The 57,671-nt window shown below is 46.9% G+C and carries 46 protein-coding genes (2 of these 46 only partly in view); 19 read left to right on the top strand and 27 right to left on the bottom strand.

The features are described from left to right. A protein-coding gene (locus LG272_RS06750) for a LysR family transcriptional regulator (RefSeq protein ID WP_404407486.1) crosses the window boundary here: on the bottom strand, positions 1–234 show its beginning. Its footprint begins 699 nt before the window's first position; only the first 234 of its 933 coding nucleotides appear in the window; the start codon lies at positions 232–234; its stop codon lies beyond the left edge, outside the window. Positions 235–380: 146 nt separating this feature from the next. Between LG272_RS06750 and LG272_RS06745 the strand changes: the two genes are divergently transcribed. Then, a complete protein-coding gene (locus LG272_RS06745) occupies positions 381–941 on the top strand; it encodes an FMN-dependent NADH-azoreductase (RefSeq protein WP_126758586.1) in 561 nt (186 codons plus the stop codon). 96 nt (positions 942–1,037) lie between these two features. On the opposite strand, the gene LG272_RS06740 is transcribed toward LG272_RS06745, so the two are convergent. From LG272_RS06740 to sdhC, 11 genes are all read right to left on the bottom strand, one after another. After that, positions 1,038–2,426 carry a hypothetical protein gene (locus LG272_RS06740; RefSeq protein WP_404407484.1) on the bottom strand — a complete coding sequence of 463 codons (1,389 nt, stop codon included), beginning with the start codon at positions 2,424–2,426 and terminating at the stop codon, positions 1,038–1,040. A gap of 33 nt (positions 2,427–2,459) precedes the next feature. Continuing rightward, positions 2,460–2,744 (bottom strand): excalibur calcium-binding domain-containing protein, encoded by a 285-nt coding sequence (locus LG272_RS06735; RefSeq protein ID WP_126758584.1) that lies wholly within the window; start codon positions 2,742–2,744, stop codon positions 2,460–2,462. 153 nt (positions 2,745–2,897) lie between these two features. After that, positions 2,898–3,758, bottom strand: a complete 861-nt coding sequence (locus LG272_RS06730; protein WP_404407482.1) for a DMT family transporter — start codon at positions 3,756–3,758, stop codon at positions 2,898–2,900. A gap of 84 nt (positions 3,759–3,842) precedes the next feature. Next, complete coding sequence (sucD, locus tag LG272_RS06725) at positions 3,843–4,715, bottom strand: succinate--CoA ligase subunit alpha (protein ID WP_404407480.1); 873 nt, start codon at positions 4,713–4,715, stop codon at positions 3,843–3,845. Continuing rightward, positions 4,715–5,881, bottom strand: coding sequence for an ADP-forming succinate--CoA ligase subunit beta (sucC, locus tag LG272_RS06720; RefSeq protein WP_126758581.1), 1,167 nt, complete (start codon positions 5,879–5,881; stop codon positions 4,715–4,717). Before sucC ends, sucD begins: the two co-directional genes overlap by 1 nt. A gap of 145 nt (positions 5,882–6,026) precedes the next feature. After that, a complete protein-coding gene (odhB, locus tag LG272_RS06715; RefSeq protein ID WP_126758580.1) occupies positions 6,027–7,598 on the bottom strand; it encodes a 2-oxoglutarate dehydrogenase complex dihydrolipoyllysine-residue succinyltransferase in 1,572 nt (523 codons plus the stop codon). A 13-nt stretch (positions 7,599–7,611) separates the two neighbouring features. Beyond that, positions 7,612–10,419, bottom strand: a complete 2,808-nt coding sequence (gene sucA, locus LG272_RS06710) for a 2-oxoglutarate dehydrogenase E1 component (RefSeq protein WP_404407478.1) — start codon at positions 10,417–10,419, stop codon at positions 7,612–7,614. A 101-nt stretch (positions 10,420–10,520) separates the two neighbouring features. Further along, a complete protein-coding gene (locus tag LG272_RS06705) occupies positions 10,521–11,240 on the bottom strand; it encodes a succinate dehydrogenase iron-sulfur subunit (RefSeq protein WP_126758578.1) in 720 nt (239 codons plus the stop codon). A 15-nt stretch (positions 11,241–11,255) separates the two neighbouring features. Further along, positions 11,256–13,022 (bottom strand): succinate dehydrogenase flavoprotein subunit, encoded by a 1,767-nt coding sequence (gene sdhA / locus LG272_RS06700; protein WP_126758577.1) that lies wholly within the window; start codon positions 13,020–13,022, stop codon positions 11,256–11,258. Further along, a complete protein-coding gene (gene sdhD / locus LG272_RS06695) occupies positions 13,023–13,379 on the bottom strand; it encodes a succinate dehydrogenase, hydrophobic membrane anchor protein (RefSeq protein WP_126758576.1) in 357 nt (118 codons plus the stop codon). It lies immediately after the preceding gene. Then, a complete protein-coding gene (sdhC, locus tag LG272_RS06690; RefSeq protein ID WP_126758575.1) occupies positions 13,373–13,747 on the bottom strand; it encodes a succinate dehydrogenase, cytochrome b556 subunit in 375 nt (124 codons plus the stop codon). The genes sdhD and sdhC overlap by 7 nt, the downstream gene beginning before the upstream one ends. A gap of 496 nt (positions 13,748–14,243) precedes the next feature. Between sdhC and LG272_RS06685 the strand changes: the two genes are divergently transcribed. From LG272_RS06685 to LG272_RS06670, 4 genes are all read left to right on the top strand, one after another. Continuing rightward, a complete protein-coding gene (locus LG272_RS06685; protein ID WP_404407475.1) occupies positions 14,244–15,524 on the top strand; it encodes a citrate synthase in 1,281 nt (426 codons plus the stop codon). Positions 15,525–15,820: 296 nt separating this feature from the next. Further along, on the top strand, positions 15,821–16,918 hold the full coding sequence (locus tag LG272_RS06680; RefSeq protein WP_126758573.1) for an efflux RND transporter periplasmic adaptor subunit: 1,098 nt from the start codon (positions 15,821–15,823) through the stop codon (positions 16,916–16,918). Then, entirely contained in the window at positions 16,915–20,139 is a 3,225-nt protein-coding gene (locus LG272_RS06675; RefSeq protein WP_404407472.1) for an efflux RND transporter permease subunit, read from the top strand. Before LG272_RS06680 ends, LG272_RS06675 begins: the two co-directional genes overlap by 4 nt. Then, on the top strand, positions 20,136–23,192 hold the full coding sequence (locus tag LG272_RS06670; protein WP_404407470.1) for an efflux RND transporter permease subunit: 3,057 nt from the start codon (positions 20,136–20,138) through the stop codon (positions 23,190–23,192). The genes LG272_RS06675 and LG272_RS06670 overlap by 4 nt, the downstream gene beginning before the upstream one ends. Here the strand turns inward: LG272_RS06670 and kdsB are convergent. The 5 genes from kdsB to LG272_RS06645 form a co-directional block, all read right to left on the bottom strand. Beyond that, positions 23,170–23,922: a 3-deoxy-manno-octulosonate cytidylyltransferase gene (gene kdsB / locus LG272_RS06665; RefSeq protein WP_404407468.1), complete on the bottom strand. Its 753-nt coding sequence runs from the start codon at positions 23,920–23,922 to the stop codon at positions 23,170–23,172. The genes LG272_RS06670 and kdsB overlap by 23 nt on opposite strands. Next, positions 23,919–24,116 (bottom strand): Trm112 family protein, encoded by a 198-nt coding sequence (locus LG272_RS06660; RefSeq protein WP_126758569.1) that lies wholly within the window; start codon positions 24,114–24,116, stop codon positions 23,919–23,921. The genes kdsB and LG272_RS06660 overlap by 4 nt, the downstream gene beginning before the upstream one ends. A gap of 2 nt (positions 24,117–24,118) precedes the next feature. Further along, a complete protein-coding gene (lpxK, locus tag LG272_RS06655) occupies positions 24,119–25,105 on the bottom strand; it encodes a tetraacyldisaccharide 4'-kinase (protein ID WP_404407465.1) in 987 nt (328 codons plus the stop codon). Positions 25,106–25,107: 2 nt separating this feature from the next. Then, positions 25,108–26,853 (bottom strand): lipid A export permease/ATP-binding protein MsbA, encoded by a 1,746-nt coding sequence (msbA, locus tag LG272_RS06650; protein ID WP_126759346.1) that lies wholly within the window; start codon positions 26,851–26,853, stop codon positions 25,108–25,110. Positions 26,854–26,937: 84 nt separating this feature from the next. Next, entirely contained in the window at positions 26,938–29,214 is a 2,277-nt protein-coding gene (locus tag LG272_RS06645) for a DNA internalization-related competence protein ComEC/Rec2 (protein WP_404407463.1), read from the bottom strand. 55 nt (positions 29,215–29,269) lie between these two features. Here LG272_RS06645 and LG272_RS06640 point away from each other — a divergent pair, with 55 nt between their 5' ends. Beyond that, positions 29,270–29,824 carry a DUF2062 domain-containing protein gene (locus LG272_RS06640; RefSeq protein WP_126758566.1) on the top strand — a complete coding sequence of 185 codons (555 nt, stop codon included), beginning with the start codon at positions 29,270–29,272 and terminating at the stop codon, positions 29,822–29,824. On the opposite strand, the gene LG272_RS06635 is transcribed toward LG272_RS06640, so the two are convergent. From LG272_RS06635 to LG272_RS06625, 3 genes are read right to left on the bottom strand one after another with little or no spacing between them, the layout of a single operon-like run. After that, the gene (locus LG272_RS06635; RefSeq protein ID WP_404407461.1) at positions 29,814–31,043 is read right to left on the bottom strand and encodes a lipoprotein-releasing ABC transporter permease subunit; all 1,230 of its coding nucleotides are present in this window, start codon (positions 31,041–31,043) and stop codon (positions 29,814–29,816) included. The genes LG272_RS06640 and LG272_RS06635 overlap by 11 nt on opposite strands. 2 nt (positions 31,044–31,045) lie before the next feature. Continuing rightward, positions 31,046–31,732: a lipoprotein-releasing ABC transporter ATP-binding protein LolD gene (lolD, locus tag LG272_RS06630; RefSeq protein WP_126758565.1), complete on the bottom strand. Its 687-nt coding sequence runs from the start codon at positions 31,730–31,732 to the stop codon at positions 31,046–31,048. Between the two features lie 12 nt (positions 31,733–31,744). After that, positions 31,745–32,986 carry a lipoprotein-releasing ABC transporter permease subunit gene (locus LG272_RS06625; RefSeq protein ID WP_404407459.1) on the bottom strand — a complete coding sequence of 414 codons (1,242 nt, stop codon included), beginning with the start codon at positions 32,984–32,986 and terminating at the stop codon, positions 31,745–31,747. 118 nt (positions 32,987–33,104) lie between these two features. Between LG272_RS06625 and mfd the strand changes: the two genes are divergently transcribed. The 8 genes from mfd to LG272_RS06585 all read left to right on the top strand — a co-directional run bounded on the left by mfd (position 33,105) and on the right by LG272_RS06585 (position 43,265). Beyond that, positions 33,105–36,566: a transcription-repair coupling factor gene (mfd, locus tag LG272_RS06620; protein ID WP_404407457.1), complete on the top strand. Its 3,462-nt coding sequence runs from the start codon at positions 33,105–33,107 to the stop codon at positions 36,564–36,566. A gap of 2 nt (positions 36,567–36,568) precedes the next feature. Then, positions 36,569–37,654, top strand: a complete 1,086-nt coding sequence (locus LG272_RS06615) for a CsiV family protein (RefSeq protein ID WP_157980789.1) — start codon at positions 36,569–36,571, stop codon at positions 37,652–37,654. A gap of 38 nt (positions 37,655–37,692) precedes the next feature. Continuing rightward, positions 37,693–38,184, top strand: a complete 492-nt coding sequence (locus LG272_RS06610) for a MarR family winged helix-turn-helix transcriptional regulator (RefSeq protein WP_126758561.1) — start codon at positions 37,693–37,695, stop codon at positions 38,182–38,184. After that, positions 38,156–39,946, top strand: a complete 1,791-nt coding sequence (locus tag LG272_RS06605) for an ExeM/NucH family extracellular endonuclease (protein WP_404407454.1) — start codon at positions 38,156–38,158, stop codon at positions 39,944–39,946. Before LG272_RS06610 ends, LG272_RS06605 begins: the two co-directional genes overlap by 29 nt. Before the next feature lie 83 nt (positions 39,947–40,029). After that, positions 40,030–40,602 carry an RNA polymerase sigma factor gene (locus LG272_RS06600; protein ID WP_404407452.1) on the top strand — a complete coding sequence of 191 codons (573 nt, stop codon included), beginning with the start codon at positions 40,030–40,032 and terminating at the stop codon, positions 40,600–40,602. Then, a complete protein-coding gene (locus tag LG272_RS06595) occupies positions 40,586–40,978 on the top strand; it encodes a hypothetical protein (protein ID WP_126758558.1) in 393 nt (130 codons plus the stop codon). The genes LG272_RS06600 and LG272_RS06595 overlap by 17 nt, the downstream gene beginning before the upstream one ends. Positions 40,979–40,989: 11 nt before the next feature. Beyond that, a complete protein-coding gene (locus LG272_RS06590) occupies positions 40,990–41,829 on the top strand; it encodes a PDZ domain-containing protein (RefSeq protein ID WP_404407449.1) in 840 nt (279 codons plus the stop codon). Between the two features lie 68 nt (positions 41,830–41,897). Beyond that, entirely contained in the window at positions 41,898–43,265 is a 1,368-nt protein-coding gene (locus LG272_RS06585; RefSeq protein WP_404407447.1) for an alkaline phosphatase, read from the top strand. On the opposite strand, the gene asnB is transcribed toward LG272_RS06585, so the two are convergent. From asnB to LG272_RS06565, 4 genes are all read right to left on the bottom strand, one after another. After that, on the bottom strand, positions 43,262–45,277 hold the full coding sequence (asnB, locus tag LG272_RS06580) for an asparagine synthase (glutamine-hydrolyzing) (protein WP_126758555.1): 2,016 nt from the start codon (positions 45,275–45,277) through the stop codon (positions 43,262–43,264). The two genes, LG272_RS06585 and asnB, sit on opposite strands and share 4 nt — an antisense overlap. Before the next feature lie 17 nt (positions 45,278–45,294). Continuing rightward, the gene (locus LG272_RS06575; RefSeq protein WP_126758554.1) at positions 45,295–46,359 is read right to left on the bottom strand and encodes an aspartate carbamoyltransferase; all 1,065 of its coding nucleotides are present in this window, start codon (positions 46,357–46,359) and stop codon (positions 45,295–45,297) included. 125 nt (positions 46,360–46,484) lie between these two features. After that, a complete protein-coding gene (locus LG272_RS06570) occupies positions 46,485–47,912 on the bottom strand; it encodes a sodium:solute symporter family protein (RefSeq protein ID WP_404407444.1) in 1,428 nt (475 codons plus the stop codon). Beyond that, positions 47,905–48,210, bottom strand: coding sequence for a hypothetical protein (locus LG272_RS06565; protein WP_404407442.1), 306 nt, complete (start codon positions 48,208–48,210; stop codon positions 47,905–47,907). Before LG272_RS06565 ends, LG272_RS06570 begins: the two co-directional genes overlap by 8 nt. Positions 48,211–48,516: 306 nt before the next feature. On the opposite strand from LG272_RS06565, the gene LG272_RS06560 reads away from it, so the two are divergent. Together LG272_RS06560 and LG272_RS06555 are read left to right on the top strand one after the other, a co-directional pair. Further along, complete coding sequence (locus LG272_RS06560; RefSeq protein WP_404407440.1) at positions 48,517–48,933, top strand: 2-amino-4-hydroxy-6-hydroxymethyldihydropteridine diphosphokinase; 417 nt, start codon at positions 48,517–48,519, stop codon at positions 48,931–48,933. Continuing rightward, the gene (locus tag LG272_RS06555) at positions 48,926–49,639 is read left to right on the top strand and encodes an SDR family NAD(P)-dependent oxidoreductase (protein ID WP_404407438.1); all 714 of its coding nucleotides are present in this window, start codon (positions 48,926–48,928) and stop codon (positions 49,637–49,639) included. The genes LG272_RS06560 and LG272_RS06555 overlap by 8 nt, the downstream gene beginning before the upstream one ends. Here the strand turns inward: LG272_RS06555 and acnA are convergent. Then, a complete protein-coding gene (gene acnA / locus LG272_RS06550; protein ID WP_404407436.1) occupies positions 49,636–52,317 on the bottom strand; it encodes an aconitate hydratase AcnA in 2,682 nt (893 codons plus the stop codon). The genes LG272_RS06555 and acnA overlap by 4 nt on opposite strands. A 244-nt stretch (positions 52,318–52,561) precedes the next feature. Between acnA and LG272_RS06545 the strand changes: the two genes are divergently transcribed. Both LG272_RS06545 and tesB read left to right on the top strand, forming a co-directional pair. Next, positions 52,562–53,458, top strand: a complete 897-nt coding sequence (locus LG272_RS06545; RefSeq protein ID WP_404407434.1) for a diguanylate cyclase domain-containing protein — start codon at positions 52,562–52,564, stop codon at positions 53,456–53,458. A gap of 76 nt (positions 53,459–53,534) precedes the next feature. After that, positions 53,535–54,398: an acyl-CoA thioesterase II gene (tesB, locus tag LG272_RS06540; protein ID WP_404407432.1), complete on the top strand. Its 864-nt coding sequence runs from the start codon at positions 53,535–53,537 to the stop codon at positions 54,396–54,398. A 61-nt stretch (positions 54,399–54,459) separates the two neighbouring features. Here the strand turns inward: tesB and LG272_RS06535 are convergent, their stop codons facing one another. Together LG272_RS06535 and udk are read right to left on the bottom strand one after the other, a co-directional pair. Then, positions 54,460–55,704 (bottom strand): NupC/NupG family nucleoside CNT transporter, encoded by a 1,245-nt coding sequence (locus LG272_RS06535; protein WP_404407430.1) that lies wholly within the window; start codon positions 55,702–55,704, stop codon positions 54,460–54,462. 25 nt (positions 55,705–55,729) lie between these two features. Next, positions 55,730–56,362, bottom strand: a complete 633-nt coding sequence (gene udk, locus LG272_RS06530; RefSeq protein WP_404407428.1) for a uridine kinase — start codon at positions 56,360–56,362, stop codon at positions 55,730–55,732. Between the two features lie 190 nt (positions 56,363–56,552). Here udk and LG272_RS06525 point away from each other — a divergent pair, with 190 nt between their 5' ends. Continuing rightward, positions 56,553–57,671 carry the beginning of a M16 family metallopeptidase gene (locus LG272_RS06525; protein ID WP_404407426.1) on the top strand. The gene runs 1,662 nt beyond the window's last position, so only the first 1,119 of its 2,781 coding nucleotides appear in the window; the start codon lies at positions 56,553–56,555; the stop codon falls past the right edge of the window.

Below are 57,671 nucleotides of genomic sequence, written 5' to 3'. Positions count from 1 at the left end.
AGCGGCTGCCACCAATGTTTCACAGTGTACTAAGAACGCTTGCCCAATATCGGTCAGTTTGAGGCCTCGCGTACTTCGATGAAGTAAACGAACGCCTTGCTCTTCCTCGAGTTCTGTCAAACGACGGCTCACTGTTGATTTTGGCATTTTGAGTTCGCGAGCACCTGCACTAATACTGCCCGCTGCAACTACCCGCGCAAAAATTAAGTAATTGGTTAAGTCTGGAATCGCCATCGACCTCTTCCTATTAAACTGTTCAATTCCGTTCCATTTATGGAACGCTTATTCCCAATATAACCATCTACCATCATAAATGGAACGTTATTAGACTTACGTCATTGAATAAAAAACCACAGCGCACATGAATTTGAGAGGTTTCTATGAAAATTTTACATATTGACTCAGGTATCTTTATTGAACAGTCAGTCAGTCGCAAAATTAGCCGCGACATCGTTACCCACTTAACCACACAGCAACAAGCTGACGTAACGTATCGTGATTTAGTGGTAAATTCGGTACCTCATCTCGATGCCGAAGCATTATTAGCCAGCGAAAGCCCACTGAGCGATGAGTTGATTGCGGAGGTTCAGGCGGCTGATGTTTTAGTTATTGGTGCGCCAATGTACAACTTCACTATTCCAACCCAACTCAAAGCTTGGCTTGATCGCATATTGAAGGCTGGTGTGACGTTCAAATATACCGAGCAAGGTCCGCAGGGATTGTTGCAAGGAAAAACTGCATACATTGCCTCAGGTCGCGGTGGTATTTACAGCCAGGGCGATGCAGCAGCGCTCGACCACCAAGAGAGCTATCTACGCAATGCCTTAGCCTTTATCGGCATTACTGATGTTCATGTGGTACGTGCAGAAGGCGTCAACCTCGGTGACGAGCCACGCCAACAAGCGTTAGCCGCAGCGGAAGAAGCAGTCGCTGAGTTGTAATCAGAAATTGAGTGACGGTTCTACGGCCTCCCCCGATTGGTCGTGATTAGCGCACCACCCTTGGTGCGCTTTTTTTTGGTGATTTATACAATCTATCTAATCGGTGTGAGCTAAATAACGCAACAATGCGGCCTGTTGTGAAATAGTTTCTTGTCTTAATGCCGTTTCGTAAAGAGTAATTAAAGCTGAGCACAGTAGTTTAGGTTGATCACGGTATCGCTCAGGCTCTGCGATAACATCAGGATAATTCGGATAATCACGTGCAATAGTGTCTAACATATTTTGCGCCAATACCCTGATACTTCCCAATTTCACTTGATAATCAGGTTGCAGATCCGTCTCTTCAATGACGCGTTCTATAGCCTGACGATGCATGCCGTATAAGTTTGTCGGTAGTACCTTTTCTAACGCTAAAGGTTGACCAAACCATTCCGGATGCAAATACTGTATGCATTGCTGCGAATCGATGAAATTTAAATAATTAAGATTATCAACAACGGTTTGCCAATAATTTACTAACGCGTTATCAGGTGCCTGCTGCAGATGGTCTGCTTGCCAAGTTTTCTGTAATTCTTGTATTGCGTTACTCGTGGCAAAACGATCACTTGCGACAACTTCATCAATGACTCGAGATGCAAGTAACTCGAGGTGTCCTGGATACCACATACTAGCGCCATCGATACCTATCGCTTGACGAATAAACTGTTCGGAAACGCCATGTCGGCGATATATGCGTTTAAATTCATCATTAAGTTGAGCAAGATTGTCAGTTGATGACGGCAATGACGCACTGTGAAAACCGAGAATTCCTCGCTTGCTCAAATATCGATTGCGTCCTCCCATAAACGCCAACGTACAGGCACTGGAACATTCACTTGCCACGTAGGTGTCAAACTGTTGCTGCTGAATATAATCGTAAAGTTGTACCGCTTCAGTCACCCGTCCCCCTTTCGAGTTAAGATGAATCACCTCAATTGCCGGATACTGACGAACCACTTCACGAATACTTTTGGTTGTGCCAAACGGAATAAAACCAATCAGCTCAAGTTCTTTGCCCTCATTGAGAACCCGGAGTTCGAACGAACCCACGGTATCGCCATTTGCCATGAGATCGACACCTTCTTGAAACTGCGGTATTCCAATCTCAGTAAAATCCAGCACGGCACGAATTGCTGCTAGTACCACCATAACTCGAACTACATTTGCCCAAAGCGGTCGACCACCTTGCGACGTGTGATATTTTGCCGAGCGCCAAATACCAACCAGTTGCCAAATCGTCAACGGAATTATAAGACTACAGAGCACGACGAGAATGCTGCCGAATAAACTGGAACTCACCGCAAATGTGCTGACAAATGAATTCGTGAGTGCAACAAGAAAGGATACGGCGACGGTTAATCCAACGCCGATAACCCAGTAGGCGATGCCTAGAGAATAGTCGCCGCGCCAATGTGAAACGATGATATTCTTTAGGGTGGTGAGCATAACTTAACGAGTTCCTGTGTTTCAGTCATCTGATTAAAAACGCGGATCGTTTTCACACGGAATACCATTGTTATTGTCATCAAGATACGTACCAGGGCAGAATTCGAGAAAGAATTCGGCCTCAGCGCGTGATTTCATTTGCGGACAATATAAGCGCCCATCACACTGGAACTCTGGCTTCTTTTGCACAACCGTACCCTGTACCGACTGAACAAAATAGCTCAACAACCCACTACGGTTTTCCGGAGTAGGTTTTTGTTCTTCGAAGTAATTCCATACAGCAAGAATTAGCGCAGCAATTAGTATTATTTTTTTCATGGGGAGTACCTTGTTAACAACAGACTTAATAACACTCACACCACATTTGTTATGCACTAATCGTAGTCAATAGATTTGAATATTACAATTTTATAAAAAGAATAGTTATTTTTTAATATTTCACAGTTCAATCATAACAATAGGTATAAAGCCTCAACGCCGTCGAACCACGTTGATTAAAATACCACCAATAATCAAGCACGCCGCAATAAAAAGTCGCCACGTAATTTTCTCATCAGCAACGAGCACTCCCCCAACGGTTGCAATTAACGGAACACTGAGCTGACCTATCGCTGCTGTGCTTACTTGAATACGAGGTAATACCAAATACCACACGGCATAACCTAAACCCGAAGTCACCGCCCCCGAGAGAATTGCCAGTAAGATACCTTTTGTTGAAACCATTAAATCAGGAATAAACCAGATTAAAACTACCGAAACCACGGCTATCGCACGGGTGAAGTTATACGTGGTATCGCTCAATGGCGCCGCACTTCCTCTGCCATGCAGTGAGTAGAATCCCCATGCAGTTCCAGCGGTAATCATCAACACCACAGAAACCCACGACGCCGGTAGTTGCAAGGTGGGTGCGACTAAATACCCCAAACCTATCAATGCTATGGCACTGCCTAGCCATTCGCGTAGTTTGACGCTTGCGCCCTGCACAAGATTCATTCCAAACATCGATAACTGCACGGCAGCGAATAGCACCAAGGCGCCAAATCCAGTTTCAAGCACAACATAGGCATAAGAGAACGCTATAGCATATACCGAGAGTGTTAGGGCTCCCCACCAACTGCCCCTCGCTGAATTAGCGTCATCTTGCAACACGTTGCGCCGTAAATTCCGGCGCAAAAAGCCGAGTAACAGCCACAGTGCAACAGCACCACTAACAATGCGCAACCATATAAACGATGCAGGATCTATCGAATTATCAAGTAATGCATAGCGAGCAATAATTGAGTTACCTGCAAACGCTAACAAAGCAATGATAAAAAATAAGGCTGTTTTCATTGATAGATGCTCGTTAAGTTATCCTGATACATACAAAAAAGCCGCTCAATTGAGCGGCTTTTAGCATGACTGAACTGGAGGCTATTACCAACCAGTTTTTTCACGCAACGCTTTACCGATATCGGCCAAGCTACGTACAGTTTTAACGCCGGCCGCTTCAAGAGCAGCAAACTTCTCGTCAGCAGTACCTTTACCACCAGAGATAATCGCACCGGCGTGGCCCATACGCTTACCTGGAGGAGCAGTAACACCAGCGATGTAAGAAACAACTGGCTTAGTCACGTTGTGCTTGATGTACTCTGCAGCTTCTTCTTCTGCAGTACCACCAATTTCACCAATCATCACGATCGCTTCAGTTGCTGGGTCTTTCTCGAACATTTCAAGAATATCGATGAAGTTTGAACCAGGAATTGGGTCACCACCGATACCAACGCAGGTTGATTGACCGAAGCCTTCGTCAGTCGTTTGCTTCACGGCTTCATAAGTCAACGTACCTGAACGCGAAACGATACCTACTTTACCAGCCTTGTGAATGTGACCAGGCATGATACCGATCTTACATTCGTCAGGCGTGATAACACCTGGGCAGTTTGGACCGATCATACGCACGCCTTTGTGCGTCAAGTATTCTTTCACATACAGCATATCCAAGGTTGGAATACCTTCAGTGATACATACAATCAGTTCGATACCAGCGTCTGCCGCTTCAATGATTGAGTCTTTACAGAATGGCGCAGGTACATAGATAACTGATGCAGTTGCACCAGTTGCTTCAACTGCTTCACGTACGGTGTTGAATACTGGTAAACCAAGGTGGGTTTGACCGCCTTTACCTGGGGTTACGCCGCCAACCATTTGCGTACCGTAAGCAATCGCTTGCTCAGAATGGAAAGTACCCTGACCGCCAGTGAAACCCTGGCAGATAACTTTGGTATTTTTATCGATCAAGATAGACATTATTGACCTCCTGCCGCAGCAACCACTTTATCAGCAGCGTCAGACAAACTTTCTGCTGCGATGATGTTCAGGCCACTTTCTGCTAATTTCTGACGACCCAATTCTGCGTTGTTACCTTCAAGGCGCACAACAACAGGCACTTTCACGCCAACTTCTTCAACGGCGCCCATGATACCTTCAGCGATCATGTCGCAACGAACGATACCACCGAAAATGTTTACCAATACGGCTTTAACAGCGCTGTCAGACAGGATGATTTTGAATGCTTCAGTAACACGCTCTTTGGTTGCGCCGCCACCAACATCCAAGAAGTTTGCTGGTTGACCGCCAGCAAGCTTAACGATGTCCATGGTACCCATCGCCAAACCAGCACCGTTCACCATACAGCCGATGTTACCGTCAAGCGCTACGTAGTTGAGTTCCCACTTAGCTGCTTGTGCTTCACGCTCGTCTTCTTGCGAAGGATCGTGCATTTCACGGATTTTAGGCTGACGATACAACGCGTTGCTGTCGATGTTGATTTTACCGTCTAAGCAATGCAGGTTGCCCTGCTCAGTGATAACCAACGGGTTGATTTCTAACAATGCGAAATCATACTGTTCGAACATTTTCGCTAAGCCCAAGAAGATCTTAGTGAATTGTTTCACTTGCTCTGGGTTTAAACCTAGTTTGAAACCAAGCTCACGACCTTGGTATGGCTGTGCACCAACGGTTGGGTCGATGATAGCCTTTAAGATTTTCTCTGGTGTTTCTTCAGCAACTTTCTCGATTTCAACACCACCTTCGGTTGACGCCATGAACACGATTTTACGTGTCGCGCGGTCAACAACTGCGCCTAAGTACAGTTCTGAAGCGATATCAGTCAAGCTTTCTACCAAAATTTTAGCAACCGGCTGACCGTTTGCGTCTGTTTGGTAAGTCACCAAGTTTTTACCTAACCAGTTGCTCGCAAATGCGCGCACTTCGTCATGACTAGATACTAATTTTACACCGCCCGCTTTACCGCGGCCGCCTGCGTGTACTTGAGCTTTAACAACCCAACGATCACCGCCGATTTTTTTGGCAGCTTCAACGGCTTCGTCTGCAGTGTCTACTGCATAGCCTTCAGATACTGGCAAACCGAACTCTTTAAAGAGTTGTTTAGCCTGATACTCATGCAAGTTCATGATGATCTTCCGATTCGTTTGAACAACAAAAGCAGCGTCATGCTGCTTACCCGAAAATTCGCGCGTATTTTACAGTTTCGCACGGAAAAAATACAGCCGCTGTTCGCATTGACACGCAATTGCAACACAGCGGCTGTGCATTATGTTATAGGTCCAACAACAAACGTTGTGGATCTTCTAACAACTCTTTGATGGTTACTAAGAAACCAACTGATTCTTTACCGTCAATGATGCGATGGTCATACGACAACGCTAAGTACATCATTGGTAAAATTTCGATTTTACCGTCAACGGCCATTGGGCGATCTTGAATTTTGTGCATACCCAAGATAGCGCTTTGCGGTGGGTTCAGAATTGGCGTCGACAACAGCGATCCGAATACGCCACCGTTCGTGATAGTGAAGTTACCACCTTGCATATCTTCCATGGTCAACTTACCGTCACGACCTTTAATTGCAAGGTCACGGATGCCATTTTCGATATCAGCAATGCTCATCTTGTCGGTGTCACGCAAAACGGGGGTTACCAAACCACGTGGTGTTGATACCGCGATGCTGATATCAAAGTAGTTGTGATACACAATATCGTCACCGTCAATTGAGGCGTTCACTTCAGGGAAGCGCTTCAACGCTTCTGTTACGGCTTTTACATAGAAGCCCATGAAGCCTAAACGCGTATCGTGGCGTTTTTCAAATTCGTCTTTGTACTTCGAACGCAAATCCATGATTGGCTTCATGTTGACTTCGTTGAACGTGGTCAACATGGCTGTCGCGTTTTTCGCTTCGAGCAAACGCTTCGCAATGGTTTTACGCAAGCGCGTCATTGGCACACGCTTCTGATCGCGGTCACCTGCAGCTGCTGCTGGTGCACTTGCTGTCTTCGCTGGTTCTGATTTCTTCGCTGCGCCATCTTTCAGATGCTTCTCAACATCTTCTTTCGTGACACGACCGCCTTTACCAGTGCCTTTTACGTCAGACACTTTCAAGTTATTTTCAGCCAGCATACGGCGTACCGCTGGACCTGCTACTTCGCTATCACCTTCATCAGTAGATTCTTCTTTGCTATCGCTTGAAGTTTCTTTTGCTGACTCGCTTGAACCTGCTGAAGCACCGGCTTCGACGATACCAATCACATCATCAGCACCAACTGTCGCGCCTTCTTCTTGCTTAATTTCCGCCAACACGCCGTCAGCTGGAGCAACAACTTCAAGGACAACTTTGTCGGTTTCAATATCAACTAAGTTCTGGTCACGCGTCACCGCGTCGCCCGCTTTTACATGCCAAGTGGCAATTGTCGCATCGGCAACAGATTCTGGTAACTGCGGAACTTTCACTTCAAGCTTTTCACCTGAACCTGAAGCTTTCTTGTCAGCTGATTTGTCGGCTTTTTTATCTGCTTTCTTGTCGGCTTTCTTGTCATCAGTTTTTGCTTCCGACTTATCATCAGATTCTTTATCTGATTTTTCGGCCGCTGCGCCGTCGCCTTCTTCGAGTTTACCGATAACTTCTTCAGCGCCAACAGTAGCGCCTTCTTCAGCAATGATTTCACCGATTACGCCATCAGCAGGTGCAACCACTTCCAACACCACTTTGTCGGTTTCGATATCGACCAGATTCTGATCGCGCGATACTTTGTCACCTGGCTTCACGTGCCAAGTAGCCACTGTTGCATCAGCAACAGATTCAGGGAGTTGTGGAACTTTAATATCAATAGCCATGGTCAATTGTCACCTATTTAATGGTTAGCGCGTCATCGACTAATTTTTGTTGCTGTTTGTTGTGCTCAGATAAATAACCTACTGCTGGCGCAGCCGAAGCTTCGCGTCCCGCGTAAGTTAAATCTGCGCCCTTCGGAATTGCCGCACGGAAATGATGCTGACTGCTATACCATGCACCTTGGTTTTGCGGCTCTTCCTGACACCAAACAAAATCTTTCACATGCTGATAATCTTTCATGATTTCAGCGACTTCTTCAGCAGGGAACGGATACAACTGTTCGATACGAATAATTGCGACGTCCTCCTGCTCACGCTTGCGGCGCTCTTGGAGTAAATCGAAGTAGACTTTACCCGAACAGATTACCACGCGTTTTACTTTCTTCGGCGTCAAAGAATCGATTTCACCAATCGCATTCTGGAACACGCCAGTTGTTAACTCATCGAGTTCAGAAACCGCCAACGGATGACGTAACAATGACTTCGGCGTCATTACGATTAACGGACGGCGAACCGGACGCAAATGCTGACGACGAATCATGTGAAATACTTGAGCTGGCGTGGTTGGAACACACACTGACCAGTTATGGTCAGCTGACAGCTGCAAGAACCGCTCAAGGCGCGCAGAACTGTGCTCTGGCCCTTGACCTTCGTAGCCATGTGGCAATAACAGAGTAAGGCCGCATAACCGCCCCCACTTCTGCTCGCCAGAACTTAAGAACTGGTCAATGACTACCTGCGCACCGTTAGCAAAATCACCAAACTGCGCTTCCCACATCACCATTGATTTCGGTTCTGCGGTCGCGTACCCGTATTCGAAAGCTACGACAGCTGCTTCTGACAATACTGAGTCATAAATTTCCATCTGGCCTTGGCCATCACGGATGTTATTCAATGGCATGTAAGTACTTGCATCTTTCTGATTATGCAGCACTGCATGACGATGGAAAAACGTGCCGCGACCGCTATCTTGGCCGGTCAAACGAATGTGAACACCTTGATCAACCAAAGTGGCATAAGCGAGATTCTCAGCGAAGCCCCAGTCAGCTGGTTTATCACCTTTCGCCATTTTCATTCGTTCTTCGTAAACTTTTTGAACGCGTGAATGCAACTTGTGCTCTTTTGGCACCGTGCTCATCGCTTTCCCAAGTTTTTCAATTTGTTGCTTACTGATCTTGGCGTCGTATTCGACATCCCATTCTTGCCCGATATATGGCGACCAATCGGAGGAGTGACTCTTCATTTCGCGCCACTCATCGACAACGATTTCGCCTTTATCCAATGCATCGCGATAATCACTGATTAGGCTTTCGGTGGCTTCGCTATCGATCACCCCGGCCTTCTCCAAGCGTTCAGCGTAAATTGCGCGAGCAACCGGATGCTTCTTCACCTTGGTATACATCACCGGCTGCGTTGCACTTGGCTCATCAGCTTCGTTATGACCATGACGGCGATAACAAACCAGATCGATCATCACATCGCGCTTAAAGGTGTTGCGGAAATCAAGCGCAAGCTGAGTCACGAATACAACCGCTTCAGGATCATCAGCGTTGACGTGGAAAATCGGTGCCTGCACCATTTTCGCAATATCAGTACAGTATTGCGTTGAACGGGTATCTTCTCGCTTCGACGTCGTGAAACCAACTTGGTTATTCACAACAATGCGAATTGAGCCACCGACTTGGTAAGCACGGGTTTGCGACATATTGAACGTTTCTTGAACAATGCCTTGTCCCGCAATTGCCGAGTCACCGTGAATGGTAATCGGTAATACCTTCGCTCCAGTTTTGTCACCTAGGCGGTCCATACGAGCACGTACAGAGCCCATAACTACTGGGTTGACGATTTCTAGATGCGATGGGTTAAAAGCTAGCGCAAGGTGAACATCGCCACCTGGCGTCGCAAAGTCAGATGAGAAGCCTGAATGGTACTTAACGTCACCTGACCCTTTGTTATTGGTATGCTTGCCAGCGAACTCGTCGAAGAGGTCTTGTGGCTTTTTACCGAGCACGTTCACGAGTACGTTCAAACGACCACGGTGCGCCATACCAATCACGACTTCTTTACTGCCTTGCTCACCGGCGCGGCTAATTAAAGCTTTCAGCATTGGAATCAGGCTATCGCCACCTTCCAATGAGAATCGCTTAGCGCCTGGGAATTTTGAGCCGAGGTACTTTTCAAGACCATCTGCAGCAACCAGTTCTTTTAAAATGCGTTGTTGGTGCTCTTTGGCAAATTCTGGACGACCACGAACGCCTTCAAGACGCTGTTGAATCCAACGTTTCTCTTCGGTAGAAACAATATGCATATACTCGGCGCCAATCGGCCCGCAGTAGATATTGTTCAATACCTCATAGATTTCGCCCAACTTCATGGTCTCTTGACCAACAGCCAACGAACCCACATTAAATTCTTTATCGAAATCGTCTTTCGACAAATCGTGATGCTCTAAAGCTAAATCTGGAACGGACTCTTGTTTCCATAAATCGAGCGGGTCAAGATTCGCGTGCTGATGACCTCGGAAACGATAAGCATTGATCAGTTGCAGTACCTTCACTTGCTTTTGATCTGGAGCGCCCGCTGTCACCGTACCGGCTTGCTTGAGTTTATTCTTTGCAAGCGAACGGAATTGTTCACGAACCGCACTATGCTTCGTATCAACACCTGCGCCATCACGCGGTAATTGATCAAAGAATTTGCGCCACTCATCACTAACCGCCGTCGGATCGTCGAGATATAGCTCGAACAATTCCTCGACATAGGCCATGTTACCACCAGCCAGGTGGGAGGATTCTAGCCAGGCTTGCATTACGCCATCTTGCATCGCTGTTCCTTCACACTCGTTTTATAAAAAAATAGCCACCCAAGCTGGATGGCTATTTCGATACAGCTCGGCCACTACTATAGCAAATCTGCGCAATTTAATTAAATTGCGCGATTCAATAGCATGGATTTGATGTTACCAATAGCCTTCGTTGGGTTTAGACCCTTAGGACATACGTTGACGCAGTTCATGATACCGTGGCAACGGAATACACTGAATGCATCATCAAGGTCGTTTAAACGCTCTTCGGTTGCCGTATCACGGCTATCAATTAAGAAACGATAAGCGTTTAACAAGCCTGCTGGCCCGATAAACTTATCTGGGTTCCACCAGAACGAAGGACATGAGGTTGAACAACATGCACATAAGATACATTCGTACAAACCGTCCAACTTCGCCCGATCTTCAACGGATTGCAAACGCTCACGCGCCGGTGGCGTTTTGTCATCATTGATAAGATACGGTTTAATTTTCTCGTACTGCGTATAGAACTGACTCAAGTCGACAATTAAGTCACGGATAACCGGTAACCCTGGCAACGGACGAATCACAATCTTCTTATCACCGCCCTTCAGCGCTGACAATGGCGTGATACACGCTAAGCCATTTTTGCCGTTCATGTTCAAACCGTCAGAACCACACACACCTTCACGGCATGAGCGACGGAACGCCAACGTTGGATCTTGCTCTTTCAACAACAACAGCAAGTCGAGCACCATCATGTCACGATTCTTCTCCACCTCAATGGTGTAGTCTTTCATGTACGGTGCGTTATCAACGTCTGGGTTGTAACGATAAACTGAAATATTCAACTTCTTCATCGTTGTCACCTAACCTTAGTAAGTCCGCGCTTTTGGCGGGAATGCTTCACGCAGTTTTGGCTGCATATTCACTTCGCGCTTCACAATCGATTCGTCTTGTGGACGATAAACGGTGTGCACCAACCAGTTTTCATCATCACGATCTGGGTAGTCTGCACGGCTGTGAGCACCACGGCTTTCAGTTCGGAAGTTTGCTGCTACTGCAGTTGAGTAAGCTGTTTCCATCAAGTTATCTAACTCCAAGCACTCAATACGCTGGGTGTTAAATTCCTTGCTGGTATCATCCAAACGAGCATTCTGTAGACGCTCACGGATTTTTTTCAGCTCTTCTAAACCTTCAGCCATCGCTTTACCTTCACGGAATACCGAGAAGTTCAGCTGCATGCACTTCTGCAAATCTTTCTTAATTTGTACTGGGTCTTCGCCATCTTTGTTGTTTTCCCAGCGACGAACACGCGCTAGTGCGGCATCGATCTGATCTTGTGATGCTTCTTTCGCATCACCCAGCGATTTCATTGCATCGGCTAGGTGTAAACCGGTCGCTCGACCGAATACCACCAAATCAAGCAACGAGTTACCGCCTAGGCGGTTTGCACCGTGTACCGATACACAAGCAATTTCACCACAAGCAAACAAGCCATGAATTGGCGTCGCATTGCCTTTATCATCGATTTGTAACGCTTGACCATTCACGTCCGTCGGAATACCACCCATCATGTAGTGACAGGTTGGAATGACTGGAATTGGCTCTTCAGCTGGATCAACGTGAGCGAAGGTTTTCGCCAAATCACAGACACCAGGTAGACGGCTTTCTAAAACATCACGACCAAGGTGATCGAGTTTCAGTTTCAAATGCGGACCAAGTGGGCCATCGCAGCCGCGACCTTCGCGAATTTCGGTCATCATTGAACGAGCAACCACGTCACGTGATGCTAAATCTTTCGCGTTTGGTGCGTAACGCTCCATGAAGCGCTCACCATCTTTATTTAACAGGTAACCACCTTCACCACGGCAACCTTCAGTTACCAAGGTACCCGCTCCAGCAATACCGGTTGGGTGGAACTGCCACATTTCCATATCTTGCACTGGCACGCCTGCGCGTAGTGCCATACCAACGCCGTCACCGGTATTGATGTGTGCGTTGGTGGTTGATGCATAAATACGACCAGCACCACCAGTTGCTAATACAACTGCTTTAGCTTTCACGTAGAAAATTTCGCCGGTTTCGATATTCAGTGTGGTGACACCAACAATCGCACCTTCGTCATTTTTTACTAAATCAAGTGCATACCACTCAGAAAATACTGTGGTTTTGTTCTTTACGTTTTGCTGATACAGCAAGTGCAACAACGCGTGACCAGTACGGTCAGCCGCTGCCGCTGTACGTGCCGCTTGCTCGCCACCGAATGCTTTCGATTGGCCACCAAATGGACGCTGATAAACTTTTCCGTTCTCGAAACGAGAGAATGGTAAGCCCATGTTCTCAAGTTCTAAAATTGCTTCGGGACCAGTCTTACACATGTACTCGATGGCATCTTGGTCACCGATGTAGTCTGAACCTTTTACCGTATCAAACATGTGCCATTCCCAGTTATCATCGTGGGCGTTACCTAACGCTACGGTGATACCGCCTTGGGCAGAAACTGTATGAGAACGAGTTGGGAATACTTTTGACATCAAGGCACACGTCATGCCTGATTGCGAGATTTGTAGGGCAGCGCGCATACCTGCGCCACCAGCGCCGATTACTACGGCATCAAATTCGAGTGTTTGTACGCTCACTTAGACACCCTCCACTGGCCACACAACCAATAAACCGGCTAACCAGTATACGATTAATGCGACACATACTGCGTATTGAAGAAAAGCTCGTAAGCCCGTGTTTTTAACGTAGTCAGTCAACACTTGGAAGATACCAATCCAACCGTGAATCAACACTGCTGTTAACGCTAACATGGTGAAGATCTTCATTCCCAAGTGAGCAAATAAATTGGTCCAAGTAGCGTACGTAATAGCTTCTGCTGAAACGAGGAAGCTCACCATAAAGATGGTGTACAACGCCATGATGATAGCTGACGCACGGAGCAAGATGAAATCATGGCTACCGGTGCGGCCGAATGTTGAAGCTGCTCTTACCATAACCAAACTCCTGCGAGTACTGAAAGTACGATTGCTAACACGAAAACGATCTGTGCGCTTACTCGACCTGAATCGAGTTCTTCAAAATAGCCCATGTCCATAAACATATGGCGAACGCCAGCAAGTAAGTGATAGCCCAATGCCGTCATGATGCCCCAAGCAATAAACTTGGCAATAAAACCGGTCAATAAACCGTGCACCAATTCGAAGCCTTCAGATGATTGCAAAGAGGTAGCCAAAGCCCAAACAAGGAAACCAACGCCGACCAGCATAATCACGCCAGAGATACGATGGAGAATGGAGCTAATAGCTGCAGCCGGGAAGCTGATAGTGTTTAAGTCTAAATTTACAGGTCTTTGTTTTTTCACGATTGTTGTGCCTTTACGAAAAGCATTGTTAACATGCTCGGAACTTCAAACATCCTCGTCCCGTGGAAATGGTTTAGAGGACCCTGTGAGATCGCCGCCAAAGTATATAAGCCATGCTTATGAATTACAATTCCTTAGCGGCTTCTTTCGCTTAAAAACGTAAATTATTTATCAATAGATCAAGCCAATAAAATCCAGCACTCGATGACAATTCTACCTTAGTCGCATACAACCCAATTCCAGATCAGCGTATAACGTTGGCGCTCATATTTTTTTACCGTGGCTGTCATCCGACTGTCACGTTGTAGCGTAACAATGGCGTGTTAAACTAACACCTTTAATCGAGAGATTGCTCAAGATTACTGGCCTTTACTTGATATGAATCAGCAGATTTATTCGGTTTAAACGGCCGTTTAAATTGACATTCACAGTTAAGATCAAGTAAATTCTATCGCCCTTTTAGTGATGAAGCAGACTCAAACAAGGAGATTTCCTTATGGCTGATCGTAAAGCCACCCTGCAGATTGACGGCCAATCCATTGAATTGCCAGTACTATCTGGTACAGCCGGCTATGATGTAATTGACGTGCGTACTTTAGGCAAGCATGGTTTCTTCACCTTTGACCCAGGTTTCCTAGCAACTGGCTCATGTGAATCTAAAATCACCTACATTGATGGTGAGAAAGGCATCCTTCTGCATCGCGGATATCCAATTGATCAGCTTGCGACTCAAGCGGATTATCTCGAAGTATGTTATATGCTGCTACACGGTGAAGCACCGAACGAAGAAGAGTATGCAAAATTCAAGCAAACCATTACCAAGCACACCATGGTGCATCAAGGTTTGCACAACTTCTTTAACGGTTTCCGTCGCGACGCGCATCCAATGGCCATGTTATGTGCTGTTACTGGTGCATTGTCATCTTTCTATCATGACGATCTTGATATCCATGACGAGAAGCAACGTTTACGTAGCGCTTATCGCTTAATTGCTAAGATGCCAACGATTGCGGCAATGGCTTACAAATTCAGCATTGGTCAGCCATTCGTCTATCCACGCAACGATTTGAGCTACTCTGAGAACTTCTTAAACATGATGTTCTCAGTGCCAGCAGAAGACTACAAAATCAGTCCTATTGTTGCTAAAGCAATGGATCGGATTTTCACTTTGCATGCAGACCACGAGCAGAATGCTTCAACTTCAACGGTACGTTTGGCTGGCTCTTCTGGCGCTAACCCATATGCATGTATCGCAGCGGGTGTTGCCTCGTTGTGGGGCCCTGCTCACGGCGGTGCCAACGAAGCATGTTTACGTATGCTGAAAGAAATCGGTAGCGTTAAAAACATTCCTAAATACATCGATAAAGCGAAAGACAAGAACGATCCGTTCCGTCTAATGGGCTTTGGTCACCGTGTTTATAAGAACTTCGATCCACGTGCAACCGTGATGCGTGAAAGTGCGCACGAAGTTCTAAAAGAATTGAACATTAACGACCCGTTATTAGACGTCGCGATGGAACTTGAGCGTATTGCACTTGAAGATCCATATTTCGTTGAGAAAAAGCTTTATCCGAACGTCGATTTCTATTCAGGTATTATCTTGAAAGCTATCGGTATTCCTACCAACATGTTTACGGTTATCTTCGCATTATCACGTACCGTTGGTTGGATTTCACACTGGCATGAAATGATGGGTGAAGAGAACCAGAAGATCGGTCGTCCGCGTCAGTTGTACACCGGTGAAGCAAAGCGTGATTTTAAACCACTGAAGCGCTAACGCTTCGGTGAATTTCACCACTAATTAGTGAAAAGCACTCTTCGGAGTGCTTTTTTTATTTCTAAATCCCCATAAACCTTTTCCCTACAGCGTGCATCTAAAACACCACGACACCTCCAGAAGCGCTTTAATACAACGGGTTAGCTAACTTTTTAATACGCCACCATTAAAATTGGCACGTTCTATGCATACGTATCAGTACCATGTCGTAACAGACAGTTTTGAATGTTGTAGATTGGCCCCCGGCGTAGAACGCCGGGCTACGAATAACGATTAACGAACGAAATCGGGACAAGATGATGAACACGCACACACACACCAATCGCTTTCTTGCAGTAACGTTGGCTTCACTTCTCGCACTTACTACCAGTGCCTGCAGTGATGCCGGCGCCAGCAACGAAACTAAAGCAGCGCAAGAGCAGGCTCAAGTTGCTCGTATTCCGGTTGCCACTCAAACGGTTGTCGCTGGTGAAATAACGTCTAGCTTTACATCAACCGCAACACTTGAAGCGCGCGATGAGGCTGACGTTACCAGTAAGGCGACGGGCATTATTGAAACCATTTTGGTTGAAGAAGGTGATTATGTGGTGGCTGGACAACTTCTTGCCCGTATGCGTGATGATGAATACCGTATTCAAGTAGCCCAAGCGCGTGCAGAATTGAACTCCATCAAACAAGAACTGAAACGCGTTAAAGATATGGCCGAGCGTGACATGATCAGTGCTGATGCGTATGACAAGCTGCGTTTCCAAGCTGATATGTTACAAGCAAAATACGACATGGCGGCGTTAAACTTAGCTGAAACTGAGATTCGCGCGCCAATTAATGGCTACGTTGCTTATCGCTATGTCAAACCAGGTAACTTGGTACGTCAATACGAACAACAAAAGTTGTTTCACATCGTTGCTTCAGATGTTTTACAAGGCAATGTTTACCTACCTGAGCGTGAATTACAGCGGGTAAAAGTTGGACAAACTGCGCAATTACAACTAACTGCACTCAATAATGAGACAGTAACAGCTACAGTTGCTCGCATTAGCCCAGTTGTCGATACGCAATCAGGAACCTTCAAAGCGGTATTACATGTCGACAATCACAATAATTTGTTAAAGCCAGGCATGTTTGCCCATGTAAACTTAAATTATGCAACGCGCCAAAATACGGTAACAGTTCCTCGTTACGCTGTTCAAAGCTTAGATAATCAACATAGCGTATTTACCGTAGATGCAGACGGTGTTGCTCACAAAGTTGATGTACAAATTGGTTTTGAAGACGAAACACACTTAGAAATCATCCATGGTTTGAACGTTGGTGATGCCATTGTGATTAGCGGACAAGCCAACCTAAAAGACGCAGCATTGGTTGAAGTGATTCGGAGCGAGCAACAATCATGAGTATCGTCAAACTCGCGGTAAAGCGCCCTGTCACGATTGCAATGCTCACCTTGGCGGTGATGTTATTCGGCTTCGTATCACTGGGTCGCATTCCAGTAACACTTTTACCTGACTTAGCCTATCCGACTTTAACTGTGCGTACCGATTATCCCGGCGGTGCGCCCGGTGAAGTTGAGCAGTTAGTTAGCAAGCCCATTGAAGAGACTCTTGGTACCGTTAAAGGTATTCGCCGTATTGAATCAATTTCTCGCGCCGGTCAAAGCGACGTTCTGCTTGAGTTTAGTTGGGGAACCGACATGGAAATGGCGAGCTTAGATGTACGCGAAAAGCTTGACTGGGTCGACTTGCCACTCGATTTAGAAAAACCTGTTCTGTTGCGATTTAATCCAAGTGAAGAACCGGTTTTCCGATTGGCATTAAGTCTCACCGATGATAAGCAATCAATCTCCACGCTAAAACAGCTACGAACCTATGCTGAAGAAGATTTAAAACGCCAGCTCGAGAGTATCGAAGGGGTCGCTTCGGTACGACTCGGTGGTGGTTTAGAAGATGAAATACAGGTTCTCGTCAACGAACGTCAAGCCGCTGCTTTGCAGATTCCGATGACGTTGATTACACAGCGCTTGCGTGAAGAAAACATCAATTTATCCGGTGGTCGCATTGAAGCGGATCGCGCTGAATATTTAGTGCGAACGCTAAACCAATTCCAAAATCTAGATGATATTCGTTCGATTTATCTAACTACCCGAAACAACCGCCCTATTCTGTTGAAAGATATTGCTATTATTGAGAATAGTTACAAGGAACGTGACGCCATCAGCCGTGTTGGTGGTATGGAAGCTGTTGAGGTATCTCTTTATAAAGAAGGTGATGCCAATACCGTCCAAGTATCTAAGGCAATACAAGCCCATTTAAAACAGCTTGAAAACGCTAAATTATTGCCCGAACAATACACAATTAAACCAATCTATGACCAAGCGGTGTTTATTAGCGCAGCCATTGCCGAAGTTCGTGACGCCGCAATCATTGGTGGCCTACTCGCGATGGTAATTATTTACCTATTCTTACAACGAGTATGGCCAACTGTCGTCATCAGTTTGGCGATTCCAATCTCAATAATTGCTACTTTTAATTTACTCTATGGCTATCAGGTATCACTTAATATGATGTCGTTAGGTGGTATCGCGCTGGCTGTCGGAATGTTGGTGGATAACGCTATTGTGGTACTCGAAAATATAGCCCGTCACCAGCAGGATAAAGACATCGAAGCTGCTGCAGAAACCGGAACACGAGAAGTTGCTGGAGCGATTGTCGCATCCACGTTAACAACGATGGCCGTGTTTTTCCCGTTAGTTTTCGTAGAAGGTATTGCCGGACAATTATTTCGCGACCAAGCGCTTACGGTAACCTTCTCACTCGCTGCATCGTTACTTGTAGCGTTAACATTAATTCCGATGTTATCAAGCCGCAACCGCTCAAAAACTAATATCAGTACAGCGCCTTTTGTTTACTCAACTGGCTGGCGGTTTTGGTTAAAAACTCCGATTTACCTCATTTTTCGTTGGGTTCCGTTCGCGTTGATTAGCGTGATAGTTGCTATTTCTCGCCTCGGCTCAAAACTATTTACCTTCGTCACAACACCGCTACTAAAAGTATTTAATGCGGCCTATCGCGTACTTGAGTCGAGCTATCAGAAGCTTCTTAACGTCGCTTTACATCGCGCCGGTGTCACCTTAGGTATTATTCTTGTTAGTTCAGCAGCTTGCTACACCTTACTCCCACGCCTACCGGTCGCGTTGTTGCCGAATATGGCGCAAGGCGAATTCTTCGTAGAAGTCGAGTTACAACCTGGAGCCACCATTTATGAGACCGACGCCGTGTTGGCACAGCTCGGGCGAGTCATTGCTAACTCTGAAGAACTTAATAGTATGGTTGACCGCTATTATACCATTGCCGGCACTGGGAGCTTACTCAATGCAGCGCCCGGACAAAGCGGTAACCAATGGGGACGGCTCAATGTTGTGATGGCTGATCACAATGCAGTGGCTATCGAAAATGTACAAAGTCAGCTGCGCCAAGCGGTTCAATCCATGCCTGGTGTCATGGCTAAATTCGGTTCGCCGGAGTTATTTAGTTTCGCAAGTCCAATTACCATCGAGTTCGTCGGGTACGATCTAGCTTTATTGCAACAAGCTGCCCAACAATTTGGGATATCCTTAGATCAGCATCCGCAGTTTACTGACATCCGCGTCAATATGACCGATGGTCAACCGGAATTAGCGGTTTATTTTGACCATGCGAAGCTTAGTCAATACGGTTTAACTAGTGCAGAAGTTTCGGAGTTACTTGCCACCAAAATCGGTGGGCGTGTCGCCAGTCAATTTAGCTTAGACGACCGTAAAATCGATATTTTAGTTCGCAGTCAGTCGGCGGACCGCAATTCGATGCGCGATTTGCAGCAGGTCATCATTAATCCAGGCGCAGCGCGTGAAATTACTTTACAGGCAGTAGCCGAGGTGGTTCCTGTTGTTGGTCCAAGCGAGATCACTCGCATCGGTCAACAACGTACTGCTCTTGTTGAAGCGAATCTAGATTACGGCGATCTTGGCAGTGCTGTGACCAATGCACAGCAACTGTTGAGCGAAACTCAACTGCCCCCCACCATTACAGCGCGGGTTGCAGGACAAAATGAAGACATGCAGCGTTCGTTTACCTCACTGCAGTTTGCTTTAGTGCTAGCGGTGTTTTTAGTGTATCTCGTGATGGCCTCACAGTTTGAATCGTTGCTACACCCGTTATTTATCTTATTCACTGTTCCGTTAGCTGGTGCTGGCTCAGTACTTGGCCTGTATTTGATGGGAACCGAATTAAGCATCATTGTCTTCATCGGCTTAATCATGCTCGCAGGTATCGTGGTCAACAATGCGATTGTTTTAGTTGATCGTATTAACCAATTGCGTCAAGAGGGCGTAGAGCGTTACCAAGCAGTATATACGGCTGCGCAGCAACGTCTTCGACCCATTCTTATGACGATGCTCACCACGGTACTTGGTTTACTGCCATTAGCGATTGGACTGGGTGAAGGTGCGGAGATTCGTGCGCCAATGGCGATTAGTGTGATTGCCGGCTTGCTATTCTCAACACTACTGACACTGTTGTTCATTCCGTGTTTATACCTCCTTGTTGATCGTAAATCTGTGACTGCGGAGACGAACGTATGAACGCCGCCCAAATCGGTTCAGCATTAGCGCGCTGGGCGTTACGTCGTCCAGTCACCACCTGCATGATTTTTTTATCCATGCTGCTACTTGGCGCCATAAGCTCACGCCTACTGCCGCTTGAAAAATTTCCCGGCATCGAAATCCCTGAGGTCGTTGTTCAAGTGGCGTATCCAAACTCAACGCCTGCCGAGGTCGAGCGATTGATTACGCGCCCACTCGAGGAAGCGTTGGCAACCCTGAGTAATGTGAGTCGAATGCGCTCGACATCGACGTCCGATAACGCGCAAGTATTGCTGCAGTTTGAATGGGGTCAGGATATTCGCACAAAAAGCATTGAGGCGCGTGAAAAAGTCGATGCCATCAAGCATTTATTGCCGGATGATGTCGACCGCGTTGTGGTATTCCAATTCAATACTGAAGATATGCCAGTATTTCAATTACGTATCAGTAGTCAGCGTGATCTATCCAACGCCTACGACCTTCTTGATCGTAGCCTACGAAAACCTATCGAGCGAGTGGATGGCGTCTCGCGCGTAACCTTATACGGTGTCGACCCGCAACAAATTGTAATTCGACTCAATCAATCGTCGTTACTGGCTCATCAGCTTGATCCAGCAGAGATCACGGCAGCGTTGCAACGTGCCAACTTCTCGCTTACCGCTGGATTTATCGAGAATGAAAATCAGCGCATTTTGGTCAACCCTGTCGGCGAATTTCAGAGCGAGTACGATATCGGTAATTTCCCAATTCGTCCGGGATTAAAACTTCGCGATATCGCTGAAATAGGTCGCGAAATGCCACGCAAAGTCGATGGTCGACACCTTGATCAAACGTATGCGATTGGTATGGAAGTATTTAAAGAATCCAATGCCAATTTGGTTGACGTATCAGCCCGAGTCATGAAGGTTGTTAATGAAATTCGCGAAGATCCCCAATTTAACGGCATTAATTTGTTTGTTATGGACGATACTGCGAAGGGTGTCACTACCTCGCTCAGTGATTTAGTCAGTGCCGGCTTGCTTGGCGCTTTCTTATCGTTTTTAGTGCTTTATGCATTTCTCCGTAACCTCACAACAACCCTAGTGGTGGTGCTAAGTGTTCCGATTGCAATATGTATTGCATTAGGTGGTATGTATTTCCTCGGCTATTCGCTAAACGTATTGTCTCTGATGGGACTCATGTTGGCTGTGGGGATGCTGGTCGATAACGCCGTGGTTATCACGGAAAGTATTCAATACGAGCGCGAACAAGGTGCTGATGCCGAGCAGGCAACCGTTGATGGCGTTGGACAAGTGTCGTTAGCGGTTGTAGCTGGCACACTCACCACAGCAATCGTGTTTTTACCAAATATCTTCGGTAAAAAAACCGATATCACTATCTTCTTAGAGCATACTGCAATCGCAATTTGTTTATCGCTCTTGGCTTCATTGTTGCTGTCGCAAACGCTAGTACCTTTACTTATTACCAAATTGCGGCGTTTTAGTAATAAAAAAATAAAGCCACAACAACCACCGCGACGTTACCGTAAAGCGCTTGAATGGAGTTGGCGTCATCCAATTTGGACCGGGTTCTTTGCGGTACTGCTACTAGCAAGCATCGTAATTCCTTTCGCCGGTGTAAGTGGTGACGAGGGGCCGCAAGGTTTCAATGACCGCTTGTTTATCAATTACAATCTTCACACGAAGTACAGCCTTGCCGAAGTTGAAGATGAGGTCACGCAGTTGGAAAACTATCTCTATGCGAATAAAGATAGTTTCGATATCGATGCGGTGTACAGCTATTACACGCCTGATTACGCAGTCTCAACTTTATTATTAAAGGAGAATCGGGATGAAAAGCTGGTTGATTTAATGGAACGAATCCGCAAAGACATGCCCAAATTACTGCGTAGTGAGCCAAAGTTTGGCTTTGGTGGTGGGCGTGATGGTGTGCGCGTGACATTAAGTGGCCAATCAACCGAAATGTTGCAACGGTTGGCGACCGATATTGTACCTAAACTCAGTGCTATCGAGGGGCTAACCGACGTTCAAACGGAAATGGAGACTGGACAATTTGAACTGATTATCAACATTGATCGCGAGCGCGTTCACAACCTAGGCTTAAGCTCTGCCGAGGTTGCCAAAACGGTCTCAACAGCTCTACGTGGCCAGCGTCTACGCTCGTATCGTGGTGATCCGAATGGCGAGATTGATCTGCGTGTTGCGTTTGATAAGGAATTGGAAAATTCGCTGCCAGCGCTATACAACCTTCCAATTTTACAGACCAATAATAAAATCGTTGCACTACAAGACATTGCGACGTTGGTGAAACAACCTCGATTGAGTCAAATTCGTCGCACCGATAGACGCACCTCACTGACCATTGATGCGAACTTAAACGATCTCACCACCAATGAAGCGCGCGATAAGATTACCGCTGCGTTAAGTCAGTTGCAGTTGCCACAAGGCTATCTCTGGAGTTTAGATGGTAGCTTCGAACGTCAACGTGAAAACGAGAGCGTGATGCTGGTGAATACGTTGCTTGCCGTAGCGCTTATCTACATTGTTATGGCGGCACTTTTTGAATCGCTCTTGCTACCAACAGCGGTTATTACCTCGCTGTTATTCTCAATTGTAGGGGTGTTCTGGGCTCTTCTCATTACCGGTCAATCAATTTCGATTATGGCGATGATTGGTATTCTAATTCTCATGGGAATTGTGGTGAATAATGGAATTGTCTTGGTTGATCGTATCAACCATCTGCTCGATACCGGCGCAACACTGCAGGAAGCCATAATCGAAGGAAGTGTCAGTCGGTTGCGGCCAATTTTGATGACTGTTTCAACCACTGTTTTGGGCTTGTTGCCGTTAGCATTTGGTACCACTCAAATTGGTGGCGATGGCCCTCCCTATGCACCGATGGCGATCGCAATTATCGGCGGTTTGGTATTCTCGACCATTACCAGTTTGTTCTTGGTACCATACGCGTACGCACGCTTGATTGGTATGCGGGCACGCTGGCACCGTTTGTGCCAGCATGCTCAAGCAAAAGTTAGTCAGTTACTTCCTGATTAGCACGCGCTAAGTCGGCTGGTGTATCAATGCCAGCCGGCGGCAGTGCAATTGCCTCCGCGACGTGAATGCGTTCACCGTACCAAAGTACCCGCAGTTGCTCGAGTGATTCAATTTGCTCAAGCGGGCTTGGCTCCCACTCTACATAACGCCAAACAAAACCTGCACGATAAGCATAAATACCAATATGGCGGCGGTAGTCTGCAAGCTCACCAAGACGATTTTGGGTTAACCCATCACGCTCGTATGGAATCGGTGCTCGACTGAAATATAGTGCATAGCCATTGACGTCGGTCACAACTTTTACAGCATGCGGGCTTTGCACTTCTTCTAAAGAAGAAATTGGTACGGCGAGAGTCGCCATTTGAGCAACTTTTTGATTCGCCAGATTATCCGCTACTTGGCGTATAATTTCTGGAGGAATAAATGGTTCGTCACCTTGCACGTTTACCACCACTTGGTCGTCAGCAATTGCTAAATAATCAATCACTTCGGCAATTCGCTCAGTTCCTGAGTTGTGGTGTGGGGCGGTCATCATGGCGCGCCCACCAAAAGCCTCAACCGCGTCAATAATTCGCTGATCGTCAGTTGCAACTATGACTTCAGCTGCGCCGGCTGCTGCCGCGCGCTCATAAACGCGCTGAATCATGGTTTTGTTACCAATCATCGCCAACGGTTTACCCGGTAGGCGTGAAGATGCATAGCGTGCGGGAATAATGACAGTGAAACTCATGATGGTAATTGCTCCAACTCTTCTCGGCTCAATTCTCGAGCTTCATGGCTCAGTAGCATCGGTATATCATTGCGCACCGGATAAGCGAGACGATCGCCACGACACACCAGCTCACTTTTTTTAGCAACCCAAATCAACTTTCCCTTACACAAAGGACACGCCAAAATAGCTAATGTTTTTTCATCGACCGCCATACTTACTCCTTGGATGCTATATCTTGCAGACGTTTCCGAAGCTGCTGCCAAAAACCTTCATCAAATTCCGCCGACACCGGCAAATAAAACCAACTATCTTTCGCAAACGATTGACATTTCGCTGCATCTTTTTCAGTCATCAAGACGTTCAATGAGTCGTCAATTTGCGCAAAATCTGACGCCGAAAATGGATGATGATCAGCAAATTCAATACACTCTTTAAGCACTATCGATTGTTGCTCGAGCGTATCAAAAAACCGTTGTGGATGCCCAATGCCAGCAATTGCAACACACTCGCCCTGTGGCGGAGTAACTTCAATGGAATCTTTTACCCGCTTCCAGTTCTGTGGCTGCAAAGTAAAAGGCCAACCGTAGTTATGTTGAGTTAGGCCGTTTTGTACAACAAAATCAACCTCGGCTAACCGTTTGGCTGGCTCACGTAACGGTCCAAGCGGTAAACGCCAGCCATTTCCGAGGCCACGGTTGCCATCAACCACCGCAATTTCAATATCACGAGCAAGTCGATAATGCTGTAACCCATCATCACTCAGTATAATATCCGTATCCGGAAACATCTGAAGAATAAGTTCAATGGCCTGTTGACGATTTGGGCTAACCGCTAATGGAACGCCAGTGCGAACCGCAAGTAACTTGGGTTCATCGCCGACACGTTGCGCCAATGAAGTAGCAGTGACAAGTTGCGGAAACGGGCCTTTCGCACCATAACCGCGGGAAACTATTGCCGGTGAGTACCCTTGTTGCTTGAGCCATTGCACTAGCGCTTCAGTTACTGGCGTTTTACCCGTTCCACCAACACTAATATTGCCCACGACAATAACCGGAACTGGTGCTCGATAGATAGCAAGAAAACCGACCTGATAAAGCCAGCGCCGCACTGTACTTAGGGTTACAAACAGCGCATGTAATGGAAATAGAAGCAGCAACAACGGATGTAGGCCAGATCGATACCAAGCCCGCTGCCAGAACATGATTACTCGCCCCCGCTAAACTGCAAACTATAAAGTTGGTAATAGGCGCCCTGCTTATCTAACAATGTCTGATGATCGCCACGCTCAAGCACTTTACCCTCTTCCATAACCAAGATTTCATCGGCGTTTTCAATCGTCGAAAGCCGATGAGCAATAACAATTGAGGTTCGATTTTGTTGTAGACGACTCAACGCTTTCTGAATGTGTCGCTCAGATTCCGTATCCAATGCCGATGTTGCCTCGTCCAAAATCAAAATAGGTGCATCACGTAACAATGCTCGGGCAATGGCAATGCGTTGACGCTGGCCGCCCGATAACATCACCCCGTTTTCGCCCACCATGGTATCGAGGCCAAGTGGAAGATTATCGGTGAATTCAGTTATAAATGCTTGCTCAGCCACTTCACGGATGCGTTCTGCCGACACCTCGCCGCGCGCACCATACGCAATGTTGTTGGCGATGCTGTCATTAAACAGGGTGACGTGCTGCGATACCAAAGCAAACTGACGCCGCAAACATTTCAATTTGTAATCGTAAATATCAACTTCATCGAGATAAATTTTCCCGCTTTGTGGCGCATAAAATCGCGTCAACAAATTAGAAATCGTCGATTTACCACTTCCTGAACGACCTACTAAGGCTAACGTTTTGCCTGGCTGCACATCAAAACTCACATGATCAAGCGCTGGCGATTCGGCTTCATCGTAGGTGAATGTTACATTTTCAAAACGGATATGCCCTTTCGCGCGCTCGACTACGTAAGTGCCGGTATTAGGCTCAGCTTTTTCGTCAAGCACCTCAAAAATACTCTGCGCTGCTGCGATACCGCGTTGGAAATCGCTGTTCACTGTCGTGAGCTGTTTCAAAGGGCGAAGCAGCATAATCATCGAGGTTAGTAATGTCGTAAACGCACCTGCAGATAACTGCTCAAGCATTTCTGGGTAACTCGCCAATATCAAAACCATCGATAAACTAAACGATGCAATGAGCTGAATTAAAGACGTGCTGACTGTCTGCGCATTAATCAGCTTCATATTTTGATTGCGGGTCACGTTATTAATGTCAAGAAAACGCTTCGACTCGCGCTTTTGACCTTCGTACATCACCACCACTTTATGCCCATTGAGCATTTGCTCGGCAGTTGTTGTCACATTACCCATGGCGGTTTGGATACGCCGCGATACTTGGCGGAAACGCTTGGAAACCACGGAAACAACTTTAGCAATTAATGGACCGACGACAAGAAATACCAGCGACAACTGCCAACTGATATAAAACATCAAACTCAGCAAACCGACCACGAATGCACCTTCGCGAATCAGAACTAAAATGGCGCGTGAACTGGCCTCTGCGACTTGCTGTGTGGTGTAGGTGATTTTCGATAGCAGATCACCAGTAGAATGGCGATCGTGAAACGACACCGGTAGCTTCATCATGTGATCAAACAATTGTTGACGCAGCGTGGTGATGACACGAAAGCCAACCCAGTTGAGTAGATAGGTCGAGATAAAGTTAAACGTGCCACGAGCGATAAACACCAAAGGTACGAAAATAGCCCCATAGATTAGGATTTTCGAATCTTGTTCGGTTAAGCCCTCATCAATCAGTGTTTCAATTTGCGAAAAGAAAAATGTATCAACGGCGGCATAGCCAATCATCGCGATAACTGAAAAGATAAACGCCGCACGATACGGCTTTATATAGCTCAATAAGCGTCGGAACGTTCGCTTCTTTTGGGCTTCGGTCATGTTTTCAAGAATGTTTTCAGCGCTCATGCAATTCTTATAAAGTTCAACAATACATGCATTCTAACCGCTTTCACCGGTGGCTGGCTAGTTATCCGCATCAAACCATGCTCGATTGGTACCTGCCCACGGCTGGTCAATCCACCATTTTTGTTGGTCGAAAGTAACCGTAATTTGCCCTCCGCGAGCTGTATCAACAAGTCGAATGGACAATGCCTCAAGCCGCTGTTTCACCTGTTCTGCAACCATGCCATACGCATTATTCCGACCTCGACTTGCAATGGCCAAGTATGGCGAAACAGCCTGCAAAAAGTAGTTTTCACTGGAGCTATTACTGCCATGGTGCGCTAACACCAGAATGTCGGCTTGCACGGGGGCAATATGCGCAAGTAAAGACCGCTCAGCACGCTTGGTAATATCGCCAGGTACCAGCACCGAGCTCTCACCAATCATAAATTTCAATACGCAGGAATCATCATTGTGCTCATTGTTGGTTACTCGACGCGGATGCAACACTTGCCAAGCAACTCGGCGCCACTGACCGGTTTGACCTGCAACACAAGGCAAGCCATGACCACTGCCAAACCAACGTAGGGCGGGAAATCGTGCGGCGATAGTAGCAACACCACCTTGGTGATCATTGTCAGTGTGACTCACAAAACCATAAACAGGCGTCAAGTGATGTTGCTGCAAAAACGGTAAAATCACACGTTCCGCCATATTACCGCCAAGTTCCCAATTGGCACCAGTGTCAACAATTACCGCTTCGTCGGCTTGTGCTATAACGATGGCGCTACCTTGATCTACATCGAGAATATGGAATTTTACTTGGGTATCGTATTGATGTAGCTGATACCTAATAACTAGCCCAAGACAAAAGACCGCAATACAACTTATCTTGTAGCGCCAATGCCATGGCCACACCCACGTCAACACAAGCACCACTACGGAAATAATTGGCCCAGTCAGGTGCGCAGGCAACCATTGCCACGATGAATTAGCCAGATAATTCAATATTGGTTCGGCATAACTAAGCGGTAGTTCGGCAATTCTAAATAGCCAAAGCGATATCGTTTCAGCGTTAACTACTAGCGAAAATAAGCCGAGCAAACTTAGCGGTAGCACCCAGAAAGTTACGATCGGCACGACGACGAGATTAGTCAGCGGCGCCAAAATCGGTAAACCACCGAACCACATAGCGGTTAACGGCCACATAGCGAACGTAAGCGTCAGCTCAAGACGCCAAAGAGCGCGAACACCACGCCAGCGACCTTGAATGATGGGCCAACGCCAATTCATTAACAGGATGGTTGCGACCGCCACGACAGATAACCAGAATCCACTTTGCAATGGCGCCAATGGATATACCAATATCACTACAGCGACAGCTCTAAGCAACACGCGACTAGACGGGGTATGAAGCGCAAAGTATTTGTGAATGATAACCACAGAAAACATGACAAATGCGCGTATCGTAGCGGTTGCAAAACCGGCCAAGCCGGCATAAAAGAATGTGACCGTAAGCGCAATACAGGTTGCCCAAACCCAACTATTCGTCGTTTCTCGACGACTACGGCTGCGCGCGTAATAACGCATCGACTTTCGACTAAGCCAGAGTACACCAGCGGCAACAAGCGTTAAATGCAGACCTGAAATTGCAATTAAATGGGCGAGCCCGGTTCGCTGATAAGTTTGCCATTGTTCAGCCGCCAATGCTTGTCGTTCACCCAGCGTCAGCGCTTGTAGAATTCCGAACTGGCTGAGATTCTTTTCAAAAGCAGCAAGCTGATTGTAAACTTGCTGGCGATAGTTAGGCTCTCCAGCAACGAAACTCCCCGAGCGAATGCTTCCTAAAGCATGAATCTTTTGACCTGTAAGGTAACGATGATAAAGAAACCCACCATCATTTCGTACTCCCTGAGGTGCTTTTAAACGAGCCTGAAACTGCCAAGTTGTCCCCGCCTGAGGTGGGGAAATTTGGGTTGGCGGTTCGTACCAACTTAATCGGACTGTTGCTGGCATCGATAAACGCTGGTTTTGGATATTGTTCACCGTTCCTTGGATGCGCCAAAAGTCTGGCTGAGTCTGGGTGATTTCTGTGACCGTCATCATCAATGGCACAGTTTTACCCAAATTATCGCCAGTAATCAGCGTAATTTGATGCAAATAAGCATTGCCACTACCCCACGCTATGCCGCACAATACACAGCCTAATACACTGGTGTATCGACGAATACCGAAACGACGCCACGACAAAACAGCGACTAAAGTAGTAAGAAGCAACCATTGTTGAATGGTCATTGGCTTGCTAAAAGTAAAGGTTAAAGCATAGCCAATAAGCGCTGCGCACAACCACCTATCCATGGACGTTGTACCTGTTTGTTAAAGTAATTTCAGTCAGAGTAAAGACGGATTAAACATGCCACGCAAGTTTATTCAGCGCATCATGCCCAAGCATGAAACTGTGAGAAACAGCAAAAGCCTAAAAGTCTTCGGCAAATTGTTGCACGATGCGAACTTGTGGCACCTCAATCGTCGTTCGGCTGCGGGAGGCTTCGCTGTCGGGCTATTTTTTGCCTTTATCCCAGTGCCATTTCAGATGGTACTTGCTGCCGCGGCGGCCATTCCTTTTCGAGTAAACCTGCCGCTTTCAGTTGCGTTAGTATGGGTATCTAACCCAATTACCATGCCCGTCTTATTCTACTTTTGCTACTTATTAGGTAACTGGATACTTGGACAGCCGGCGCAAGGATTCAGCTTTGAATTGTCGTGGCAATGGTTAGCGCAAAGTATCGCCACTATTGGTCCTGCATTTTTGCTCGGCTGCTTAATCATGGCCGTTATCAGCAGTATTATCGGCTACTTCACAATTAGTCTGTTATGGCGACAGTCGGTTGTCAGTGCTTGGCGTGAACGAGCTCAGAAAATGCTAGAAAGAGCAAAGCACCGCGCCAAACACGAATCTAATGACTAATTGCTTGAACAATCTCAATATTCGCTGCACGCCATGCCGGATATAACGTTGCAAAAACGCTCATGATAAGTGCCACAACGGTGACAAGTATTACGTCATTCAATTGCAGGTGCACCGGTATTTGATTAATAAAGTAAACATCGCTCGCCAAGAAGCTTTCTCCGCTCAACCACTGTAGCCAACTCATTAAATCTGGCAAAACGAGCGTTAACAAAACCCCAGCAATCGAACCTAATACGGTACCAATGAGGCCATTCTGTAGGCCTTGCCACACAAAGACTTGCATGATTTGCTTACCACGTAAGCCCATGGTGCGCAGGATACCGATATGTCGCTGTTTCTCTTGTACCGTCATGATCAAAGTTGAAATGATATTGAAGCAAGCAACGGCCAATACCAGAATCAACACTAAATACATCACCATTCGAACTAGCTGGATGTCTCGATAAAGATGCCCCTGCGAGCGCATCCAATGATCAAGATAAACATAATCTTTAATGCTGTAACCTACTTCGCTCGCCACTTGCTGAGCCTGCATCACGTTATTCAGTTTCAACTCGACCGCGGTCGCGCCAGCTTCGATACCGACCATTTCACGCGCAGTAGCCAGTGAAACATAAGCAAATTGATGATCGACTTGTCCACCAAATTCAAATGTGCCCTGCACATTCAAGCGCACACGCTTAGGTTCACGAAAATTCGCATTTTGTGCCACTAATAACATCACGGTATCACCAGCCGTAACTTTCAGCTTTTCCGCCAACTTGACGCCAAGAACGACAGCGTTCGGCACGTTTAATAGAGACTGCCAGGTGTTATGCGATATATACTCTTGAATAGCTTGTGCTTGCTCTGTATCGATTCCCTGAACTTGTACTCCAGTAAATCTGGCACCTTGTTGCACCATTCCTTGCGTACGAATCACCGGCATGGCACTGACCACATTCGGGTGCTCTAAACTGGCCGATATTATTTGTTGCGGGTCTGCCAGCTGTTGATTAACAGCCGTAAATTCAACGTGAGGAATCAAGCTAAGAAAGCGTTCTTGCAACACTTTCTCAAAACCGTTCATGACACTCAAACCGGCGATAAAAACCATACAACCCAGCGCGATGCCAAGCGTCGATGAGGCTGAAATAAACGAAACGAAGCCACTGCGTTCGCGTCGATTACGAAACCGCCGAGCTAATTGCCACGTCAACCGCAACCGTTGCATCATCCTTAACTCTCCGCTTGAGCCAACTGGCCGTGATGAAGAGTTAAAGTACGCGGAAGTTTCGCGGCGAGAGCATTATCGTGCGTGACGATGACAAATGCTGTATCGAATTCTTCGTTTAATTCCAAAAGCAATTCAAACACTTGCTCTGCCGTACTGTCGTCCAAATTACCCGTTGGTTCATCGGCAAGCACTAATCGTGGCGAGTTCGCCAACGCGCGCGCAATCGCGACACGCTGTCGCTCACCACCTGAGAGCTCTGCGGGACGATGCTGCAATCGCTCAGCCAGACCAACACGGCGCAATAATCGTTCAGCCCTTGCTTTCGCCGCGCTTGTAGTAACACCCGCAATCAATTGCGGCATCGCGACGTTTTCCAGTGCGGTAAACTCTGGCAATAAATGATGAAACTGATAGATAAACCCAAGCTCTTTATTACGCCAATCGGCCAACTGATTCGCTGACCAATCTTGAATGGCATAGCCAGCAAACAGTACATCGCCTGAGGTCGGTTTATCTAAGCCGCCCATGCAATGCAATAACGTACTTTTGCCCGACCCCGAGCTACCGACAATCGCAAGCATCTCACCAGCATGAACGGTCAGATTAACATCTTTTAAAACCTGCAACTCGCGGTCACCGTCTTGATAACTACGCGATAACTGGCGGCATTCCATCAACATGCTGTGCAATCCTTCTAGTTTTTATTCATAACGCAATGCTTGAGCTGGCAATACTTGGCTAGCACGCCAAGCAGGATAAAGCGTGGCAAGGAGTGTCAGAACTATAGCAGCGATAACGATAAAGCTAATCTGCCCAGTCTCCATGAGTACCGGAAGCCCTGCCTGCCCAGTAAAACTTAAATCAATTTGTAGCGTGGTGAGTATTTCATTGAGATTCGCCGCTATCCCAACGCCAATTATTAGCCCCACCAGGCTTCCAAGCACACCGCTTGTTGCGCCTTGTACCATAAACATCGCGTATAAATGCGAGCGCCGTAATCCCATGGTTTGTAATATGGCAATGTCAGAACGTTTATCTTGAATCACCATCATGAGCGCCGAAACAACATTAAAGGCCGCTACCGCAATGATTAGGCTCAACATGAGTCCAACCATGCGCTTTTCCATACTTACCGCGTCAAACAATTCACCGTATTGCTCTCGCCATGTTTGTGTTATCACATCATCGCCGAGTGCTGCCTGCACATCACGCTCGGCGCTGAGCGCGGCAAATGGATCGGTAAAATAGAAGCGTAACGCAGAAACGTGCTCAGGGGGTAGCCTCAATAAACGTGCGGCATCGGCGCCATGCATGACCAGTAAATGACTATCCGCTTCTGATTGCATCGAAACAATCGCTGCCACTTTGAACTGACGCTGAGCAGGCATTAAACCTAATGGTGTGTAAACGCCTCCTGCAGCTGCAATAATACGAATATTATCACCAGGCCAAACATCAAGTTGCTGTGCTAAAGCTTGCCCTAATACTATCTGGTAACTTCCTTCAGTGAGAGCCGAAAGGTTGCCGTAAAGCAAATGCTGACGCAGCGGTTGCCATTGTACATCGGCATCCGCAACATCAGGGAATAGCCCTTGAATAACCACTGGGCGCAATTGACCACTGCTTTGTACGACCCCTGCACTGCTGACCTGAGGAACCACACCAATTTGTTCACGTAACGGCGGAATGCGCTTTGCCAACTGCTGCCAATCACTCACCTGTGGACTCTTAACTTCTGTCACTGTCAGTTGCGGCACAACCCCGAGAATACGTTGCTTAAGCTGCTGCTCGAAGCCATTCATCACCGAACTTACGATAATAAGCGCTGCCACGCCAATTAAAATTCCGGCTAAGGCAAACCGATTGATAAACCGCGTAAAGCGATTGCCGTGGCGCGCTCGGCTGTATCGTAATCCCAAGAAAAATGCTGCAGGCTTAAACATATTGATTCCTAAATAACTTTGCGCAGCAAGCATAAAGAAAACTGGGCACTGATCCAAGCGTCAAGTTACGGTATACTCCTATGCAATTTGTTTTTAGCAGTAGAGAAACTCATAACTCATGACCACCGCGTCTCCATTTAAGCCACCAAAACCATCATCTGCGCGTCAAGATATAACTTGGCAAAACCTCGCTGGAAGCAGCATTGCACTTGCGCTTGGGCAATTGATAGAACAACACGATGGCCCGGTTTTAATTGTTACGCCCGATGCACCGCAAGCGCATCGATTAGAGCATGAGGTGCAATATTTTGCCCCCAACTGGCGCCAGCAGGTCATGGTGTTTCCAGACTGGGAAACGCTACCCTATGATAGCTTTTCACCACACCAAGATATTATCTCAGAACGCTTAAGCGTGCTTGCTCGTCTACCCGACATGCAGCGCGGTGCTTTGATCGTGTCGCTGAACACCTTAATGCACCGAATTGCACCAACTGACTACGTTGCAGGACAAGCGGTACAAGTGAATAAAGGTCAAAAACTCGATATTCACGGCTTACGTCAACGCTTAGAACGCGCAGGTTATCGTCACGTTGCACAAGTCATGGAACATGGTGAGTTCTGTGTTCGTGGGTCATTGCTTGATTTGTTCCCGATGGGCAGTAGCCAACCCTATCGCATCGACTTTTTTGATGACGAAGTTGATTCGATTCGTTTGTTTGACCCCGACACACAACTATCGGCGGGAGAAATCGACGCCATAGATTTATTGCCGGCTCATGAATTTCCAACGAACCCGACCGCTATCGAGTTATTCCGTGCTCAATATCGCGATCAGTTTGATGCTTCAAATGCCCGTGACTCGGTGTATATGCAAGTTTCAAATCAGCAGTTTCCTGGTGGCGTTGAGTACTACTTGCCGCTGTTTTTCGAAAACACAGCAAGTATTTTTGATTACCTGCCGACTAACACCCTATTAGTAACCTTTGGCGACCTACAGGGTAGCTTAGATCACCTCTGGCATGACATTAACCAGCGCTACGAACAGCGTCGCTATGATCCATTGCGGCCGTTACTACCGCCACAGCAACTCTTTTTAGCGGCAGACCAAATTCACGCGGCATTCAAAGCAATGCCCCGCATACGCGCCATGGTTCCTAGCGATAAACCACAACCGGGCCCGAAAGAATTTCACACGCAGCCAATTGGCGAAATAGCTGTTAATCACCAATTAAAAAATCCGCTCGAGAAGTTAACGCAACGCTTACAAGAAGCGCGACAACAACGCGTCATTTTCCTCGTTGAATCGGCGGGCCGGCGCGAAACGCTGCGCGAACTTCTAGCCCCCCTGCAACTCGGGTTAGAAGAAGTTGAGCATTTTAACGAATTCGCAACGAGTAAAACGCCCTACGCAATCAGCATCAGTCCCGTCGCACATTCGTTTGCATTGAGCAAAGAAAAACTTCTTGTCATTACAGAAACCGAGTTGCTCGGGCAGCGCATTGCCCAACGCCGACGTCGCGACCAAAAGGCGACCGTCAATGCTGAGAATATGGTGCGCAACCTCGCTGAGTTGCGTATTGGTCAACCTGTCGTCCATATCGATCATGGTGTCGGCCGTTATCAGGGGCTACAAACACTCGATACCGGCGGGGTCACGACGGAATTTGTCACCATCGAATATGCCAATAACAGTAAGTTGTACGTACCCGTCGCAGCGCTTCATGTGCTAAGTCGGTACAGCGGTGGCGAAGAAGCGTCAGCACCACTGCATAAACTTGGCAATGACCAATGGGAAAAAGCCAAGCGTAAAGCGGCTGAGAAAATTCGCGATGTTGCTGCTGAATTGCTCGACGTTTATGCCCGTCGCGAAGCAAAACCAGGTTATCCGTTTAAGCTTGATCAAGAAGAATATCAACGTTTCGCCGGCAGCTTCCCTTTTGAAGAAACCGATGATCAACTCGCGGCTATCGCTGGTGTGTTAGCGGATATGCAAGCACCGCGTGCCATGGACCGATTAGTTTGCGGTGATGTTGGATTTGGTAAAACCGAAGTGGCAATGCGTGCTGCATTTGTTGCGGTGAACGACAACAAGCAAGTTGCGGTGTTAGTTCCAACAACCTTGCTGGCTCAGCAACACTACGAGAATTTTAAAGACCGTTTTGCCGACTGGCCAATCCGCGTTGAAGTACTATCTCGTTTCAAAACCGCTAAGCAAACTCAGAAAATTCTTGCGGATTTGGCAGAAGGTAAAGTCGATTTAGTCATCGGTACTCACAAACTACTCAGTGCCGACGTAAAGTTTCACGATCTCGGTTTGCTTATTGTTGACGAGGAGCATCGCTTTGGCGTGCGCCAAAAAGAAGCAATTAAGCGACTTCGAGCGGATGTTGATATTCTCACGCTTACTGCGACACCAATACCTCGTACGTTGAACATGGCAATGCACGGCGTACGCGATTTATCCATTATCGCGACGCCACCGGCAAAACGTTTAGCCGTGAAAACCTTTGTTCGCGAATATGATGAACCAACTATACGAGAAGCTGTGCTACGGGAAATTTTGCGTGGCGGGCAAGTGTACTTTCTGCACAACAACGTAGAAACTATCGAAAAAACCGCTGAATCCTTAGCGCAACTCGTGCCAGAAGCTCGTATTACCGTTGCTCATGGTCAAATGCGAGAGCGTGAGCTTGAGCGCATCATGTCCGATTTTTACCACCAGCGATATAATGTATTGGTGTGTACCACCATTGTTGAAACCGGTATCGATGTACCAACAGCCAATACCATTATCATGGATCGTGCCGATCATTTGGGTCTCGCTCAAATGCACCAACTGCGAGGTCGCGTTGGCCGTTCACATCATCAAGCCTACGCTTACTTACTCACTCCAAATCCGAAACGAATGACCAAGGATGCACTTAAGCGTCTAGAAGCCATTTCACAGCTCGAAGACTTAGGCGCTGGCTTTATGCTGGCAACTCATGATTTGGAAATACGCGGAGCTGGCGAACTCCTAGGCGACGAACAAAGTGGTCAAATAGAAACCATCGGTTTTACCTTGTACATGGAAATGCTTGAGCAAGCCGTTAAAGCGCTACGTGAAGGCAAACAGCCAGCACTCGACCAGTTGCTACAGGCCCAAACAGAAATTGACTTGCGCGTACCAGCATTATTACCAGAATCCTATATCGCCGACGTTAATACTCGCTTGAGTTTGTACAAACGCATTGCCAGTAGCGATAACACCCAAGCGTTACACGAGATTCAAGTTGAGTTAATTGACCGGTTTGGGTTATTACCCGATGCGGTTAAGAATTTGGTTCGTGTTGCCGAACTTCGCAGTCGTGCTCAGCAGCTTGGTATTCGAAAAATTGATGGTGGCCCAAATGGCGTCAACGTTGAATTCGCTGCCGATACCAAAGTTTCGCCACAAGTACTTATTCAGTTGATACAACAGCAACCGAACGAGTATCGCCTTGAAGGGCCAACGCGTTTACGTATTCTTCGTAAAATTGACGATACTCAAGCACGACTGAAACTGGTAGAGTCACTACTGGACGAATTTGCACGAGGATGACTATGACTGTTTGGTTGCGCACAGCTCTTCTTTCACTTGGATTAGGCTCTGGTTCGCTGGCTATCGCTCAAGAAACACCAACTGATTGGCGTTGGTTTGAAGTGGAAGTGTTAGCGTTTAAACAAGCTCCAAATAGTGATACTGAAGCATTCCCATGGCATCCGCCGCGTCAAATTGAAGCGCGTCACGACCCCATTTCTAAATATTATGCACCGAACTTTTTTGCTCTACTTAATGATCTCTCGTTATGTCCCGAAGAAGATGAAACGCTGACGATACGTCCTGTTTTTTGTGCTCAAGCTGACGAAGTCGACCCGTTCGCTGCGCCTTGGTATCAGCCAAGCCGCATTCTAAGTGGTTTTGAACAAGCTCCTGCACAAATCATTGATGGTGATGGTGGTGATATGCTTACCAGCTCTGGTCCCTATTTGCTACCGGCAGATACGCACTTATTCGATGATTTCAGAGAGCAACTCGTTCGCCGTAACGTGGGTACTCCGCTGTTACACGTTACTTATCGCACGCCCGTATTTACGCGGAGCGAAGGCTATAAGATTCGTCTTTTCGGTGGTCGTAATTTTGGCCAAGAATTTTTACCGAGTGGCTACGAGCAGCCACCATTTGCTCTGGTTGAGAGCGCAGCTGTGGATGAAGAGCAACAGCCTCAATTATTTGAAGAGCTTGAAACTCTGCTCTCGCAGGTTAATCAACAAGAGATTCAAATTAGTTATCGTGATCATGGTACGCCAAATCCACCCCCATTAATTCCAGAACGATCGCGTTCACAACGCGCAGAGCCAGTTTGGGAGCTTGATGGCACCCTGCATATTTACTTAGTCGGTAACTATCTACATATTGATAGCGATCTTGAGTTACGCAGCCCGCAGCAAGTACGCTTTAACCAGCGTGAATTAGCGGCACAAGTCGAGCAAGCGTTACAAACTGATCGTTCAACTTCGCGCTTTTTGCGCAGTTATCGACTCGATCAACTACGTCGAGTTATCAGTCATGAAACGCATTATTTTGACCATCCAAAACTTGGCCTAGTGGTGCAAATTCGACGTACTGATTTATCCGCTCGACGCTAATCGTTCATCGAATCATAATATAGAGCATAGGAATTGCGATGGAAAAGTACGAAGAACTGCTGTTGGCCCTACGCAAAGTCATTCGCGCAACAGACTTGTACTCCAAGCAACTAAACAAGCGCACTGGCTTAACCGCACCGCAGTTATTAATTTTACGAGAGATTGCCGCTGCACCTGACGGAATTACGGCGAGTTCAGTCGCTCAAAATATTACCTTGAGCCCTGCAACGGTAAGTAACGTGATTGACAGGCTAGAACATCGCGAGTTAATCCATCGTGAGCGCAGCACAGAAGATCGGCGGCGAGTGGTACTGTCTTTAACAGCACAAGGCAAACAGCGACTTGCGGAAGCGCCACGGCCATTACAAGAAGATTTCATTCACAAATTTCAGTCATTAGCCGATTGGGAACAATCGCAACTAGTGGCCGGTATGCAACGCATTGCAGCCATGATGGATGCTGAAAAGCTCGATGCTGCTGATGTACTTGAAGTAGGAACCTATGAACAAAAAAAATATCGTTCGCATTAGCTTCACGACATTATCGATACTCGCTCTGGCAAATTGTGCGCAAGTTACACAGCCGGAACTGTGCGATAGCAATGTCACCCCTATTCACGCTATTCAAGGTCAGGGATTCCAATCACCGCTAACAGGCCAACAAGTCACGACTCGCGGTATTGTCACTGGCAATTGGCAAAGTGAAGCTGAACTTGGCGGATTTTTTCTAGTTAGCAAACCAGACGATCGCGATGACAATTCGCTAACGTCTGAAGGATTATTTGTGCAGGCCAATGAAAATCTCCCACGGCTGCAACCAGGTGATTGGGTCTATTTAACGGGTACCGTCGCTGAATCCAATGACTTAACACAACTCACAAACCTGACTCATCACGCAGTATGCGATTCTGGCTATTCGGTGGAAGCAACTGTTCTCAACTTGCCTGTAACTTCAACAGAGCAGTTTGAAGCGCTTGAAGGGATGCCGGTTCACATCAATCAAAATCTCGTTGTTAATGGTCACTACCAGCTGTTGCGACATGGGCAAATTGATGTTGCGCACGAACGTCTATTCACCCCGACCCAACACCATCGGCCTGGAGCTGAAGCACGTGCACAGGCAAAATCGAACGCACTAGCTCGACTCGTTATTGACGATAATTTGGCACCAAACTCAGATTTACCGTCGAGCCTGAAACAGACTATTACGGCATCCAATACAGTGCGAAGTGGCGACACCCTAGCACCACTGCACGGCATTCTTAGCGATTTTCGCGGCAGCTATCGTTTACAGCCAACGTCGAGTGTCGAAATTTCTCAAACCAATCCGCGTCCAGTTGCGCCTGAAGCTCCGGCAGCGAATACCGTTCGCGTTGCTGCTTTCAATGTGTTGAATTATTTTAATGGCGAAGGCCCGAATAAACAGTTCCCCACCGATCGGGGGGCTAAATCTACGGCTGATTTCGCCCGTCAACACGAAAAAATTATTGCAGCGTTAAGTCAGCTTAACGCTGATATCATCGGTTTGCTTGAGTTAGAGAACGATGGGTACACAAGTCATAGTGCCATTGCGGAATTAACAACAGCTCTTGCAGAAGCCACCGGCCAACCTTGGCGTTTTGTGCAAGCTGCCCCTGAAAAACTAGGGGATGATGCTATCACCAATGGTCTTATTTATCGTAGCGATAGAGTGACGCCTCAAGGTGAGCCTTTAACCTTAACAACACCACCTTTCGGCCGACTTAGTCGATTGCCAATTATTCAACGATTTTCGCCTACAAATACCGTCGAAAATTTGGTTATTGCGGTCAATCACTTTAAATCAAAAGGCGGCTGCCCGAGAGAGAGTAGCAATCCCAATGCCAATCAAAACGACGGACAAGCTTGTTGGAATGAAGCGCGCACTAAATCAGCCGAACTTTTAGCCGAATTCATTGACAATCATGCTGATTTAAAGCGTTTCCCGTTGCGTGTATTGATGGGCGATTTTAATGCTTACGCACAAGAAGAGCCGATTCAGACATTCCTTCAGTACGGCTACTATAATCGCATCGACGCTTTTAATCCCCATGCCTACAGCTATGTTTATGATGCTCAGGCGGGAAGCCTTGACCACTTACTAGTGTCGAGCCAACTGGCGGCTCGCGTCGTTCATCAAGCCATTTGGTCTATCAACGCAGACGAGCCAACACTATTGCAGTACAACAATGCAGACGTAAATAACAATTGGTACGCGCCCTCGCCTTACCGCGCATCCGATCACGATCCAATTTACGCTGATATTCAGTTTTAATTCGATAAAACAAATCAACGCTTGTCACACAATAGGTCTTTGTTGCATCTTTAAGAACAGCTGATGCAACAAAGGCTTTCATAGTGAGTCAGGAATATTCTGGGTTTGGTCAACTTACGGATGAAGTAACACTCGCTGCTGCGGCTGGCGGTAAAACCCGTGCCCAACAAATCATTTTCAATCGTTACAAGAATGCCGTGGTGCGTACATTAGTGGGTTTATGCCATGATCGTGAATTGGCTCGCGATCTGGCGCAAGACGTGTTCCTTCAAGCATTTACCAAATTGCATCAATTACGTAATCACCAAGCCCTAGGCGCTTGGCTAAAACAACTCACCATACGCACCGCCCTGTCTTACTTCCGAGCTCAGCCGCCAACGGCTGAACCGATTGAAGAAGAATTTGTAGATAGCAACGACTGGTCAGCGCAAGCCGATTGGTTGATCCAACTCCGAGATATTGAGACGTTAATCGCACAGCTCAATGATAATGAGCGTCTCGCAGTCTGGCTTTATTTAGGCGAAGGTTACAATCACGAAGAGATTGCTGAACTCCTAAACGAACAAGCGTCGACCGTGCGCAAACGATATCAGCGCGCGTTAGAGAAACTAAATACTTTTTTGACAAAAGAGGTACCTCATGACCACCAAGCATGAGCAACATCTGCAACAACAGTGGCAGCAATATGTTGCCGCTGAGGCTGAGCAGGTTGAACTCGAATTTCCGCAAGAGCTGACAGCCAAACCGCGACGAGCTGAAATCCAAATCAAGCCATTGTGGCTCACTGCAGCTGCTTTTCTGATGGCAATTGGCTTAACGTGGTGGCTTTCGTTTTTACCCGTTCCCGATTCGTCGAAAGTTGAGATTGCCAACGTTCCAGCTTCGTCATCCCTTGAAGTGGCACCGATGTTACTTGCAGCCAACTACCGTCTTGATGTCCTAGAGCGACGCATTCAGCAGGCTTATTTACAAGGAGCATCTGATGCAGAACTCGAACAGTTGTGGGCGCAACATCAAGCGCTTGAGAACTAGGAGGATTGGCGATGTATAAGTCAATAGTAGTCATGGTTACCGCGAGTTTACTCTGCGCATCAGTACTTGGCCAGGAGCAGCAGGCGCGTGATTATGCTCGGGCGGCAGCCATCGCGGCAAGCAAAGCACAAGGCTCCCAACAACAAGTGGTACTTGAGGAACCTGCCCGGAGTTATTTTGAATGGGGAGCCATTCTTAATAAACAAGCCGAAGTAGTCAGCGTTCGTGAAGGAAGTATTGCGGCCGAGATGCAATTGAAGGTTGGTGATGTGATTCAACATATCAATAATCAGCCAGTTTATCCCCAGCAGCTTGACGATGCCCTTACTACATTAGCTTCGCTAGAACACAATCAGCCGTTTTCCGTGGGCGTAAAGCGCGGCGAGCAAACCCACGAGCTCAATGGTACGGTTCGTGCGACAGTGATACCAGGGTGGCGTCTAGAAGTTGTTAACACGCTTGAAGAAGCGACGCAAAACAGTGAATCAACGGTAAGCATGAACAATGCGTGCGGCCGAATTAGCGTGTTTTTTACCCCGCCGGTTACCGCCGATTTATACCCTGCTTTTATCAACTCAATTGACGGTGATAACGTTCGAATCAAGAATCCATCTTTTAAACTTGCCGCGAACAATTATAAAGTTGGCGTTCATGAACTCATTGATGAACCGTCGTTACGCCGCGGCGGCGGCAGCGCACCTGAAAAAATTCTCGAATTGACGATTGAACCGAACAAGACCTATCACATTGGCGCCAAGTTTATTCGCGAAAAACGTTATCAACGTTTTGATGCCGGCTACTGGGAGCCAGTGGTTTGGAAAGTAACCGACCAATCTTGTCAATTGGACTGATTCGTCATTTTGCTGTCATGCAATCGTGGTAGACTTTCACTCAATTGAAACTTTGTAGGATAAATCTCATGGCCTCACGTGCTTTGTTTGCAGTTACCGCTGCAGCTGCGTTTGTACTCGCTAGTTGTTCTAGCACAGTACCAAATTCATCCGTCGAAACCGCCGCTGCAAATGAACAATCTCCAAATATCATTTTTATGATTGGCGATGGTATGGGCTTTGAATTTATCTCTGCCTACCGTTATGCCATGAGCCAACGCGGCACGGGTGAGTTAGCGTCAACCCCATTTGATGATCTACTTGTCGGCGCCGCAACCACCTACCCTGACGATGATACTTGGGTTACTGACTCAGCAGCCAGTGCCACAGCTTTAGCAACCGGCGTTAAGAGCTACAACGGCGCGATCGGTATTGATACTGACAAGAACCCAAAGCAAACATTGATGGAATTGGCTCGTGAAAAAGGTTGGTCGACCGGTGCTGTCGCTACGGTGCAAGTGAATCATGCAACGCCAGCAAGCTTCTTTACCCATCACCCATCACGCAACATGTATAACCAAATTGCTGACTCTTATGCACAACAAGTTAGCACCGGTGGCTGGAGTTTCGATGTGCTCTTGGGAGGCGGTCACAGTTACTTTGCTCGTGACGATGTGAACTGGTTACCAAAGCTTGAACAACAGGGCTTACAGGTAGTAACCAAGCTCGAACAGCTTGAAGAGGTCTCGACAAGCCCAGTTTTAGGGTTGTTTGCCGACAAAGCACTCCCCTTTGCCATAGATGATCGTCCGGGACGCCTCGCTGACATGACCAAGCATGCATTGCGGCTTCTTGACAACCGCTCTGAGCAAACCGGCAAACCGTTTGCACTTATGGTTGAAGGTAGCATGATTGACTGGTGTGGGCATGCGAACGATATCACCTGTGCAGTGCATGAAATGGCGGATTTTGCCGCTGCTGTAGAGGTTGTACGTGATTATCTTGCTGAAAATCCAAATACCTTATTAGTTATCACTGCTGACCATTCAACCGGTGGTTTAACGCTCGGTCAAGGTGGTGAGTATGCTTGGTATTCAGAAAAAGTGATGGGCATTGAAAAATCGATTGAAGCAATGGCCACTGACTTGGTGCAGCTGCCAAAATCAGCCTGGCGCGATTACTTAACGCCCGTGTTAAACCTGCCACTGACGGATAGTCAATGGCAACAGCTTGAGTCAATAACCATCAATGACCAGCTAAAAGGTCGCGATAAACTCAAGCCTGTCCATCAAGTATTAGTGCAGATCATTAGCGAACATACACGTACCGGTTGGACTACCTCTGGCCATACCGCTGTCGATGTACCTGTTATGGCCGTAGGCCCAGGCGCAGAAGCCTTCCGTGGCTACATTGATAACACCGATATTGCTAAGGCATTGCTGCAGCTGGTGCGTTAAGCGCACCAGCCCAATTCGTTAGCCCGTTGCTGGGCTAACGCCGGCACATCCGTTTTAACAAAATGATGATGCAGAATTTGCACGCCTAACATGTGATTAATCACCGCATCGAGCTGTACTTTCTCATCAATCGGTACTTCATCTGATTCATGACGCGCAAATGTGCGTTGTACTTCATTAAAATCAAGTAATCCCGCTTCTTTTACTGCGTCTTCAGATAAGAACTGCTCAGCAAGTTTCAATACCGCTTGCCACTTTTTAGGGTCAGTGTGCGCCGGCGGTGCCATAAATGCGAATTTCTCTCGTTTATACAAGGTCTCTGGCAATAGGCCTTTCATGGCTTCACGCAGCACATACTTCTCTTTGTTTCCTTTAATACGCAAATGCGGTGGTACCGTAAACGCATACTCCGCAAGATGATGATCTAAAAATGCCGGACGTGCCTCCATGGAGTTCGCCATATCGACTCGGTCACCACCCCAAGTTAATATCTGCCCTTCCAACATCGTTTTAATCCACACATATTGAGCGCGGTCGAGTGGATGGCGCCCTTTCAACATGGTTTCATCTAATGTTTCGGCAATTGCTTTACCCGCATCGTAATCTTCAAGGCCTGCGCGGCGCTCTGACGCAATTAATGGTAATGCGACATCACCGCACGACAACCATGGTTGAACACAACTTGGCGTGAAGCCCATTTTGGCGTTAAACGCAGGACTGACAAACTCCTCGCGTGCCAACATGGCCCCTTTAAATAGCTTGTTGTTTTTCTCCAACAGCTCTTGCCAAGCCTTGCGCTCACTGTCTGGTAAATGGTCAAGCCCATGTAGGAACATGTCTTTACGAAATGCAGGATAACCTGCGAAGAGTTCGTCCGAACCTTCCCCTGTGAGTACAACTTTATAGCCAACTTCATTGACTTGCTGACTCATCAAATACTTGGCGACACCTAAGGTGTTGTAGATTGTGCGTTCAGTATGCCAGATGGTTTTCACAAAATGATCGTAGAGATCATCCGCTTTCAAACGCATGATGTGATGATCAGCGCCAGTCGCCTCAGCCATTTCTTGGGCAATTGGCGTTTCATCGTAGTCATCCGAATCAAAGCCAATGGTAAATGCTTTCACTGAGGTTTGTGTAGCAGCCGCCGATAATCCGAGAATAGCGCACGAATCGATACCGCCAGACAGATAGCAACCAACAGGAACATCGGCAGTTAAGCGATGTTGTACCGCTTCTAAAAGATGTTTCCGAACACCTTCAATGTATTGTTGTTCATCAACTTCGTCACCGGGATATTCATGCTCCAGCGGAAAATTCACATCCCAGTATTTCGACTCGCTCAACGTTAATTTACCGTTCTTGCGAGTCACTTTTACAACATGACCCGGGGCGACTTGCTTCACGCCTGCAAATGCTGTTGTGCCCGGCACCATGACCTGAATTAACTGATGATATAGCCCTTCGCTAGAGAATTCGCGCTTCACCGACGGATGTGCAAACAGCACCTTCAATTCAGAACCAAACACCACACCGTCAGCCGTTTCGGTGTAGTAAAGAGGTTTTATACCGAATCGGTCACGAACTAAGTACATAGCGTCTTCGTGGCGATCGTACAAACCAAACGCAAATTCACCGCGTAAATGCTTAAGAGTTTCATCAAGCCCTTCACGCTCGTACAAATGCAACACAATTTCCGAGTCACTTTTACTACGGAAGCGGGCACCTTGTGCCGTTAAATCGGCGCGAATACGCTTAAAATCATAGAATTCACCGTTATGTGCTAGCAATAATTGACCATTATCACTAACAAAAGGTTGCCGCGCTCGGTCTTCGTTTAAGTCAATAATCGACAATCGCGCATGGCTAAAGCCGACGCCAGTATTATCGAGCGTCTGATAACCGAAGCCATCCGGCCCTCGATGGTGCATGATGGCAGCCATATTCACCAATGTCTGTGCATCGGGAGTTTGATTGGCATCACGATTAAATATTCCTGCTATTCCACACATACTTACTCGGTCCTCTTTTATACGACGTCTATGACACGCTCAGCGCGTTCTACCATGCATGTCAAAAGGGCCATGCGCAAAAATACCGCACCACGCGCTTGACTGAAGTACCAGTTGTGCGCGGTATGGTCGAGATCGGTTGATAGCTCTTCGCCACGAGCCAACGGATGCAGAATAATTGCATCCTTTTTTAACGGCGATTTTGCAGTTAAATGGAAGGCACTTCCGTAGGTATTAAAGGTATCGCCTTCCCACGAAATGGCATTGATATACACCACATCCAAACTCGGTAATGTCTTATCAAGATCGGTACTGGTTGCGATTCGAATACCACGAGCTTCTAGTTCTTCGCGCTGACCGGCACCAAATAACTGAGACGAACTCGCTTCATCGTGAATGATCACCAGCTCTTCTACGGCATGTGGGAACACCGATAAACTTTTAAGAAAACTGCGCACCGTACGCATTTTATTCGGTACGCCAATAACACCAATACGAATTTTCGTATTATTCTCGGCGTCAATGAGCTCGGGACGCCATTTGAAAATGGCGTACATATCGGCAAGCGCTTGAGTTGGATGCTCATCCACACCATTGCCCGCATTAATGATGGGAATACGCAAGGCATCCATCATTTCAAATAACGAACTTTCGTTGTTATCACGCAGCACGACGCAATCACCGTAGTTGTTAAACATTTCAGCGACATCAGCTAAACACTCACCTTTGGCGATGCCCGTCGTTGAGCGGTCGGTGATTGACATAATATCCCCACCCAAACGATGCCATGCGCTCTCGAACGAGAGTCTAGTACGCGTGCTTGGTTCATAGAACGCGCTAATCAGTATTTTGTTCTGCAACGGTGAACTAAATCGCTTTGGGTTGCTTTCAATTTTTGCCGCTAAGCGAAACAACTGCTTCATCGTATCTTGATCAAACTGATCACCCGATACGATGTGTTGATTCGCTAATTTGACTAAATAGTCCCCGTCTTCCTGAATTACTCTGAGCAACGCTTTGGGATGGGCGTCGCCATAGACATCAGGCCGCTCACGTTCAAATGAGACATCATTCACATTCATAGTGTTTTACCAAAGTTGTTTAGAAATGAAATCTTTTAACCATAACGCCACCAAAATCACCGGCGCCATAGCTGCTAAAACGAGGCAAATCATCACTAACGCACTAAAGCCGGTTAATCCAAGCATTACGATGACTCCTGTAACTTGTTCCAATCGAAACGATTTCGTGAGCGCATTACACCTACGGCACACACCGCTGCAGATATTGCACAAGCTGTTAGTGCTGCCACATAAAAACCAATCGTGAAGTAACTCACGAGTCCTAATAAGGTGCCGCTGCCCATAGCTACCGCGGCGTAAGTACCCGACAGTTTGTTTTGATATAGCCCCAATACTATTGGGAAGATTGTGCTGGCTACAAAAGCGCCCGCAAAGTTTAACAATGCACCTAGGGTGGCTATTTGCGGCAAACAAAACAGCCACGTTAACAATCCTATTCCTGCAATGCAGTAGCGATTAAACTTAAACAATTGTTTGTCGCTTGCCTGCGGGCGTAACTTTTTATGGTAAAAATCACGCGTGACTAAATCGGACGTTGCTGCAAGCAATGAATCAAGACTAGACGCTAATGCCGAAAAAACCACAATAAACACCACGATAGCACCGACTTTACCTAGCACTTCTGCCGCAACCATCGGCCCGACCATGTCAGCGCTTGGCGGGAATATTCCCAGTTGCGGTGCTGCTAAGGCGATAAACCCTGTAACAATGGGAATGGGTAGCCAGAGCAAACCACCGAGTAAAAAAGCTTTAAAGGCTACTTTTCCTTTAAAAGCGAGAGCACGTGACCACCATACATTCGAATGAAAAATCTCACCCAATCCGAAAAATATATTATTAAATAAGAACATAATGGCAGCTGGGAACATTAAATCGAGTAGCCGTGGGTGATTTTCCGATAACTCGGTATGAATACTTTCGAGACTCACCGTATCAATCAAGTACCAGGCAATGCCAACCACCCCGATGATAATTATTAATGCTTGAATAAAGTCAGTGGCAATCACGGCACGCAGCCCACCAAATAACGTGTAGCCAACACAAATAATCAAAATTGCTGTCATACCAATGTGATAATCCAAGCCACTTAAGGCCTGTAGCAAGATACCTCCCGCCATACCAAGGCTTACTAACCAACCGAAGGCATACACTACCGAGATCACCATAAACACCCACCAGGCTGCACGACCAAAACGCAAGCGAATAAAATCACCTGAGGTATAGCCCTTGGGCATCAAACGTTTAATTCTTGCCGCCAATGGCGCAAATAGAATTAATCCAAGCGCCGCAAATGAATAGCCAACCATGCCCCAAATTCCGAACTGGTAGGTCAATTGCGGTGCGACAAGTGTGGTGTTGCTAGTTACCCATGTCGCCATAGCGGTTGCCGCGGCCAATGCGAAACCAACGTTGCGGCCAGCTAAAGCAAAATCTTCGTGGGTTTTGTTAGCGCGCCCTAAGTACCAACCGAAAATTATCCAGAGTAATCCGAAGATGACGACCAAACTGAGTCCTAAGGTACTATCTAACGCAAAATCTGCCGTTTCACTCATGCGCTCGGCTCCGCTGATGTTGGTACAGAATAATCACGACTAAAATCGCGAACAGCACGCCACCAAGGCTAAATAATGTTAGTGCTTGCTCCAAGGCATAGTGATCCACCTGAACTTGCACAACGTTACTTAGCTGAGTTTCTTGATGAGTATTTTCGGCCGGCTCACTGGAGCTTACCTTAAGTCGAAAATAATGAGTGCCGTCGCTGAATCCAGTGAGTGTCATGTCCTGAAAATCGCCAAACCAAGCGTAAGTGCGATTAATCTCACGAAATTCTTCATCAGTTGAATATTCCACGATGAGATCTTGAGTTGGCGATTTAGATAGGCTTAGAACAAAATAACCTTCACGGCTATTTGCAGGTGCAGAGAGCTCTGGTAACTCACTGTTAGATTGGTTTGAAGATTCAGTTTGCCAAGATAAAACGTAGGCAGAGGCGGGTCGCGCAAGCAGCGTGATGAATAACAACAAAGCAATGTTTATAACGAACCTTGCGCGGTCTGGCACAATTCCTTCCTGTAGCCCTTTGTTCCTAGGCTACCAAGTGAGGAAAATCATTTCAACTTAAGGTATGCTCACAAGTCATGTTGTTTAGGGAAAGTTATGCATCCGATTTATTTATGTAGCATGGGCGCTAACATCGCCCCAGAGAGCAATTTTGCTGCCGCTCAGGAGTCAATCTCCGAGCTCGGCAAAGCGTATTATTCACGCGCTATTTATACACAACCTGTGAATATGTGCAGCGAACATGACTTTCTCAACGCCCTATTTTTAATCGTTTCACCTCTAGATAGTATTGCCCTCAAAAAGCGTTTCAACGCTATCGAGATTAGCCTTGGACGAGATCGAGATGACCCGCAAAGTAGTACGAAAGACCGTCCAATGGATATCGACATTTTGGGGGAACTAAACTCTGAACAGGTGTGGCAAGAAGTGCCTGATTATTTGCAAGAAGTTATTCCAAACCTTAAACCAATAGCTGATGAACTCGTTCAAACACAAGGGGCATTGCATGACTAATTCAAAGAAGTTTGCCTTAGTGACCGGCGCCGGTCGCCGGTTTGGCTTGGCACTGGCACACGCTTTGCTGGATGAAGGTTATCAAGTGCTCGCACATTACAACACATCTAAGGACGGCATTCATGAACTTGAGCAGCGCGGCGCCATTGGTTTACAAGCAAATTTAGCCCATTTGAATGACGTGCACCAATTGATTCATGCTGTACAACAGCATTGCTCCAAATTGCACCTGCTGGTTAACAACGCATCGTGTTTCTTCGATAATCAACGCGTGAACGAAAGCGATGCCAATCTCACTGCTGTGTTAAACGTGCATACTGCAGCGCCCTACCTGCTGATTAACCAGCTACAGCAGCAACTCGCCAATGCAAAGGGTAACGTCATTAATATTTCCGATATCTATGTTGATAGCCCTTCCACAGACTATATCGCGTATTGTGCGGCGAAAGCTGGCTTGGCAAGCTTAACGCAAGCATTTGCCAAAAAATTAGCCCCAGCGGTGCGCGTCAACGCAATCCAGCCGGGGCCAATATTATTTTTACCTGAGCACGACAGCCAGCACCGTCAAAAAGTACTCGCTGAAACACCACTCAACCTTGAAGGTGGTTTAGAGCCGATGATAGCTGCGGTACGCTTTTTACGCGACAACCCTTTTATCACCGGCGAGTCCATCAAAGTCGATGGCGGCCGCGCTTTAACCATTTAGGCCGCAAGCATTTGTCTCAGTACATAGTGTAAGATGCCGCCGCTACGGTAATACTGTAATTCGTTACCGGTATCGATGCGGCACTTCACTTGAAACTCAACAGTTGAACCGTCAGCTTTCTTGGCTTGTACTTTGAGCACTTGACCTGGTTTCAAATCATTATTGATACCTAAAATACTGATTTGCTCATCACCAGTTAGACCATGCGCTTGCACGCCTTCGCCGTCGAGGAACTGTAGCGGTAAAACACCCATACCAACTAAGTTCGAGCGGTGAATTCGTTCAAAGCTCTCGGCGATAACAGCTTTAACCCCAAGCAAAGTCGTACCTTTCGCTGCCCAGTCTCGGCTAGACCCAGTACCATACTCTTTGCCGGCTAATACCACTAATGGTGTGCCTTCTTGCTGATACTGCATGGCCGCATCATAGATTGCCATTTGCTTGCCACTTGGTACATGGCGAGTGAAACCACCTTCAACACCGTCTAACATTTGGTTCTTGATGCGAATATTGGCGAATGTGCCGCGCATCATCACCTCATGGTTACCACGACGTGAACCATATGAGTTGAAGTCTTTCACTTTCACACCATTCTCTTGCAAGTACTTACCTGCTGGTGAGTCTGGTTTAATCGAACCCGCTGGAGAAATATGGTCGGTAGTAATTGAGTCAGCAAATACCGCAAGCACACGTGCATCTTGAACATCGGCAAGCGCTGCTAATGGTTTATCGATGCCAACAAAATATGGTGGGTTTTTCACATAGGTTGAATCGTCACTCCAGTTGTAGGTTTTACCCTCACCAATTGGAATGGAGCGCCACTCATCGTCACCTTTAAATACTTCACCATATTCTTTACTGAACATTTCACCATCGACCAACCGCACCGCTTCAGCAATTTCGGCACTGCTTGGCCAAATATCTTTCAAGTAGACTGGATTACCTGAACTGTCTTCGGCAATCGGATCTTTACTCAAATCAATGCGCGTTGTGCCGGCTAGCGCATAGGCGACAACTAAAGGTGGTGACGCCAACCAGTTAGCTTTCACATCTTGATGGATACGGCCTTCAAAGTTTCGGTTACCAGACAATACCGATGAAACCGTTAAATTACCTTCGCGAATTGCATCAGTGATTTCATCAGGCAAAGGGCCTGAGTTACCAATACACGTGGTACAGCCATAACCAACAAGGTTAAAACCAAGTTTGTCCAAATACTTGGTTAAACCTGCTTTGGCAAGATAATCGGTAACAACTTTTGACCCTGGCGCTAATGATGATTTCACCCAAGGCTTACGATTAATGCCTTTTTCGAGGGCCTTTTTCGCCACCAAACCTGCGGCCATCATGACACTTGGGTTAGACGTATTAGTACACGACGTGATCGCAGCAATCACCACATCACCATGGGATAAACTGTAGTCTTTACCTTTCACCTTAATTGCTTTGTCTGCTTCGGCAGACTGCCCATTGGTTTCTAAGAACAAATCAAAGGCTGAGCCTAACTGCGGCATACCAACGCGATCTTGCGGACGCTTTGGACCTGCCAACGATGCTTCAACAGTACTCAAATCAAGTTCTAATGAATCAGTAAACACCGGTTCATTACCTGATTCACGCCACATACCCTGTGCTTTTGCATAGGCTTCAACTAATGCAATGGTATCTTTGTCTCGCCCCGACAACTCAAGATAACGCAAGGTTTCTTGGTCAACAGGGAAGAAACCGCAAGTTGCGCCGTATTCTGGTGCCATATTACCGATGGTCGCGCGGTCAGCGAGCGGCAAATGGTCTAAACCTGGGCCGTAGAATTCCACAAATTTACCAACAACGCCGTGCTTGCGTAACATCTGCGTCACGGTTAAAACCAAATCTGTTGCCGTAACACCTTCTGGTAATCTTCCAGTCATACGGAACCCGACAACTTCAGGAATCAGCATTGAAACTGGTTGTCCGAGCATTGCCGCTTCGGCTTCAATACCACCTACACCCCAGCCAAGTACACCGAGGCCATTGATCATGGTGGTGTGCGAATCGGTTCCCACCAACGTATCAGGCATCACATAAGTTTTTCCGTCTTGCTCTTTCGTCCACGCAACTTTGGCTAAATATTCCAAGTTAACTTGGTGACAGATGCCCGTACCTGGCGGCACGACGCGGAAGTTTTCAAAGGCGTTTTGCCCCCAGCGTAAAAATTGGTAACGCTCAAAGTTACGCTCCATCTCAATACGAACGTTTTCTTTAAACGCTTCTGGCGTGGCAAACTTGTCGACCATCACTGAGTGGTCAATGACTAAGTCGACTGCCGAGAGTGGATTGATTTGATTCGGATCTTGGCCTGCTTTCGCAACCGCATCACGCATTGCCGCTAAATCAACCACGGCTGGCACACCAGTAAAATCCTGCATCAGTACACGTGCTGGACGATACTGAATTTCTCGATCTGAACGACGCTTATCAAGCCATTTTGCTATCGCTTCAATATCTTCCGCAGTTACTGTATCGCCGTCCTCATTACGTAGTAAGTTTTCCAACAGTACCTTCATTGACGTTGGTAATTTATTCACATCGGCAATGTTGGCGAGTTTCTCGGCGGCTTTGGGTAAGCTGTGATAGTGATAGGTCTTACCGTTTACTTCTAACGTGCTTAACGTTTTCAAGCTGTCGTTGCTCGACATGGCTTACTCCTTCTTTAAACGATGCATCCCCTAAGCTTAGTCACAAATTTGTGGTTCAGCCATAGCGTTTATCTATATTCACTATGGGTATATTGAACGCAAAGATCAACCAGATATCACCCTACTAAGGTGTTGAATCTATACCACATTGCAAAATATCAAGGTCGACAAATAGCGAATCGTTTTGCTTCTGCGCACGGCGTGCTATAACTGCTATGTTACTCTTCTGGGAAACCTGAATGCTATGCCGCACCCAAAGCTTGCTCAGTTCAAAGCGCTCGGACAATACATGGATCTCCTATTGGATGCGATTTGTGTCGTCAATCCGAGGGGCGAGTTCATTTATGTCAGTGCTGGTGCCGAAAGGGTTTTCGGCTACAAACCGGATGAAATGATCGGCCAATCCATGTTTACTTTTATGCATCCAGATGACCATGAAAGAACAAGAGAAGTTGCAGCAGAGATCATGCAAGGCGCTGCGAAAATCAATTTTGAAAATCGCTACATCCGTAAGAATGGCGAAATTGCGCATATTCTATGGTCCGCGCGTTACTCAATAGAGGACGACATCCGCATTGCGGTAGCTCGTGATATTACCGAACAGCGCCAAACTGAATATGAACGTCTGCAGTTAATGCAGCGACTTGAGCAGCAAGCGCTATTCGATCCATTAACCGAACTCCCTAATCGTGCTTACTTTTATCAAAAGGCGTTGCATGTTTTACAACGCAATAGTGATGTTGCGTTGCTTTATCTCGACTTAGATAAGTTCAAACAAATCAACGATAATTTTGGACATGCCATTGGTGATCGGGTCCTTAAGGTAGCTGCGCAACGTATTATTCAAAGCCTGCGAAGCCAAGACGCGGTCGCTCGCATCGGCGGCGATGAATTTGTTGTCTTTCTTGAACGCATTCAAGCAAATGACGATGCGATTAAAATCGCAGAAAAAATAGTTTCGGCCTTCGCCACACCAATTGAGATTGCTCGCGACCAGTCATTTCAAATTGGTATAAGTATCGGTATTGCTCTATCCAACCATCATGGTCGCGAACTTGAGCTGCTTTTATTAAAAGCCGATAATGCGATGTACCAAGCCAAGCAACTGGAAACTCGGCATATTGTGGTGGCTCCAGCGTAGCTGCCAGCGCTTGTGTCCCAGCGGCAAGCCCTTATAATAAACTGATTAGACCAGTTAAACTTCTGAAGGAACACGAATGAGTCAGGTATTGGATGATCTTCTTAATTTGTTGAAGTTAGAAACAATTGAGCAAGGTATTTATCGCGGTCAAAGTCAAGATCTCGGCTTTGGTGCAGTATTCGGTGGTCAAGTGATTGGTCAGGCTCTATCTGCGGCCAAGGAAACACTACCTGAAGATCGCAAGGTTCACTCGTTACACACTTATTTTTTGCGTCCAGGCGATGCGCATAAACCGATTATTTATGACGTTGAAAATATCCGCGATGGTAAAAGCTTTTCCACGCGTCGGGTGCAAGCGATTCAGTATGGTAAACCAATTTTTTATATGACCGCGTCGTTCCAAATTGAAGAGCCGGGGTTTGAGCATCAAGACACCATGCCCGAGGTGCCAGGACCAGAAGGACTCGTCTCGGACATCGATATTTACCGCGAACATGCTGAACTTATACCAGAAGCAATTCGCAATAAATTTATTTCTGAAAAACCAATTGAGATGCGCTTTGTTACCGCAAATAACCCTTTTAAACCGAAGATCGATGAGCCGCGCCGTTATGTCTGGCTGCGAGCTAATGGCCCGATGCCGAATGATCCGCGGGTACACAAATACTTGCTAGCCTACGCTTCTGATTTCAACTTTTTGCCAACGGCACTGCAGCCGCATGGCTACAGCTTCGCGCAACCGAATATACAAATGGCGACAATTGACCATTCCATGTGGTTTCACAAAGATTTTCGCATGGACGATTGGTTGCTGTATGCCATCGATAGTCCCGTCGCAACAGGTGCTCGCGGCTTGGTACGTGGACAAATATTCTCTCGCGATGGCACCCTAGTAGCATCAACCATGCAAGAAGGTGTGGTACGAAAGCACAGTAAATAAACACGCTAACGAATCAAAAAAGGCGCCATCATGGCGCCTTTTTTCTGTTTCAATTTAATCGTTAACCAAGTGAATAGAAAAAGCCAGCAATTGCCGCACTCATCATGTTCGCCAACGTTGCAGCTAATAGAGCTTTAATACCCAATCGCGCGATATCATGGCGGCGGCTCGGAGCCATGCCCCCTAACCCACCAAGCAAAATAGCAATGGATGAAAAGTTTGCAAAACCGCACAGCACAAAGGTGATAATTACCTGGCTATGCATACTTAATTGATCTTTATAATTCACGAAATCTAAGTAGGCAACGAACTCATTGATTACCAATTTTTGTCCAATAAAGCTTCCGGCTAGTTGCGCTTCATCCCAGCTCACGCCCAATACGTAGGCAACCGGCTGGAACACATAGCCAAACAATTGCTGTAATGACAAATCAGGGTAACCAAACCAACCACCAACCCAACCAAACAGACCATTAATTAACGCAATCAAGGCGACAAATGCGATAAGCATTGCACCAACATTTATTGCTAACTGCACCCCACTCGAGGCACCAGCGGCTGCGGCATCAATGACATTTACTGAGCGATCTTCTACTTCAACGCTGTCGGTAGCATCACCGGTTTTCCCAGAAATAATATTCTCAATATCTTCACGCGGTTTTTCAGTTTCAGGGATAATCATTTTCGCCATTAACAGGCCAGCAGGTGCCGCCATGAAACTCGCTGCAATCAAGTACTTCAGCTCAACCCCTACTCCGGCATAGCCCGCAAGTACCGAGCCTGAGACCGATGCCATGCCGCCCACCATCACCGCAAACAACTCAGAGCGAGTCATACTTGCAATAAACGGGCGCACCATCATCGGTGCTTCAGTTTGTCCTACGAACACGTTGGCTGCTGCCGACATCGATTCTGGTCGGCTACTGCCGATGATTTTCTGCAACGTGCCACCCAAAATACGGATGATCCACTTCATGATACCTAGGTAATACAGCACAGAAATGAGTGACGAGAAAAACACGATGACACTTAGCACCTGAATGGCAAAAACGAAGCCAAAATCAGCCGAAGCTAACCCACCAAACATAAATTGAATGCCGGCATTGGTAAATGCAATAACCTTAGCAACACCAGACGCTACGGCAAATAAAACATCTTGCCCAAATGGCACGTACAGTACAAAGGCGCCAAGTGCTACCTGAAATGCAAAAGCGCCACCAACCGTGCGCCAACGAATATGTTTACGATGCGAAGAGAATGCGTAAGCAACCAATAAGATAATGGCAATGCCAAGAAAACTATTCATAGTATAAAAGCCGTTTTTGTTTTTGTTATTCCGCCAATAATTGACGAATTTTTGATTTTATCAAGTCTATTGCAATCTCATTTTGGCCACCGCGAGTGACAACCAAATCGGCAAACTGCTTGGACGGCAGAATAAACTCAAAGAAGGCCGGGCGTACAGTCTCTTGGTATTGCTCAGCAACCGACTGAATCGTTCGACCACGCTCTTCTACGTCACGGATCATACGGCGTAATAGACAAACATCCAACGGCGTGTCCATAAAAACCGAAATATCGAAGAGTTTTCTGAGGTTAGGATCATTGAGTAGAAGAATCCCTTCCACCATGATCACCTTCCCTGGGCTAATTTTAATGGTTTCTGGCAAACGCGTGTGGGTTTTATAGCTGTACTGTGGCATGGCAACCGATTCGCCTTGGCGCAATTTCTCAAGGTGCTGCACAAGTAACTCATGCTCAAACGCCGAGGGATGGTCATAATTGGTCAATTGACGCTGTTCAAAGCTCAGGTGGCTTTGATCTCGATAATAAGCATCTTCAGCCAATATCGCGATACCCTGCCCACCCAATTCAGCCACTAGCTCTTGGTAAACAGTTGATGCGAAAAGACTTTTCCCTGATGCGGAAGCGCCAGCTATGGCGATGATGGTTGTTTTTCCCACGCGTAACTTCTTTCATTTGCCCGACAACAGCGGGCAATTATCGTCGATTAGGCGGTTAAATGGAAGCATTGTGACAGGCTGACTGATTTTGTTACATTTTGACACGATCAATTCGTGTTCCCTTCACGTAAGCTTCGGTATGATGCCATTACTTACAATTTCATAACGACATAAAAACGGGAACATTACTATGTTATTTCGTCATACTTTAACGGCCGTAGCCGTTGCATCTGTATTATTGACTGGTTGCCAAACAACGGCACAGCAATCAAATACTCAGCAAGTTGCTGCAGCTCAGCAGTTTCCATCTGTTGATATCAATTATGAGAGTTTTACTTTAGACAACGGCCTTCGCGTAGTTGTTCACGAAGATCGCAAAGCACCAATTGTTGCCGTCAACGTTTGGTACGCGGTTGGTTCGAAAGACGAGAAAGTTGGTCAAACTGGTTTTGCTCACTTGTTCGAACACTTAATGTTCAACGGTACTGAAAACTACGATGACGAATATTTCGGTCCATTCGAACGCGCTGGTGCCACCGATATGAACGGCACCACGAACAGTGACCGTACCAACTACTTCCAGAACGTGCCAACACCTGCTCTCGATATGGCATTGTGGATGGAATCTGACCGTATGGGTCATTTGTTAGGTGCAGTAACACAAGAAAAATTAGATGAGCAACGTGGCGTTGTTCAAAACGAAAAACGTCAAGGCGAAGCACAGCCATATGGCCGTGTTTTTGGCTTCCTTGCTGAGCAAACGTTCCCAGAAGGTCATCCATATTCATGGTCGGTAATCGGCTCAATGGAAGATTTGAACGCTGCTTCACTCGATGACGTGCATCAGTGGTTTAATGATTACTACGGCGCTGCAAATGCTGTGGTTGTTTTAGCGGGCGATATCGATGTGGCTACCGCGAAAGAAAAAATGCAAAAATTCTTTGGTCACATTGCGCCAGGTAAGCCGCTACAAAAACTCGAAAGCTGGGTTGCGAAGCGTACTGGCACAAAACGCGCCACCATGGAAGACAACGTACCTGCGGCACGCGTTTACAAACTATGGAATACCGCTGAAATGGGCACCGCAGATTCAACTTATTTGAATATGCTCACTAGTATTTTGGCCAGTGGTAAGAATTCTCGTTTGTACCAGCGCCTCGTTCACGAAGAACAAATTGCGAGCATGGTTTCAGGCTTCCAATACGAGCGTACATTAGCAGGACAATTCTTTGTCATCGCCGATGCGAAGCCAGGCGTTGAGCTTGAGCGTATTGAAGCGATCATCGATGAAGAGTTAGCGAAAATTATC

The organism is Pseudidiomarina marina, assembly GCF_044807045.1.
In the GTDB taxonomy this organism is placed as follows: Bacteria; Pseudomonadota; Gammaproteobacteria; order Enterobacterales; family Alteromonadaceae; genus Pseudidiomarina; species Pseudidiomarina marina.
This window is presented reverse-complemented; position numbering and strand designations above follow the sequence as displayed.

Excerpts from the sequence above, each read along its gene's own strand:
- LG272_RS06745 (WP_126758586.1), top strand. The coding sequence starts at position 381 with ATGAAAATTTTACATATTGACTCAGGTATCTTTATTGAACAGTCAGTC.
- LG272_RS06740 (WP_404407484.1), bottom strand. The coding sequence starts at position 2,426 with ATGCTCACCACCCTAAAGAATATCATCGTTTCACATTGGCGCGGCGAC.
- LG272_RS06735 (WP_126758584.1), bottom strand. The coding sequence starts at position 2,744 with ATGAAAAAAATAATACTAATTGCTGCGCTAATTCTTGCTGTATGGAAT.
- LG272_RS06730 (WP_404407482.1), bottom strand. The coding sequence starts at position 3,758 with ATGAAAACAGCCTTATTTTTTATCATTGCTTTGTTAGCGTTTGCAGGT.
- sucD (WP_404407480.1), bottom strand. The coding sequence starts at position 4,715 with ATGTCTATCTTGATCGATAAAAATACCAAAGTTATCTGCCAGGGTTTC.
- sucC (WP_126758581.1), bottom strand. The coding sequence starts at position 5,881 with ATGAACTTGCATGAGTATCAGGCTAAACAACTCTTTAAAGAGTTCGGT.
- odhB (WP_126758580.1), bottom strand. The coding sequence starts at position 7,598 with ATGGCTATTGATATTAAAGTTCCACAACTCCCTGAATCTGTTGCTGAT.
- sucA (WP_404407478.1), bottom strand. The coding sequence starts at position 10,419 with ATGCAAGATGGCGTAATGCAAGCCTGGCTAGAATCCTCCCACCTGGCT.
- LG272_RS06705 (WP_126758578.1), bottom strand. The coding sequence starts at position 11,240 with ATGAAGAAGTTGAATATTTCAGTTTATCGTTACAACCCAGACGTTGAT.
- sdhD (WP_126758576.1), bottom strand. The coding sequence starts at position 13,379 with ATGGTAAGAGCAGCTTCAACATTCGGCCGCACCGGTAGCCATGATTTC.
- LG272_RS06685 (WP_404407475.1), top strand. The coding sequence starts at position 14,244 with ATGGCTGATCGTAAAGCCACCCTGCAGATTGACGGCCAATCCATTGAA.
- LG272_RS06680 (WP_126758573.1), top strand. The coding sequence starts at position 15,821 with ATGATGAACACGCACACACACACCAATCGCTTTCTTGCAGTAACGTTG.
- LG272_RS06675 (WP_404407472.1), top strand. The coding sequence starts at position 16,915 with ATGAGTATCGTCAAACTCGCGGTAAAGCGCCCTGTCACGATTGCAATG.
- LG272_RS06670 (WP_404407470.1), top strand. The coding sequence starts at position 20,136 with ATGAACGCCGCCCAAATCGGTTCAGCATTAGCGCGCTGGGCGTTACGT.
- kdsB (WP_404407468.1), bottom strand. The coding sequence starts at position 23,922 with ATGAGTTTCACTGTCATTATTCCCGCACGCTATGCATCTTCACGCCTA.
- LG272_RS06660 (WP_126758569.1), bottom strand. The coding sequence starts at position 24,116 with ATGGCGGTCGATGAAAAAACATTAGCTATTTTGGCGTGTCCTTTGTGT.
- lpxK (WP_404407465.1), bottom strand. The coding sequence starts at position 25,105 with ATGTTCTGGCAGCGGGCTTGGTATCGATCTGGCCTACATCCGTTGTTG.
- msbA (WP_126759346.1), bottom strand. The coding sequence starts at position 26,853 with ATGACCGAAGCCCAAAAGAAGCGAACGTTCCGACGCTTATTGAGCTAT.
- LG272_RS06645 (WP_404407463.1), bottom strand. The coding sequence starts at position 29,214 with ATGGATAGGTGGTTGTGCGCAGCGCTTATTGGCTATGCTTTAACCTTT.
- LG272_RS06640 (WP_126758566.1), top strand. The coding sequence starts at position 29,270 with ATGCCACGCAAGTTTATTCAGCGCATCATGCCCAAGCATGAAACTGTG.
- LG272_RS06635 (WP_404407461.1), bottom strand. The coding sequence starts at position 31,043 with ATGATGCAACGGTTGCGGTTGACGTGGCAATTAGCTCGGCGGTTTCGT.
- LG272_RS06625 (WP_404407459.1), bottom strand. The coding sequence starts at position 32,986 with ATGTTTAAGCCTGCAGCATTTTTCTTGGGATTACGATACAGCCGAGCG.
- mfd (WP_404407457.1), top strand. The coding sequence starts at position 33,105 with ATGACCACCGCGTCTCCATTTAAGCCACCAAAACCATCATCTGCGCGT.
- LG272_RS06615 (WP_157980789.1), top strand. The coding sequence starts at position 36,569 with ATGACTGTTTGGTTGCGCACAGCTCTTCTTTCACTTGGATTAGGCTCT.
- LG272_RS06610 (WP_126758561.1), top strand. The coding sequence starts at position 37,693 with ATGGAAAAGTACGAAGAACTGCTGTTGGCCCTACGCAAAGTCATTCGC.
- LG272_RS06605 (WP_404407454.1), top strand. The coding sequence starts at position 38,156 with ATGAACAAAAAAAATATCGTTCGCATTAGCTTCACGACATTATCGATA.
- LG272_RS06595 (WP_126758558.1), top strand. The coding sequence starts at position 40,586 with ATGACCACCAAGCATGAGCAACATCTGCAACAACAGTGGCAGCAATAT.
- LG272_RS06590 (WP_404407449.1), top strand. The coding sequence starts at position 40,990 with ATGTATAAGTCAATAGTAGTCATGGTTACCGCGAGTTTACTCTGCGCA.
- LG272_RS06585 (WP_404407447.1), top strand. The coding sequence starts at position 41,898 with ATGGCCTCACGTGCTTTGTTTGCAGTTACCGCTGCAGCTGCGTTTGTA.
- asnB (WP_126758555.1), bottom strand. The coding sequence starts at position 45,277 with ATGTGTGGAATAGCAGGAATATTTAATCGTGATGCCAATCAAACTCCC.
- LG272_RS06575 (WP_126758554.1), bottom strand. The coding sequence starts at position 46,359 with ATGAATGTGAATGATGTCTCATTTGAACGTGAGCGGCCTGATGTCTAT.
- LG272_RS06570 (WP_404407444.1), bottom strand. The coding sequence starts at position 47,912 with ATGAGTGAAACGGCAGATTTTGCGTTAGATAGTACCTTAGGACTCAGT.
- LG272_RS06560 (WP_404407440.1), top strand. The coding sequence starts at position 48,517 with ATGCATCCGATTTATTTATGTAGCATGGGCGCTAACATCGCCCCAGAG.
- LG272_RS06555 (WP_404407438.1), top strand. The coding sequence starts at position 48,926 with ATGACTAATTCAAAGAAGTTTGCCTTAGTGACCGGCGCCGGTCGCCGG.
- acnA (WP_404407436.1), bottom strand. The coding sequence starts at position 52,317 with ATGTCGAGCAACGACAGCTTGAAAACGTTAAGCACGTTAGAAGTAAAC.
- LG272_RS06545 (WP_404407434.1), top strand. The coding sequence starts at position 52,562 with ATGCCGCACCCAAAGCTTGCTCAGTTCAAAGCGCTCGGACAATACATG.
- tesB (WP_404407432.1), top strand. The coding sequence starts at position 53,535 with ATGAGTCAGGTATTGGATGATCTTCTTAATTTGTTGAAGTTAGAAACA.
- LG272_RS06535 (WP_404407430.1), bottom strand. The coding sequence starts at position 55,704 with ATGAATAGTTTTCTTGGCATTGCCATTATCTTATTGGTTGCTTACGCA.